This window comes from Pedobacter petrophilus, assembly GCF_009674725.1.
GTDB classification, from domain to species: Bacteria; Bacteroidota; Bacteroidia; order Sphingobacteriales; family Sphingobacteriaceae; genus Pedobacter; species Pedobacter petrophilus.
The window spans coordinates 57,672-115,342 of record NZ_WKKH01000013.1 but is presented as its reverse complement, the minus strand read 5'-3'; the positions used below and the strand labels follow the sequence as shown (position 1 = coordinate 115,342).

The following is a 57,671-nucleotide window of genomic DNA, read 5'->3' as shown; positions in this document are numbered from 1 at the left end:
TGATCCAGGTATTGTAAGTATTGCCATAAAAATCTACCACATAATTATAAAAAGTTTGGTAATTGTGATTTTGTTTTCTGTCGTTGTAGGCATAGTTTAAGCTGCCTGTTATTTGGCCTTTCAGGTTAATTTTGCACCAACTATTTATTTCGTTCCTACTTCCATCTTCGGTTTCCTCACTGCTTTTGTTGATCACCATAATTGTGCTATCATTTAGCTGTATCACAGGATTATGGTTAGCTCCATTTACTTCCAAAACTTCGTATATATCATCGCTGATGCTATCTAATGTGCTGTAGTTCTTGTACATTTCAGGTAGTTTATCTCCTTTTAACTTATATCGCTGATAATAAAGGTTTGCATCTGGCAAAATAATTACCGCAAGAATACCAACTATCCAAAGAATTATTTTATCACTTTTTTTCATCTATTTAGTAACTAGCTCTTTATTTGATATTTTCAACTACTTTAATTTAATTACATAAACTCCCTTTTTGTTGTTCTCATGGAAATTAGTGCCATAATCATAAGTAAGAAAACTTACACCGCTCTTTTCTGCAAATTTCTCTGGTAAACTAAAAAGAAATAGATTGGTTTCTGTGTTTTCGCCAAATGCATTAGACTTGATGGCATTATTTTTAAAATTCAAAATATCCCCGTCTACTTTCAAAATATAAAAGCAATTCCATAAAATGTGGATGGAATACCAGGGTTGATGTAACCTTCTTTCGTAAAAGTTTCTTTTAAAAAAGCAAGCGTTTTAATCTCCTATGGTCTATAAAATCAACATCATTCCTTTTATATAGGGTAAGTTGGAAAACCGTATTGCCAAGACTATCTATTTTTATTGGGTTGAACTGAAAACAATGACGGCAGTGGCGAATATAAGTAGCAACATTTTTTTCATTTATTTAAGATATTATTTTCAGGAAACAGGTTAAAAATACTTTATATCTATTTCTGATATTTATCGTATTCATCCTTGCTCGCTTTCTCTCCATTTAGGTAATAACTTGTAAAAACGACCGACCCATCCGGTTTATACATGTGGCCAATGCCATGTTTCTTACCATCTTCAAATACAAAATCCATGTTTTTTTTGCCCATAGCATACATGGTTGTCAAGCCATTTTGCTGGTCTGCTTTGTAATTAATCTCAGTAATCGGGTTGCCTTGTAAATCATAAGTTTTACTCAACTCATCTCTCAACCCATCCTAATATTCAGTCTCTGAAATTAGTTTTCCACTGCTGTAGCTTATTTGCTTGCCGTCTCTTTTGCCTTTTTTATACTCAGATTTAATGTTGAGCAGGCCGTTGCTGTACATTTCACTTAAACCATCCTGCTTTCCATTTTTGTATTCTTGGCGAAGCCAAACCTTTCCATCATTGTCGAAATTTTCTTTTAAACCATTACAAACGCCACGTTTATATTCCAACTTGCATTCTAAATGTCCGCCATTGGTGTACCAAAAAGCATCACCTGTTATCATTCCATTTTTAATGTTGTAAAGGGCATAAATTTTTTCATCTAACGGGATTTTATATTTCCCATTTAGGTATTTTCCGTTTAAGCTCAACATCAAATCGCTACTATCTGCTATGTAGGTTTTGCAGGTGTTCCCATTTTATTTCTTCCGGAATTTGGGCGCAAGTAAAGGTTGCTGTAAACATCAACAATAGTACTGCAGTTATTTTAGCTATTTCTTTCATAAATGATATGGTTTCATAATTTGGTTTGATGCTTCGGTACCGATGAAAAATCGGCACTAAACCCTTAACGCAAACTTAAATGTTTTCCTAAATCGCATATTGTTTATTAATTTTTTCTTCGGGTTTAACCACAAACAAATAAAGAACAACCAGAAATAAATATTCCAGGGGTTTCATCAATCGGTAAACCAAGTTAGAACTTTCTGGTGTAGTAATCTTTTTCGATAGTGGATAACCATATTTATCGTAAGCGTTCCTAATAATTTTATGCAATCCTGGTGCACTTTCCTGTATCAGCTCTTCAAAAGCGTTGGCGATTAGCAATTGTCTGTTTACTACAATTTCTTGACCATACCTTTTACCCAAACGCAGAGGCGTGACGACTTTAGCATCACCACAAACTGCAACCGTACACAAATAATGTCCGCGGTGTTCTAAAGCTGGCGGATGTGTTTTCTGTGAAAAATTCCACGTTGCAGTTTCTGTAAAAACCTTGGTTATCGAATTATAATCCTGACCAAAAACCATTAAAATGGCGACAATCAGTGCAAAAACAGGAATTAGTAACACCAACACATAAATAGGTTGCAAATTGCTTTCCGCCATTTTTGTATTGATGTAGTTTAAAAACTTGTTTTGGTAAGTTCTGGTTGCAGAAACTTCGGCTTGGTTACAGGTGATTTTAAGCAGTAATAATATAGAAATTAAGAGGTAGCAAACAGGTAGCGGAATCATGATAATTTCAACACCTTTACCACCAACACCGCCTGATAACTGCAAAATAACCACAAAGCTGATGACCATCCCAATGATTAAAAACACCAATGCCAGCACAAATAATAATGGTGGTAATTGGTTTATTTTTAACCAGATTGCAATAATTGCCCAAATAGAAAATCCAAAAAACACCAATAGCGTTAAGATATGTTTAGAAGCAAATGCTGTATAACCATCATCTACAATGTCAATAGCAGTATAATATTCGGCACCGCTCATCATCAAACCACACACAAATCCAAACAAGGAAAACACAAAAAAAGTAATCATGGAAAACTCTAAAATTCTTGTTTTCGGATTTAGATTAGTTCTGAATTTCTTAATTATAAAATAGCCAAAAAAAGGAACCAACAAAAGGAGAAGTATTAAAGGTGCCATAGTTTATGTTGATTTATTTTTTATGTATCGAATCCATTACCCCGCGTTCATTTTAATATGTTATTCTCTTTGAAAACCTTAATTCAATCTCGTCTAAATATGTGTTTCATACCATGATTGATTTCATTTTCCAAAAACCGAAAATCATCAGTTATAAATGCCATTATACATTTTATCACAAATGCCTGATCACAATCGGGAAGATGATTTGGGGTGGATAAAATTTTTGTTTTTTCTGCACCTAAACATAAAAAGCCCCTACTCTTTTTCTCTGTTGGTCTTTCATAGATTACATCAAACAGTGGTCCCGAGTTTTCCAGTTGTTCTCCGTAAGTGTACTGACCGGCTATGGTTAAATTAGATTTGAAACCTTGATCATTCGTAGTTTCTACATCGAAAAAATAAAAATTATTTAAAACCTCTTCTTCTTTATTAAAACATTCGAGATTTAACTTTGCCCAATCAATTGCTAAAAAGCTTTTTACAGTTTCTTCTTGGTTGATGTAATTAATTTGGGTAATATATTGATCAAACGGATTTTGAAAACTGATTTTAAATTGTTTCATTTTATTGATTTCAGATTTTTAAGGCTTTATTTCTATTTTAGTTCCAATTTTTACTGATGCGTAAAGTTCATCAACTTCGCTATTCGTTAAGGCAATACAGCCGTTTGTCCAGTTTATTAGTCTTTGAAATTTATTAATGATACCCAAGCCGTTTCTAATACCGTGGATTTTAATATCTCCACCCGGAGGCTTGCCAATTGATTTAGCATGGGCAATATCTTTTTCATTTGGATAAGAAACACCTAAATTTTTGTGATAACCACTTTTATCATTTTTTGCATTGATGGTATAAACTCCTTCCGGCGTTTTTTCATCCCCCTCAAATTCTTTGTGGCCCATTGGCGAATCGCCTAAGGAAATCTGATAAGTTTTTAAGAGTTGTCCATCGGCATAAGCCATCAATTTATTTTCAGATTTTTTTACCACCAATAAATCTACCTTACTATTTTCGGGCAGTTTTTGCTCCGGATAATTGTTGTAAATTAAGGCAACCACTAATATAATTACAGTTATTAAAATTACTTTTTTAATCATTTTACCTTTTTAGGTGAAAGTTGGAGTTCTATCCTGTTTTTCTAACAGGAAGCGGTTTTTGCTTTTTTTCCGTTGCAATTTGTTTGGGTTCCATATTCATTAGTATAGCTGTTATTAGTTTTAAAAATCACTCCTAACATAACTAATTATTTTTTTGCGATTAGCTTAATTTATTAATCGTTTAAATTTGAGGGATATTTGTTTGAAAAACACAACTATTCGTTTTTATACGTTTTGAATAAACAAGGTTAGACTATCATCAAGCGGGGTTATTTCTCAATAAAAACATATTCCTGCTAATTAATTATTAATTTCAGCAAAACTATTTATCAAAAATAACTGATGTTTTTTCGGTACTAATTCTTGTGAAATAATGAAGAATTATCAAATGTTTACCAAATAAATATTTATAAATTTAATTTTATTCTTTAAGCCAGATAAAAATCTCTTTTTAAAGCCTATATATACTAATAAATATTATGGAAACATTGCCAAGAACAGGCTATGCAATTTTAATCGCATTTGCATTATTCGGCTGCCACACTCCGCAAAAAGAAAAAGCAACTAGTGATACTGTAACTGTTGCGACTCCAATACTTAAAGAAACTAAGAATCAGATTCCTAAAACCAATAGTTTAGACTATGATAGAATCAAAGTTATACGGCAAGTTTTTGTCATCATGAAGCAGGGAATTCCTTTGAGGGAGGCGACTAGCGAGCAGGCTAATATTTTAGGACATGCTGAATATGGCGAAATGCTAGATGTTGTAGAAGATTTAGGCGATTGGATAGCTGTTAGAGGAAGAATAGGCAGGAATTATGTTAAGGATGACGGAACAAGAGTGGAAAGTTCTGGCTGGGAAAAGGTTTACGTGGCTAGAAATGAAACCGGAACTTTAGATGAAATACAACTTACTCAAAGTGATCTAAATATGATCACTTCCACAAACATCAATCAAAAATCAGATTTTTTTGAAAAAGGTAAACCTTTAACAACCCATCTAAGACTCGAACTGATTAATCAATCGGTTTTTGAAACTCAAAAAAGTAACATCGTTGATTTTTTATTGGCTGATACCAATGTCATCATCAAAAAAAATGGGATCACTACTTTGCCCACAGCAAATAAACCAGTTAAAATAAAAGATAAGCCAGGTGAAGAAGATAGAGAAGAATATAAATATTTCGGTCAAATAGAACATCTGAATCAATATTTAGTGGAGGGTTCTTATTATGAAAGTCATGATTTCAAATTTTTTGATAAAACCAGCGGAAAAGAAACACAGGTTTTTGCAGACTACCCACATATCTCGTCAAACAGAAAAAACATCATTAGTATTTATGGCAACCCTTACGACTCAACATAAGATTTAGAACTTTATAACATCAATAATAATCAGATAAAACTGGTAATGACGGCAAGCTTTAGTAAATGGTTTCCTAGTATAAAGAATCCTGATGATATTTTCTGGGGTAATGACGGAAATTTATATGTAGCGGTTGTACATATTAAAGCAATGTGGGGAGAAAGCCAACAGGAAAAACCAAAAAAGCAATATATTAGGATTAAATTGATTTAAATGTAATTATGATGTTTAAAAAATTAGGTGCTACCCTCCTATTTCTAACTTTTCCAGCATTGCTGATTGCGCAGGTAAAAATACGTAAAGGTTATGCTGAATTAACAGAAAGCCCTGCTAGTGGAAAAAAAATGGAAAAAATTTCCTTGTTTTTTGATGATGATTTAAGGAAAGATGAAGCGGTAATTGTTAAGCACCAATCTAGTCTTTCAAATTATAAATTGCTCATTTACCTCAGCAGTTTAAATAAACAATTTGAGATAGACTTACCATCAACAAACGATTTCCAAATTTACCCAATTCCGTTGACGCTTAAAAACAAGGCATTACAATTTGGCTATTTTGAAGACGGAACTTCCGCTTTTGGTCGTTTTATAAAATTGAGGTATGATACGCCATCAAAAAAAATTAAAGTGATTGGTTACGATTCGGGATATAGAGCTTTACCTACAGAACACATCGATAAATCTTATAATCTGCTAACTGGAATTTATGTTGTAAAACGAACTTACTATAAAGCAGATGGCCAAACAAAAACGCAAAGTTTTACCGGTAAAAATGACCATTTTAAAAATATGGTTTTTATAGATAATTTAGATTTAGAAATGTTCAATAATTTAGATGATGTTGGTAGTAAGTATGAATAAACTAGCGGTAAAAAATATTTATTTGCTTTTCACGCTTATTATTATGATCGTATGTTCATGCAATCAAGCAAACAATAATGATAAGAAAACTTTGATAAAACAGAAGAACAGTGTTGAAAAACCTGCTACGACAAATCAGAATTTAAACACCAAACGCTCAACCGAGGAAATAGATGATGGAGAGCAATGGCTGAAAAATCTTTTTAAATGTAAAAATGGCAATAAATATTGTTTTTATTTAGCAACCGAAGACGAAGTTTGTACAAAACGATTTTATCAATTTATGATAGATTCTGAAGAGCTATTTGGAGCTTCAAATTTAACTGAAGAGGAATACCCAAATGCAGTTAAAAAGTATAAAGAAAAATGGGAGAAAATTTATCCGTTAAGAACTGAGACGGAACCTTGGCTTTTTGGCAGAGGTCAAGATGATATGGAGAACATTATTGATGTGAAAGTCTCTAAAATATCAGATTTAAATTATTTTGTCATTGTGGATTTTGGAGAAGATATGAAAACAAAAAGCAAAGTTACCTTGGTGAAAAATCAGGATGATTTTAAAATCGATTATAGTGAAACTGTTTTTCTAAATCAATAGTATGTCTCAAATCAAAAAAAATAAAGTTGCGTTTTTTTTGTTCTGCATCTTTCTAATTGTTCATTCATCTTGCAATAATCAGAAAACTTCAGATGGAAAAGATACTGTAAGAGTAGCTGACTCTTTGAATCGGAGCAAAGAAAACCTTACAGAGGCTGAAAAATCGGAAAGCCAAATTACTTTGGATGAGTAAGCAAATCAAAAAAATAGTCCAATCTTATCTAAAATAAATTCAAAAATAGATACCGCTTTGTTATTTGGTATTTGGACGATTGACCCAAATGGGCCGCATGCAGATTTTGTGCTATCAAAAAAATCTTATTACATAGTGGATTACGATGGAGATGCGGATTTTCCTTATATGTTGAAAGACAATATCTTAAAAATTCACTTTAAAGAGAATACCATGGAAGGCGAGGTGGTATCTGTTGGGAAAGATAGTTTAAAAATAATTTGGAGCCACAATACAGACACCAACAAATATGTGCGTTGGAAAAAATAAATATAGGCTAATAACAATTAAAAGCTGAGTAATCTCTCAGAAACCAACTTGCTTTTTTTTATATTTAAACATCAACTAATCTAAAACTTACAATGATTAAAGCATGTTCAACAATTATAATAGCCGGTATTTTATTAATATTTAGCTGTAAGACCACTCAAATTAACAAAATCAATCATGCTGATTTAGTTATAAAAGCCGGATTTATTTGTGGTTGGGGCTCAGGTCAAGACTCACTTGAAATTTCTTCTAGGGCAATAAAATACACCTATGCTACACCAAGAACATCCTCAGCCAAAATTAAAAAAACGCGTAGCGTTTCAAATTCAGAGTGGGATGAAATAGTTAATGCTGTTAATGTAGACGATTTTCAAAAATTAAACTATCAAACCTGTAACGTTTGTTTTGATGGTTGTGATGAATGGATTTCTATAGAGAAAAATAATTTTTCTCATAAAATTACTTTTACAAAAGGTACAAAGATTGACTCCATAAGCAAATTGCAAGTTAAGCTTGAACAATTAAGAGAAGAATTTAAAAAATAAATGTAAACAGGTTTTAGCTTATGAAATTTATTTATTTGTTGTTCGCCATGCTCGCTTTAATTAGTTGTAAAAAGTCGATAAAGAAAACGGAGCAAACATCGGAAAAACAGGTCGGCATTGGATTACTAAATGTAAATACAACTTCAATAATTTACTTGTATAAAAATGAAAAAGATGCAAAACCTATCGACTCCATTAGTTTCAAAATCAAAAATAATGGAAGTACCAAGTTTATAACCGATATAGATTTAGAACCTTATAAAATTTTTGAAGGAAATACTGCTGATGAGGGAAAAACCAACATTAATATGGGCTTAGTTCACTTTGGCCCGTCACTGAAATTTAGGGTAATTGATTCCACAAAAAATGCCTTCAAAATCATGACGAATGAGAAAACGTATGCATTTTATTATTTGAGAATAGAAGATAAAAATGCCTATTATACTACCGAACAACAGTTACAGGATAATAATTGTATAGGTTGCCCCAATTCAAAATACAACCCAAATTGGTTTGTATTTGAAACTTGGGAACGATATTTGAAAAGGGTGGCATTTGCCCGAAAGAAAACGCTGCAAGTTTATGATCAGCCTAATGGTAAAATAATCTTCACAGATACAGCAAACAACTATATTCCGTTTAGTATTTCTCAGCTAAAAGGCGATTGGGTTAAAATAGAAAAACCTTATGGAACCGCCGACGAAACCTTCAAATTTAACGGTTGGACTCGATGGAAGAAAAAAAGCGAAATAATTATTGAAATTACCGAGCAATTGTACGATTAGAATCTATCCTACTTCTGTTTTAAACAAAATCACTACACCTAGCGGAATAAGCTTTTTAAATGTTGTTTTTATCATCATTTTAACAACGTAGAAACGCCGTAAATCATTTTAGTTTTTATCTTTTGGTTTTATCAATGATCTCATTTAACGTTAACCATTGCATATTTTTAACATTTTTAGGATGAAAATTTTGTGTGTGATGACCATCAAAGAATATAACAGGCACCTGTGATTGATGTTTGGCATCTATTTCCCACCCCTCTTCTCTCGTGATTTCGTGGTTTAAAGAACAATATAATTGAACCGCATGCCTGTTTTTTCTTGCTTTAACAGTTGAAATATCCCAAGGATAGCCCCAGTATTTTATGTTATCTTCAATAATTACAGGATTTATATACAGCAATACGGTATCGTTTCCGCTAAGTAAATTTTGATCTTGTATGGTGTATTCGGCGCCTTCTTCATCACCCAATGCGTCGTAAATCTCAGGTTCGGGATCATCATCCAAATTAATAAACCACCTATAATGGAAACCATCTGAAAAGCCTTTATTTTTTTTAAGGATCTTATAACGAGAAGAAATCCAATATTCAAAACCCAGTCCATTAGCATCCAGTTCTGTTCTAATAATGTAATCTAACTCTTGGTCGCCATTAAAGTCAACAGTTTCTACGCTATCAATTGTTTCTTTAATTACGTCTTTAAGCTTAAGACTAATAGGGATTCCTTTCGCTTTATCAAATACAACGTTTTTAAAAATAGGAATTTTTTGAGTTGAATCAGTGGTTTCGCTCCCCATGTGTCTACTAATGGTATCCGCCATTGCTATCTCCTCTTGTTTTTTATCTGTTTGGGTACATGATAAAATACAACTGGAAAACAACAGGATCATTATTGATGACTTTACTGAAATTTTCATTCCCTAAATAATAGTTAACCCTAACTGTTTAAGATAAATCTTAGGTAAATAAATAACACCTGTTTCAGGATTAAAGCTAAACCTGCTGCTTTCTTTGTCTTTAGGTGTTATCGTTAAAGTGTGTTCTGTTTTATTTAAATATAATCTAAGTCCAGATTTTGCTTCTAAAATATGCTTACTAATTTCTTCTGTTTCTTGTAGTGCAAAAAGCATGTTGCCATTTGCTAACTCTTCTGTATAAAAAAATGGTTTAAATGGTTTTTTATCCTCTTTTTTCGGCTCTTGTGCATTAGTTCTGGGCATACTTGGTGCAGCCACTATCATTGTCGGCGCTGGAGAATTATCACTATAAAAAGCCAGATTTTGATCAACAATTTTCTTGCTGCCGTTTAAAAGTTGTTCTTGTGTTGCTTTTGCGAGAACGAAAGTTTTTGTTAAACCCAATTTACCATCATATAAATTATGCGTGTTGCCCTTGCTTAATAAAATAAAATCAAAAGGTACTGGTTTATTGTAGTCTTTTATTTGAATCAATTGAACTTTCACTAATCTATCTTCCTTTTCTGTTTCGGGTTGCTTATACATCAAAATATAGCTATCGAAATTACTTTTTATTAAACGTTTTAAGGTTTCATCGTTAGCTAAAATAGTGGAGGTTTTTGCTGGCATTTTCTCTATTTTTGGCGGTAAAGGAATTCCCTTTTTATCATAAGAGGTGCTTTTTGAAGGTACTCTTTTTGGGTAATACGTTGCAATGATATAATTATCTACATTTTTAAAATCCCAATATTCTTCTGTAAGATTTATCGTTTTATCAGATTCTTCACTCAGTAAAAATCTTTTTCCCTTGTTAAGAATCATGGAGTAAGGAACATCCTTAATTTTAACTTGTTCCCTAAAAATATACTCGAAAAATTGTTTATTGCCGGTTTTTGCATCAATAATAACATGCTGTTGATCTTCCAAACCCTTCAAATAAATTTGACTTTTCGCCTCAATTATTTCTGAGTTTCTATATATAGGCTTTACAACCTCATTACCCGAAACATCGGTTATACCATGCTTTCCATTGATGTTAAATGGAAAATATTTTTGTTGGGCACCTACCAAGTTGTAACAAGTAAGTAATGTGATGCAAATAATTAGTTTTTTCATTTTCTTTTATTTTAATAGTGTTGCGTGTTTATATATCGCAATAAGACTGGTGAATCAACAGCAATTATATAAGTTAGAGACTTTAAAATCAATCCTTATAAACACCTAAAATGATGAGTTACCACTAACCCGTAAAAATATTTTTTCATTATGTTTTTGTATCGTGACAGCCTTATACTATAAAATTAACGCTAAAATAAGTATTACTCCCACAAAAATCATCTTCAATTATTATTAGTGGATATCTGCCCGAAATCCGTTAAAGTTCCTCCATTATTTGTTTAAACGATTTTTCAATTTTGATAGAAAACTCATTTTAAGAATGATTTTTTGCTGTTATTGTACGTAACTAAAAACTGTTAAAACAGAACTGAAAATTAGCTCTTTTGGCTATAGTGCGTTAAATTTCAACAACACGAAACTACAGATAATTAAAAGTTTCTAACGCATTGTGTGTAAACCTAACGAATAATTTTTACTCTTTTGATTTGCGAATTTTATTCATCAGATTTAGTTAATTTTAATTATGTAAATAACAACCTATGATTATTTTTGGCACACGTGGCAAGTACTTAAAGCAACAATCTGATGCTTTTGATTGTACAAATTGTGGTTCTTTAAATACTGTAAGAATGAGTTTTATTCAAAGGTATTTCCACATTTTTTGGATACCTATTTTCCCAACCTCTAAAACTGGCATAAGCCAATGTAGTAACTGCAAGCAGGCGCTATACCTTAACGAGATGCCACAAGCCTTGAAAATGACCTACAATGAAAGCAAAAAAACGGCAAAAACGCCGTTAAAATATTTCATTGGGCTTTTGCTGATCGCCTTATTCTTTGCTTTTGCTATATTAGGTATTGTGGCCGTTACTATAGCGGAAGGGAGATATGCGAAAAACTCAATGGTTGGAGATGTGTATGCAGTGGAATTGCCCAATAAGCTTTATACCTATTACAAAATTGAAGAAATACGAGGAGATACTGTCAGTTTTTCCGTACATGAATATACAGCAAGAACATTAGCTGCAATGCAGAAAGTAAGAAGACAGTATGAAGATACTTATGGAACAGAACGAATTAAATTTGCCAAGAAAGATATAAATGGTCGTATAGGTACCGCAAGAATCTCAAGTATAGATCGCGATTGATAAGAATTGCAGAAAAACAATTAAGTTTTAATTTCGCCACCCGTAAACATTTCTACCTAATGAATTTACGATACTTTTTTATAATAAGAGATGGAAATTGGATAGATTCCGTAAGTTTTTAACGACACATGAATTAATTATTTATGCATTTAAATGCGGATAATACGCTATATTCTACTGATGACAAAATAATGAGGTTAGCGCTAAAATTAATCTTCTATACCATGATCGCATTTGTTTTACTAGTTGTAATCAGTGCATTGATCGACAGCACCAGCTTGGGCTTTCCATTTTGGTTTTACAAAGATGCTTGTAGTATCAGTGTGAATCCTGAAACTGGTGAAACTTTTGGGGTAACAAGCGCAACTGATTGGCTAAATTTAGGTTTAGACATTGTAGTAGCGTTCATCATTGCTTATGCATTCCTATTTTTGCTGAATCGGAAAAAATTTAAAATAATAGCGCAGAAAATCTAAATTCACAGGTTAATACTGAATTACGTTCAAGTCAATCAGCAATTGTCATCACATTGTGCTTCTAATTCGAAGCCAAAATTTTTCGAACTTAACATACAAATAATTCAGCTGATCTAACAGAAACAAGCAAAAACTTAACGAATAATAAAGAAGAGAAATTTTATTGGAATAGCACCGTACATTAGACGATCAAAACCTGCTAAAATGGAAAATAAAAAATTTAAAATTTTAGCTTTTGTGCTTGTTATAAGTACGATAAGTGCTTTCGCCCAAAATAAGAAATTAGTAAAAACATTTAAATTAGGCACTGTCGGATATAATCTGTATTCCCAGACCGGCAAATCCAATTCAGGATCAGTCGACACGTCATTTTATTTGCTATACCGAGTTGGAAACACGAGAACAATTGTCAAAGAAATCAAGGAAATTACAGAAAAAGGTAATGGTAAAGTTCAACTGAAGACAACTTATGAGGTTTTTCCAAATTCAATAATTTTTAAAAGACAAGGCTTTACCGATGATGCGAACAGAAAGTATACTCAAAATAGTAAGGGTTTGTTATCATTTGAAAAGTATAGTATGCCAACCCCTACCTCTTCTAGCCCTGCAATAGCTGCAGTTGATAATTCTGATCATCTGGAGACAGTTGATGTTATACCAGAATATCCTGGGGGTATAAACAATGCTCGTAAGTACGTTGGCGAATATGTACATTACCCTGCTTCGGCAGTTGAAAATGAGGTTGAGGGTACTATAATTTTAGCCTTTGTCATTGAAAAAGATGGAAGCGTTACTGATATTAAAATTGAAAAAGGTTTAGGTTTTGGTTTAGATGAAGAAGTGATAAGGGTAATGATGAAAATGCCTAAATGGAGCCCGGCTAAACTCAATGGAAAAAATGTACGGTATAAAATGCGTATGCCTGTTAGTTTTAGGTTAAGCTAAAGAGTAATAAAAAGGTCTTATCATAACTAAGTAAAATAATATGTTCACTAAATGTAAATACAAAATATGGCTAACGTTAATTATTATACCATTTGATAGTGAAGAGACCGAAAGAGAAATGAAAAATTAAAAGAATAATAATTAGATGAAAATTAAACTAATAATTTGCATTGCTTTATTAATGCCCATATTAACTTTCGCTCAAATGAAGTTTAAATCTGTGGGCACCCCAAAACCCATTGAATTTACCTTTGGTTTTCAAGATAAAAAGGGTGCTTTTGTTTGGTACAAAGAAAAAAAAGAACCCATACCCATAAAATTTAAAGCACTGGATATTGATAGCGCTGATCGGGAAAGCGGTCAGCCGGATTTTTATCATTATAGATACACCGAAATGTATAATGGTAAAGCTTCCGGAGAATATGGCATTACCGAATGGCCAAGAAATGTAGATGATATTTATTACATGAGGTATAAAGATGGTAAAAAATTTAAATTCGAGCTGGTAGAAGATGAAGGGATGTATGATGGCAAAAGTATGGCGCTCTTACATGGTACGCAAATTCATTACTATTCATTTTATGGAGATAATTTAAGGTTTGTATATCCTGATAGATATCAAGAAAAACTGATTTTAAGCAAATTGTCAAAAGATAAAGCGAGGCATTTGGAAATTAATGATTACAACTTCGATGGGCTGGATGATATTGCTTTCGGTAAGGATAGTTTTAATGGACAAAAGGTTGTATTTGACATTCACGATATATTTATCTTTAACTCAAAAAATAAAAGGTTTGACAAATTACAAATCCCCAAATCTGGGACGCTTACTTATTTTAGCGATTTAAAAATAAATACCAACAGAAAAGAATTAACCACCAAAAGGAAAATTGGGGATCGTTGGAATTCTTATACCTACGGATTTGATAAAATGGGCATACTGGTACTGATTAAAAATGATAAATAGCTTAATTTTAATGAAATTAATTTTGATCAACTTTTTTCTACAGACATGTGTATTGTGCAAAACCATTCTACATCACAAAAAACTGCTGATCAAATTAAGAGAAACATTAGCTTTGCTAGGAATTATAATTACGCAGAAAACCCTGGCTATAATATGGACAGCCTCTACCTTAAATTTAACGGACAGCAAATTCGTAAAGGAGCATTAATTAATGGAGAAGAAACCCTTGTACATCCAAATTTTAATTCGGCTGGCATTTTTAATATTGCCAATAGTTGCTTTATATTTTTTGGTTGTTTTTAACTACAACCCCCACGAACACGATGTAAATGGCGAGCATCGACATACCATGGGACCTATGTTTGGTTTTGTGATTTTCAGTAGCATTATCGCTGGCATTTGGCTAATAGCCATTATTATAGAATTAATTTATAAGCATTTCAATACAGATAAAAGAGTGGCGTATTGGCTTATCTTTTTAGTGCTTATGGCAAGCTTAGGCATCTTGTTTTTTATATAAAACCTACTAATTCTTCATGTGATAGATTGAAGTAACATTATGAATGTACTAAAATAATGTACCCTATGAGAATTCGAATAAACAATTCGTTGAATTGAAACCCTCAAAAATTAAGGTATGGTTTGCATCACCGTCATTGAAAAAAGTTTATTGTTTTTTAAACACCAAATAGCGTGATAACTTTCTGATCCATCGGAATTGGTGGTGGCAATATAAATCTCTTTATTTTTACCAATATATACTTTTGTGAGCTCAAGATTTATTTCATACAACCGAGAAAGTGCACTTTTTGGAAGTTGATAAACGCCCGCTGTTGTTTTCAAACGCACCGATTTAAACTCGTTTTTTGGCATTCTATTGTCACTTCCCCAACCCGAAAAACCTTTTTTAATGGCTAAATCTCCTTTTGTTCCGGTATTGTTTTGATAAGCTTTTGTTTCCAAGGAAATTTCAAATTCTTCATTTTTAAAAACAATTTTATCCGCCGTTGTCAATTGTGCTTCAACCTCCTTTAAATCAGGCAACCTGGTAATCCTATTGCTGTAAATAAAACCACCTTCATTAGTATCTTCTGATTTTATAAAATCTTTGATATTGGCCTTCGGTTTTATCGGAAACCATACTGCAATCCAATTCCTAATTTCAAAATCATCATTAAAATTCCTGTAAAAAGGAAAATTGCTATTTTTATATAAAGTTTCAAGATTTTGATTTCTTTTAGGGTACAACCTTGGTTAAATAATCAGTAAAAATTTCCTCAGTTAAAGTAGCTAAAGAAAATAGTTTACCTGGTTTTATAGGTTTCCAAACAGTTTTAGGCTTATTCTCCTCATCATTAAATTCATTACCACCTGTAGTCTCGTTCATTTTTTTGGTAGAGAAATTAATACTGGTACTAGACTGCTCTCCGCTTGAGCGATGAAGACTATAATCATCATAACCAATCAATTCGAATTTTTGATTTTGAAATCTAAAAGTATAATCTCTATTGGTCACATACCAAGACCCACAGCTCGACCAATATTGATAAGAAATTTTAAGCAGTCCGTTTTGGATGCTGATTCCGCCTTCCTGCATCAGTGGATCTGCCAAGCAGGTCGACTCTTCATCATTTTCCGATGGAATAAACGCAGAGTTTTTAACAGCTAGATTGTATGTATTAGCTTTTGTTTTAAAAAGCACCAGCAGCACTCGTGGGTTAAGGTTTAATTTGCTTTGTCCTAATCCATCATTAGCAATTATATTTTTCGGATTTGTGTTTTCAATGACCATCACTTTATCCGCCAGACCATCTTTGTTTAAATCGCCCGTACTTTTTAAAATCATTTTCCATCCTTTCGGGACAAATGATTCGATGGATGATCCGCTTTGTGGAATGACTACATTTTCGCCCTGAGCAAATAAATGCGTTTTGATGACCACCAAAATGAAGAACAGAAGGATCGATTTCATAATCTATAATATTTCATATAAGCCAAAGCTATTCACGTAAATATGCATTTTTCCGCCAATCACAATTGTTTTTGGATAAGTCATATTGTCACATTTGAATTTCATATTGTTGATTTGATAATAAGCCAGATAAACAGGATTAGGCAATTTCCCATTATGCCAGGCAATTAAAACATCATCATCAAATTTAGTAATATCAGTTTTAGGTTTTAAGAAATCGATCTTAAAATGCTCGTCTTGTCTAACAATCAACGCATTATTTCTAACTTCAAAAACATCACATCTTTCGGTATTAACAATGATATATTCACATGGAGTTAAGTCAAATGGTTTCAATAATTCAACCTCATAATCCTTTAATGCCTTAAGGCCGACCGAATCATTTAAATTTTGAACTTCTTCTGATTTTTGATTAAGGCTATCTTGAACAACTATTGTCTTAAAATCTTCGTGTTTTTTATAGTCGGGATAGTGGTATTTTTGACGGTTAAAAAATAAATCCCCTTGCTTATCGATATAAAAAGGTACGTTCCAGTCATATATTTCTTCTAAAATCAATTCATTTTTAAGACTGGATATTTTAAATGGTAAGTTACTATTATCAGGTTTCAGCAAGATTCGGTCATCTTTTAAAAAAATGATCTCACTGAGATTCCCCATACCAACAACCTTTTTAAACTTTGATTTATCTTTAATTAAATCTTCTAATAATGGTAGTTCAGGATGAGAGTCATCTTTTGGGAAAGGGTTACATGCTGACAGGGCTACAGTACAAAACGCCGATAGAATAAATAAGGTGCTTTTTTTCATTCGTTTTTATTGTGATCAGAAATGGTTTACTTCTTCTTTTTCCTAATGGCATAAACCCTATATTTACTAGCAGAATACAGCGCAAATTTAAGTTTAGGGTCTGTAAAAATATTGATGTGAAATGGAGAAACAGATCTATCTTTACCGTTGCTTAAAAAGTAACGTACTTCAGGGATTGCCGGCTTAGCCTCTTCTACAATGAGGTTAGCTTGCTTTATTTTCAGGGTGTCATTTAGCAAAGGAATATCAAAATAGCCAGTACCTACCCACCCTTTAACCGAGAAACCCGAAGAACCGCCACCAATTGAATGGCCATATTTTAACTTTTGTTCTTTATGGTAATATTTTAAGCTATATTTCTGATTGGTATTATCGTACTGTTCATCATCAGAACTGCTGTAAAAATCATGCCTAAAACGTGAGTAACTCGGCTTTCTGTTAACGCGGATTTGCTTTGGAAATGGTCTATACAATATCTGCCATTTACCATCTGTGCAATAAAAAAGTTTTTGTAAACTCCATTCTTGGCCATTTGTATTGGTTTTGTTGTCAATGTCATAAAAATAATAATCTGCTTTGTCAACAAGTTCTTCCTCTTTTTGAGCCGTTTTTTCATCAGGCCAACTTAAATCCTCATTTAAAATAGTCATTTTTTTTGGTGTCGTATCACCATTTAATGGCCATGTGTGATATTCACAATCTCCATTATAGCGAGTATGAATAGTATATTCGTTGATAAAAAAAGTGTATTCTCCTCCTGCTCTTGGTACATAGATACTATCCAGAACATTTCCATTTTCATCTAACTTACTATAATGAACACCTCCATTTCCTTCAGGATCTAAGTCTCTATCTTCCTCTAAAATAACCTGATTGTTAACACTGTGAAATAAGCGTATTGGATTTGGACTCATGTAATTGAACGCCTCTGCCAACTTCGTTACTTCAAATTTATCAGATTTAAGATTGTCATCTAAAAATGAGTAATCATTGTATTCTGCTGGTAATGTTTCACTTTCTGGAGCCTTACAACTTTGTAATCCTAACATAGACAAAAGGAAAGATATGCTTATTTTCATCATTTTAAATTTTGCCATAATATTCATTATTTTGATGGATGATAGACTTGCACATGATGAAAAAGGTATTTCATAATTTCCATTATTTAAGCTTTTAGTTGCTTCATGCTATTTTAAAGGTCGGATTGATTGATTTTATTTGCAAGCAGCTATAAGCGATGTTTCTACTTCAACCCCCATTTTTTGTGCTTTGATTAAATCTATGCAGTAATCAGGGCTAGCTAAAAAGGATTTAATTTGCCCCCTAACGTAATAGGCAAAACCAATATTTTCATCAAGTGCGATTCCCTTATTGCAGTCTGCCAAGCCAGAAATAATATTTGGATCTACCGCTTTTAATGATTTTTGAGGCTTTACGGCCCAATTGATACGAAAAGGCTGGTTAGGTAATTTGGCACTAACAATGGCATTAGATTGTTTGACATTTTCTACCGCACTAATTTTTGCAATTGCCCTGCTAACATACGCTGGCGCATAATTTTGATTAATTTTTATGCTTTGGTTAAAATCAGATTGTGCTAATTCATACTTGTTCATTTCCAAATAGATATTTCCTCTCCTATCGTAATACGTCTCCTTCTTGAAATCGGCGATGTTTGGCGCAATTTCAATAGCATGATTCATTACTATTAATGCTTCCACCAGTTTTTCATTGTAGATATGACATGCTGCAATATGATAATAAATAGAAGCGATAGAAGCATTATAAAAAGACTGTCGCTCTTGTTGGCTTGCATTTGAATAACGAATATTGTTTGCCAATTCGGTCGTCAAGCTGGATTTATTAGCCAATGCGGATTCGTAAGCTACGATAGCATTTTTATAATCCTTAACGGCAAGGTAAGCACTGCCTTTAAAAGATAAAATCATTGCGTTTTTAGGGAACTTTTGTAACCCAGCTATGTAAATGGCTAATGCTTTAGCGTATTGTTTTAGATTATAAAAAGCGACCCCACGTTGGTAATAAAAACTCGCTTTGCTTGCATCACAAAAATCAAGCATAGCGTCTTCTATTTTCTTAAACAATGTTGGATCGTTGATTTTTTCTTTTTGCGCCATTGCCTTTGCTTGTGCATAATCTTCACAAGAAGCATCCATGTTTTCTAGTTGGTAATAAACTTCTGCCCTATTTAGATAACCTAAAAAACCGTTTGGATTCAGTTTGATGACTTTTGAATAATCTTCCAAAGCCTTTACCGACTGTTTTAAAGCACTGTAAATAGTTCCCCGAAAATTGTACAATCCATACTGCTGATTATCCAATTTAATCGCTTTGTTAATATCAGTTAAAGCACCATCAAAATCGTTGCCTTTGAATTTAATTTTACTCCTATAAAAATAAGGATAGGAATGATCTGGAGCTAGTTCAATTGCTTTATTAAAATCGGCTAAAGCTAAAGCAATGTAGTTTTGGTTTAAATTATAAATGCCTCTTTCTGCATAACTATCTGCATTTTTTGGCGATAATGCAATGGCTTTATCATGGTCTGCCAATGCACCAAACTTGTCGCCACTCATTTCTTTTATTTTTGCCCGATTTGAAAGCAACAAATTGTCTTTTGGATCAGTAACCACAGCCTTATCAAGATAACTTATCGCTTGCTTAAAATCATTTTTCCGGGCATAAATACGTCCGATATTTAGATAACAACGGGCACAAGCAGGATTAACGGCCAAAGCCTCTCGGTAATATTTTTCTCCCATTTCAGCGTTGTTGATCTGCAGGTATCGGTAGCCCGTTAACCTCAACAAATTTTCATTCTTAGGTTACTTTTTTAATTCCGTTTGTAGATATGGAATTATTTTTTCCTGCTGACCTGTTTGAATAAAAGAATCTACCGCTTTTTCATAAATGCTTTTGTTTTGCGCAAATGCTTCGGCAGACACAAAAATCAGCAATAAATAAAAGATGAACTTAAATTTCATTGGATAAAGTTTCTAATCGAATATAACAACAATAATTAGGGTGTTTTTCTTTTTTTATTAAACGTTTGTTAAAGCTAATTAGCTATTGATTTTTGGAGGTTATTCGGTTTTATTAAAAATCTGCTGCTAAAAGTATAAAAGCTTAAAGTTTTGGTAGCCTCATTTTGTTATTCGACATTGGCTTTGTAATAAGTAAATGTTTTTACACGCTGATCTCCCACCTTATTTGTTTGATAAGTTTTTACCATGAAACATTGATCATTTACCCATTTAATTTCTTCAACTGCGAAATTATCCGTCTCAAAGCTCATTTTTTCTTTCAAACGTTGTTCTGGTTTGCCCTCAATGTTTACTTTTAACAAACCTATAAAGCAACTATTTGCCTTATAAGCCAAGTTGTAATAATAAACCAAATACTTACTGTTTACAGATGGAATTGGGTTTTCAACAGCACCATCACCAATAGAGATGATGCTATAATAATGGGCAGTTAAGCTATCTAATAAGCCAAAAGAAGAAAAAGTTAAATTTTCGGCACTAGAATTTTCGGTAAAAGCATACATTTTTAGCCTCTGATAATATCCTAAGTACTCATAACCATCAAAATCATTTTGTTCCTGATTGGTTTTTTTAAGCTTTATTTTTTTGAATTTTGTTGGAAGCGTAAAGTGAGTTTTATTTTCTTCAACTTTAGCCTTAACCAAATTACTAACCTTTTTATATCGATTGTATTCCGTTTCATTACTTTGTTCAAACTTAATTTTCGGCAGATTTGCGTAATTGTCTACATAGCCAATACTTGTACTTTTAGCCTGTTGAGCACTTGCATTTATTAGAAATACCATAAAAAAGAATATCAATAGGCAGTATTTTTGACTTATTTTTTTCATTTCATCAAATTAGCTCAATATTTTTTTACAAATCTTTAAAAAGTGCAGCAACACTATTTTCCCTGTCTTTTCTTCTTCATTTTAAATGATGTTTTGTTCTTTAAAATCCTTTCGATTTTTTGATTCAGTTGCATTGGATTTTCGTCAAAATCGTCTTCAAAACTTTCTCCTATTTGAACTGCTTTGCTACTTGCCGAAATTTTATAAATGCTGTAATTATTAATCCCAGAATAACCATAAGCTATAATTACTCGATATTTTTCGTCGTAGCTTGGATTAACAATAGTCTCAAAGTCTTGAACTTTAGTTAGCGTATTCTTCTTCTCATCAACCAAATACAAATAATAAAACTCATTACTACCACGGGCGCCTGTTGTAGAAAAAACAAGTAAATCTTTTATCCCATCATCATTAAAATCCTCGTAGGCCACACTGCTTGTTGGTTGATTAATGATTATCGGTTCTTTCCAGATGAGCTTGGTTGAATTGGCCGTCTTCTCTACAAAATAAATTTCACTGTTTGCATCATCTTTTGTTTGTTTTATCGAAACGATATAATTTTTATTGGCAAAAGGATAATAGTTTTTCCATGCATACTTTTCTTTTTTTAAAGCATTTGCGTTAATTAATTTAGTTTTTTCCTGATTAAAGATGTCGGCACATTTTGCCGAATAATCATAGGGAATTGTATCATCAAAGTTATTCAGATACGTTTTCGGAAAAATCATTTTCCTTTTGATGGTAGGTATTTTAACCAGTTCCTCATTCACTAAGTCGTAGTAATTCCAATCTCCTACATAGTCATTGGTAAGCAAATCTATACTTGATTCTCCACTTCCGTCATTATTAGCGGGCCCAAATTCATACCGGTCCATTGCCACCAACTGAACTTTTTTATCAATTTTATTGTAAGCGAAATCCGCATGATATCCAGCTCGCATCCATGGAACGCTATAGGTAAATCCACCCGCAGACTCACGAATATGTGATTGGGGTTCTTCGAAGGCGAGCTCTTGACTTTGTACGCTCGTAAAATTCTGAGTGGATAGTTTACATATAATGATGGCTTTAACCAGATCAAAAATTACAGTATCCGTTTTGTGATCAAAATCTAGGTCAAATTTCAAAGTATCATTAGCGTTAAATTCTTTTTTGGATAGGATTGTTAAAATCTCAGCATCATTGGCAAACTCCAGGGTAAATTCGCTGGCCTTCTCTTTAGCTTTCCAACTTACGTCGATAGCACTTGCCATCACGTTTTCTTTTCTTTCAGTAAGCTTTAAAACGGCATAATTTTGTCCGTATGCTAAAAAAGTCATCAACGATAGGATCATTGTGCTTAATATTTTCATTTTATAATTTTTGAGTTATCATTAATCATTTCATTTTTTGAACTTTTTGTATAATATAAAAGAAAGGGCAATTAATCCTAAAAAGCTGATCACTATAACCGCATAATTCGTTTGGTTATCACGCTTTGTTTTTACCGAACCTTTTACATCTTTAATTTTATAAAGTGTTTGCAAAGCCTCATAATCATCTGCTTTGTAATGATTTACAATAGCAGTCTGTATCTTCTGCCATTTCTTCACCTTATCATTAATGTAATAAACCGCATTTTCATCTTTAAAAAAATGATGATAAACCACCTCCACTGGTGCACTGTTTGGCATATCTCCCGAGCAGGAGTTGAGTACTTCAACAAAAGAGCCTAGATAACTTAATGTTTCCTCATCTGCATTAATTGAATAAGATTTAGTTCCGTCAAAAAGTGAATGATTTAACAAATAGTAGCAACCCAATTGTTTGACCACCTTACTTGTTAAAGCTATTTTATCTGCAAATTTAACATCAGACCGTTCTCCGACGACGTAAAAAAAGTCATCGCTTGTCAAAGCTTTTGGCAATTGCCGATTATAACTATCTACTGTTGGGTAAAATTTTGCATCAGCTGGGATGGTTGTGCTTGCCAATCGATAATTATCGGTGTTGCCCATATAATAGAAATCTTTTCCTTTAAATAGTTTTCCTTCTACAGCAGTCAATTCGTTAGCACTTACTATTATTTTGGCAGGAAGACTAAAGTTATCATCCCATATCGGGTAGATATTGTTTCTAAAAAACAAGTAATTATTTTTACCAGCCAAAGGTTTTAACAACTTTGCTGATGAATAGGCATAATCCACCTCAATGTCTTCTCCATTTTGTGGATTTTTACGCGTAGAGGATGCGCCGTCTCTTTTCTTTAACATCAAATTACCTGTTTGCCAGAGCGGAATACTTCCATCTATTAACTTCATCGCATTATAGTCCTTATTAAAACCTAACGCTAAAAATTGGGGAGTGATATCTTCAAAATAGCCATCTGTACTGATTTTGATCATGGTGTTTTTATCTGCCAAATAATCTTCGTTTAATTGTGCGAAACAGCTGTAATGTACTGTTTCTGCGGGCAATAGACCCGGCAAGATGGTAAGCTCGTATTTCTTAGCATCGTTTAAATCTAGCTTTATGGCATATACATTTTTATGATCCTTTAAATAAAAACCACTTGCCCACGATTTAATATTGACTGTGCTTACAGGCAAATCTGGCATTAAAATTTTTGTAATCTTATTTTGCCAATTGTATATATAGTTCCATTTCCCATTAATTAAAAACAACCTGCCATTTATATTTTTTGTGGCTTCGTTGGCGTTTAATATTTTATAAAACTTGGCCAAATCTCCCTCATATTGCTCATCTTTTGCCAAGGTATAGACCCCTGCTTTATCTGCGAACACAAAAATACCTTCATCTTCGCCATAAAGTGTGTAGCTCGCTATATCGATACCTTTTATTAACCTGTTATTTTGCTTAACATAGGTAAAACCATTAGGGTCTTTCTCTGTAAATTGGAAATATAGGTGCCCGCTTTTAGTCACCAATTTTGTGCTTCTGGTGGTATGGTAATCGTAACATTCACTAGCTTTTAACACCTGGTTGGAAACAATAAATAAGAACATCAAAAAAAGTTTTTTCATAGGTATAAAATTATTTTCAATGGTTATGAAGCAATCATGATTTTTTCACAAGTTTCTATAATGCTTTAGTGTTCAAGAACTCGCAAGCTCGGTTTATTCATTCGTGTTTGTGATTGGCAAAATCATGATGGTTTCATAGTTGTTTATCAACACTAGTTCCTAAAAGTTAAACTTTACTGATAGTTAATTTTCTTACAGTTTTTTGCGTTTAAGTTTATTAAATTTAACAATAGATTTTTTAAGTTATATGTTCTAAATACATTAATAATATAAATACTGCACCTAAAATAACAGCAGCACCAATACTGCAAAAGCCGTAACTGTTTCTGCTTTTTATGAAATGGTTAAGTCCTTCAATGATTAGGAAAGCTCCCCAAATAAAAATTAGTGCAACGGGAATAAATTTGCCAATATCTGGCGACATTCCACTGTTTCCACTTTCACCTGTGGCGAATAATGCTATTGCGAAAAACACCATTGGCACTGCACCAATGAGTAGTCTGATAAAAAACCGTTTGGCTAATTCTTCTCTCATTTTTTTATCAAAATTACTGTATCACTAAGTTACACGTTATGCAAGGTTTTTTTTAATAAATCACTATTCGATTGATATACTTAATTATCCGAAAGGATTTAATACTTATTCGTTAAAAAAATGCTTCAATGCTGATCGCATATAGCGATAAAAAGCGATTTGGTGTTGATTGAAAAAGGAATGATTTTTTTCTCTGCCAATTTTAAAAGGTCAAACTGATAAACAATATTCATTTTATTGTAAGCGTCTTGTTCATCTGGCTTGTTTTCTTCTCCTTCAACATAATTCTGGAAATTGATAAATGCATTTTTGCTTTCGTTAAACTTCCAGTTGTCCTTGTCACTCGCATCTACAGTAGTTTGGTTGTAAAAAGGGTTGCAAAAAACTTTTTCGGTAGTTTGTGGAGCCTCTAAAAACTTTTTGATAAACTCGAAATCTTCTCCTTCAGTAGGTAAAGTATGTTTTTCCGACCCTTTTTCACTATGTCCGAAGAAGAGCTTTCCATCTGTTACCCGAGCAGAGAATGGTCCTTTGTCAATATCCCCTTTTCGGTAATAGGCAATGAAATCGTTGTACTTTTCTACATTTTCAAAAGTGTACACATTTCTCTTAATTTGCAGGTTACTATCATCATTATGATAAGGTTGGTCAGAAAATAACAACTGATCGGATACTTTCTTAAACTTCGCTACAGAAGGATAATCTACACAATTGGGACTTGGGTTAAAAACACTTTGCAATAACGGTTTTTCAATTTCCTTTTGGTCAAAACCCAAAAAAGTTGGTGCTTCATCAAAATGTTTAAAATGAATCCGACTACTGTCTGCTAAATCTTTATTGTGTCTGCTATAGACATAGAATTGATGCTCGATAGCGAATGGCTTAAAATCTACTTTATCATTTTCGATGATCCAAGTTCCGGCTATCACACCACCAAAAAATGCGACCACAAATTTATGGTCATCAAAAATAAAGAAAGTATTGCCTCCCTCGGGGTTTCCGGTACTTTGGCGATAAACACCTGCAATTGTTTTTTGCGCCATAGCAAAATTGAAGTTTAAACAGGTTAGAAGTGCCGTAAATGCAAATAATTTATTAAATCTGATCGTTTTCTTTTGTGATAAATTTCTCCAGGACAAACAAGGCTTATAAATTTATTGGAAAATAAGCTTTTTAGAATAACCATACAACACATTTATCAGATGATTGATGTAAGTTATCTGGATAAAACGTGGAGTTAGACACCTTGTAATCAGCAAAATTAAAAGCCTTCTACACTAAGTGCTTTCCATCTGTGCCAGCTTTCCTTGTACCAATAATGCATGCAAAACTTCTGTTGAAAATCCGTGTAGCAAAAGCCTGAAAGCAGCGCCCGCAGTAGGTAGCGGAATCATGGGGTGTTTATTATTTAGCGCCGTAAGTTTCTCGGGACAATCCATAATAGTTGCCGCATAAATCCCTATTACTTCATCAAGCTGTAAAGAATTGGTTGCTCTCCAAAAATCATTATCTGTAAGATAAAACTGATATACTGGAGTGAAAATTTCTATTGCAGTACCTAAATCGATGAAATTTGTCCACCCGTCTCTAAACTCTCTAAATGGAATTTCGCCTGCAGTAATCGCACTAAAATCTGGGCTTTCTTTTTTCGTTATTTTTAAACCCTTCTCTTCCATCGCCTTGTTGAGGTTGATGATGAAATTGTAAAGGTTAAGGTCATGCTCCAAAAAAAGATTGTCTTTTACATCAGTAACCCCTAAAGGCTTCAGGGGATTCATTGGAATATCTTCCGCCCCATCCACATTGTCTTTGATAAAGCGAAGCACTTCTGAACCGAGGTAAAAATGCCGAAGAATAATAAAGTTTGCTTCTGGCGTGATAAAATACTTCATGCCCCAAAACAAACTTTTATGCAGCATTTTTGGCGCATTGATTAAGTTTGGAATGAAAATCTTAAAAAATTGCATCAGCACAATAGAAAGTCTTGCAAACATTTTTGCCACTGGATAAAGAAACTGCCTACTTTTGGTAGAAGAATCGTACAAAAAGGCAGCTTTAGCATCTGCATTGAAGGGAACGCTTTTATCAAGAAACATCGCATGCCAATGGCTGGGGTTTCTCGGCTCGTTCACCATGTTTTCGAAATATTCTTTTTTATGCAACATGCAATATCGTCTTTAAAAATTGTCTAGTTCTTGTAATTGAAGCGTGTAAAGCTTAGCTACTACCTTCGCTGTTTTCACTATCTTTTCCGCCATTTCTTTGGTCAGCAATTCTGATTGGATGGCCTGCTCAAACCGTTCAAAATGATTATCGTTGCTGTCACTAGATTCGTGGTAGATAAAAAATGAAACCTGATCTTTATCTAAATTAAGTTGTTGCTGAATTGCCCTGCCCCACTTTCCAGAAACCCTGTTGCCCAATCCTTCAATAATAAACATGCCACCCAATAAATCAAATGGGTTTGGCTGACTTGCCCGATGAAACATATAGGCGCTGAGCGCTTCGCTCCCAATATTTTTATTACCGGTCAGAATTTCGTCCGCTAATCCACCGCAATTGATGTAGTTTTTCTCTAAAATCTGGTAATCTTTGTGTTCATCAGACGAATGCTTTATAAAAGCTGAACGAACCGGAAAATACTCCATACTCACATTAGAAGCTGCTCTTGCTATCCATTGCGAACCATCAATTACTTGCTGACGAAGGTTGACCAACAAGCGTTTGTATTCTTCCAATGTCAAACTCCCGTTAAAGATTTTCTTCACAATTGGCACTTGTTGCAGACCGCGTTCGAAATCGAACCAAACAACAGAAAGCTGGCGCACCAACCATTCCTGAATCGGCTTATCCTGTACCCGAATTTCAGGTGGTTTAATTTCTGCTATATCTTCTGTAAATGAACCTTCAGGTTTTTCGCCGGTTACCGTTAGTAACATATAACCTGTGATAAACCTGCCACTTTCTGGCACCATACACAGTATTTTTTGACCAGCCTTTAGGCTACCACTTTTAATTAAATCATCCAGCATCACAAAAATAGAGGCAGAACCAATATTACCTGTAGTGTAAAGATTGGTAAACCATTTTTCTGCTGGTATTTCTACACCACCTTTTTTAAGCAATTCTACAATCTGTGGCCTAAAATGATGGGAAGAGTAATGACAAACCAACCAATCAATATCATCTGGATTGAATTGATTTTCATCCACCAATTCGAAAAAGCGCTGAATACCCAATTTAATGATATTGTCTACTTGGCTCATATCCTGTTTGAGGTTTAGCGCCCCTGCAATATTTGCTTTGCTGATGTTGTCATAATCCAACCATGTTTTTCCAATCTCGCCAGCTTCTTTTTGCGTTCCGGTATACATACATAATTCATGTGCATGCGCAAAGGATTTTAAATCTATCCATTCTATCGCAAGCGATTTTTTTTGCCTACTCGGTACATTTTGCAATAACATCGCTCCTGCTCCATCACTCAGCATCCATCGTAGAAAATCCGTTTCTAAAGGCAAGGTTGTTTCGCCATTTGCAAAAGCTTGCTGACCTTCAAAACGCTTCGCTTTAAACATTCTGCTGGGCAACTCGGCTGCACAGCAAACTGCATTTTGAACAGTGTTAGATTTCACCTGTAAATAGGCGTTTTGTATCGCCATTAAACTTGCGGCACAAACACTTTGGTGCGAAGCCAACCCACAGCGTCCAATCCCACTTTCTGCATGCACCATACTCGCAAAACCTGGCACTGGCAAATCGCTTTGCGTAGTTGCCGTACTGAGCATCTCTATTTCATTAATGTCTAGCGAACTATTATTGATGCAAGTTTTAACAGCAAGCGCTGCCATTTCGTAAGCTTTATGCGTGGTATTTTGTTGACGGTCTAAAGCATAAAACCTCGTTTTTATTCCGTTTTTTCTTAAAAAAATCGCTCTTGTACGGGAAGGAGTTTCGTTAATTAACCCTAAAAAACCTTCCATTTCGTCATTTGTAACGGGTTCATTAGGCAGGTAACTACCTGTTGCCGTGATATAAACTTTAGTCATTTGTTTCTACTTTGCGGTGGTTTTAAAAAGTTGATCTAGCCACGGTAATAAAAATCCTAAGTTTCCTCTTCCACGCTTGTGGTGCATGCTGTGGCGGTAGGAAAACTTAAGCATATGTTCTGGTTGATGACTAGGAAACAGATCATAATTGGAATGACCCATCAGATTAATAAGTAAACTCATAATCGGTAAAGAAAGTATCGCCCAAAGCTGAAAAGGAAAAATCAACAATGGAAAAAATATGACCGTACCCAGCAAAAATGCTTCTACCCAGTGGAAACTAAACGTAGAAAACACGGTGGGTTCCTTTGAATGGTGATGTACATGATGAATATTCCTCATCATAAATTTAGTATGTAATAACCAATGGCTCAAATAAAAATGGACCTCGTTCCATATAAAAAGAATGATGATTTGAGGTAAGAGCCACCAACTTAAAGTCGTTGAGATATGCAACCAACCATTTACGATTCCCTGTTGTATTACAATACCTTGTAAGCTAAAAATAAATATTGATCTCATAGATTGCAGAATTTCCTTTTTTTGTTGACCTGGATATAGAAAGTGATTATCTACCTGAATCAATTGTTTTTTGCGCTCGAAATAGCGAAAAACAAGCTTAGCAGTAAGCGAGAATCCCCAATAAATAATATTGAAGAAAAGGAACATCGCTATAAAAGCATGATACCAGTTAGTAAAAACGATTTTTGAAATAGCCTCCATTATTTTACAAGATATAAAAAAATAAGGTCTGCCATTAAACGGCCAAATGCTATTGCTGGCTATTTCCTTTACAGACGCACTTTTTAGCTCATCGCTTTTTGATCAAAAATCACGGATAACTTGGCTTGCTCAGCAAATAGTTCCATAAACTTTACGAATAATAAGATTGCGAAATTAATTTCTTTCCAACAGGTATTTTAGATGGATAAGAAGGGTTTTTAACATTGCATGCTTTTTTTAAAAATTATCGTTTAAATTGGATCTGTATATTCAACTACAAATATGATGGGAAGTTATTTATAGACAGAAAAAACTACCGAAAAGCATAGCGAGATATTACTTACAAAAAACGCCAAAACGGCTGTAGTGTCTTTTTTACGTTGGGCTTTTAGGACAAACAGAAACTAAGTTGGAAATAGAAATTAAATCCGGCGTTTGTAAAGAGCCTGAAACGTTATTAAAGAGGAAGTTTTGGGAATAGAATTTGAGTTTAAACGATTGACTTTTAAACATCAATAAATCGCTTAGAAAACACGAATAATAAATCAACGCGGAAAGTTGAAGGATTATTGAACACTTTTAAGAAGAATTAACACCTTTTATCATAGCTCTAAAGCGTTTGAAGAAATAAGCAAACTAATAAAAGAAAATATCAAACAAAAAAAATGGTCTTCATCAACTGGGCAAATACTAACATCAAATTAACTTTAAGAAAATGAGAAAACTATCTACAAGAATTTTGTTTTTAATTATAATTCTGCCAACAATGCACTCCTGTTCAGCACAAATGGAAAAAGTAGTAAACCTAGCGACGATAACGACAGATTTTAATGTAGCTAAATTTTATAAGCCAAAATTAGAATCTACAAATGAAACCCTCGCTAAAGACCCAAAAAAAATAGATAAAGAGGAAGCTTCCAAACTTTTAGACAATCAGTTTATCGCAAAAGATACTTTGTGCTATTTTAAAGATGAAATGGAGCGTTTACCCGGCGATATGTACATCGCCAGTAAAAGCGATTGGATGAGTAGAAAGTTAAAGCCTGTAAAAACCTTTGGCTATGCATACAAAACCGTTGCATGGAGTGAAGAAAATGATACCATCGCTGTATTAAATCATGTGTACTTCCCTAAGGTTGATATGATTGAAAGTGAAAATGGAGATTTGGTTTTAATAACAGCATCAAAATCAGACCTTAAGCAACCGGTAATTGATCAATTAGAAAAATTTTTAAAGTCAAAATACAAAGCTGGAAAATCAAGTGAATCTGATTTTAGTAGGGAAAAGATTTCAGACTGGGAAGACGATAAATTTATTTACAGGCTTATCAAAATGGAGAAAACCTATTCGGTAAGTTCTGGCGGTGAATCGCGGTCTGAAAAAAAACTTGAAATTGATTATGTAATTTTTAACAAAAAATTTCTACCCATTATAAAGGAAACAGGAAACCGAATTGGTGGCCAAAGTTTCGAAGCATACAACTAATCACAAGAATTAATTTATAGGATTGATTATTCGACAGGAGGAAATAAAATGAATAAACTGACTTATTTAGTATTGATTATATTCTTTGTCTCCTGCCAGCAAAACAGCAATAAATCGGGAGTAAAGCAATCTGAATCTGTTAAAGCTTCAGTCATGGATAGTGTTGTTAAATCCACTAAAAATATTTTGTTTAAAAAAGCCAATACCAGAGGGGTTTTATTGGGCGAAAACATTAAACTGTTGGACGAACATCTAAATGAAATTAAAGATATTTCATTTTTGAAAGAACAAATTGTTCAGGTTTTAGGACTGAGTGAAGATTATTTTAAAGCAAAACCCACAGACGAATATTGCCAGGAATTTAAATATGTTAAAATAAAATTTAAGGATGTGGAAGGTTATGTAGACGGAAGAAAAGTTTACGAACTAACACATGATGAACAAACTAAAGTTTTCGATATAGATGATAATGAACTTTCGTTTACGCCTACCAAATTTTACGGTATCGGTGTTGCAGATGATAATGGTTTAACGGGATGCCAACCCCAAAGTCCGGTTGTTTTTGCTGAAAAAAACGCACAATACAAAGGACTTGTGAAAATGGTAAAAAACAAATATGTGTATGATGATTATCCATATTTTGAACTTAAGGCTGATGACGGAAATTACGACGAAATTGTAAGTGTAAAAAAGCAAGATGATAAATATGTTCTTGAAATCAAGAGAGATTTTCAAGAAGGAATAGCAACTAGATTAGTGGCAATTTACAAAAACAGCAATGGCGTTTTTGTTGCTGAAATTATTACATCCAGCGCAAGAAGAACAAGTAATTAAAAGAAATCAATGGAAAACAAGATAACCGTTTATAAGAAAATGCATTTAAACAAACAATTATGAGAAATAAACTCAACATTAAATACTTACTTTTCTCTATTTTACTATTTATGAGCGCTTCATCTTTTGCACAAATCCAACATGAAATAACCGTTAAGATTGAAAGTGGAGAGACAATTAAAAAGTATAAGGGCGAAAAACTGGAAAGTTTATTGGTACAAATGTATGCGGTAAACTATGGAAATGCGTTGACGTTTAGTAAAGAGAATAATCAAATCGTGATTTCCAATGCGCAGGAACCAAATGCCATTATCAAAATCGAGATTAAAAATAAGTTGTTAGTTAGGAAGCTATTCTATGATGAAAAATTAATTTCTTCTATCGAAGTGATTAATTTTAACTTCAATAACTTGCCAAAAAACAGTCAGATTTCGAGCACAATGGTTGATGGCAAAACTTCGAGTTACGTTGGTAAATCGCTGTCTGAAAATACCGAAGGTTTTAGGATGGATAAAACTTATAAGCTTTTTGCCCGACTTACCATTCCTGCAGATTTGAATGAAATAGATTCTGTTTTTAATTCCATAGCAGATTTTTTTTCTCAGGAAGATGCGCTGTTAAAAATTTATTCAGGTAGCTATGCGGAACAAACTCAACCTTTAATGAAAGCATACTTAAAAACAAATGGAGCTGGAAAGATTGAAAACGGAATTATTTGGACTTCGAAAGAACGTGAAAATGGGCATTACGAAATTTATAGTAAAGGGAAAATGATAAAAACGGAAATACAAAATCTTAAAGATTTCCAAGAATCCATAATGGATTACTTTGAGAAAAACATACCCGATTAGTAATATTATCAGACTAAAATCCATGAAAAAACTAAATTTAAAGGTGTTGATATTTTTAATAATTATTGCCTCCTCTCTATCATCTTGTGAACAGAAAGTTAAAGAAAAGCGCAAAGTGGAAAGGGAAACATTGGATGTTGCACATCCAGTCATCGCTCAAACAGATCAGGGAAAATATTCAGAACCAACATGGCAAATTGTTGATGAATTTTATGACGCCATTTCCGCCAATAACACTAAAATGGTAAGCGATATGTTAGCAACAAAATTTCCGGTAAACTTTCAACCTAAAAATAAGATTAGACCACTAGATGCGGTAATTCGGACAGCAGATAATTTACAATTAGCGAAGCTGTTTATAGATGGAGGTGCAAATATGGAGGATAAAAAAGACGAATTTATTTTAGGTGCTTCGGAACATAAAAGGTTAGCAATATTAAAATATTTAGTTGAAAAAGGCGCCAAGTTTAAAAATAATGGTGCATTTAACAAAGCCGGTTTTTACCATTTTTATGATGGTGCAAAATATTTGTTGATGAGTGGTGCAAACCCAAATATCGGAGACGTTAGCGGGAAATTATGGGTATTTCATGAAGCTGTAAGAAAATCGGATTATACAGTATTAAATGCATTGAGGTTGACAAAAGATGATTTAGAATTTAACGATTGTGATGGAAAAACGGCATTAATAATCGCCATAAAAACCAATAATATTGAAATGGTTAAATACCTACTAAAAAAAGGTGTGGATAGAAACAAACCCGAAACTTTTGATTGTGGTGATGACATTTATTATGGCAAATTGCCGATTGAATTTGCAAAGGAGAACAATTTTAAAGAAATGGTTGAATTACTAAAATAAATTGGAAATCAGTTTACAAGATTTGTACATCTAAAATAAAAAAAGGTTTAAAGTCATAATCTATACATTTTCGCTACAAGCAAACTAAATTAACATGATGAACCAAGTTTTAGGAAAAATATTTATTTCGGGACCTTTAGCGGAAACCGACATTCACAATGGAGGAAGTATTTTCGGTATTATCTATTATCAGTTTCTAGAATTTATTTCTCACAATGAAGTGAAAATAACGAACAGAGTTACCTTTAACAGAGGGATGGCAAACTGGCAAGAGTCAAAAGAAAATGAGATTTGGAATGGTCATTACACCGTTGAAAACGGCAAAAAGCACATTAAATGTGAGTTGACTTGCATGAGCACAAAAACTAAATTATATATTGATTTTATAGACGAAAATACGCTATTGTGTGAGGAGTACTTTATGGACAATACCGGAAAAGGGCGTGTGTTTGTTAAGCAATAATTATACAATATTATGGACTTGAAAGACCTTTACAATTATTTAAAGTAATAACAATATCAGATATGAATATAAAGACAAGGAACTGCAACGAATTAAATAACAACACTACGAGAATCTTGTACTGAATTTTAATTTCCGCTTTTAAATACAATTAGAACCAGACTGAGTGGTTTACCGCGTTGAAGGTTGCGTTAGGTATAGAAACGACATCTCTCCCCATCTTTCTTCGGAAATAAAGTGGAAAGCCCGTTTGCCAGCTGGCGGAAACGCCCAAATATTAATTAATTAAATAAAAATGAAATACTATTTGATCTTCTCTTTCTTCCTTATCGCAAATCTAGCATCTGCACAATCCACCCGTAAAATTGTAAAAGATTTCGACGGAGATGGAAAAAAAGACAGTGTATTTATAGATAGCGATAAAGACATTTTGATGCTTTGGCTATCTACACAAAAATATAAACGCGTTGAAAGCAAAGAAATCACACACCTCAATTTCGGTAATACGTTGGTGGCAACTACAAAAGGTTTTGAGTTTTGGAACGATTATGATCGCTCGGGTTTTATAAGTGTTTTTGAATACAATAAAACCGCTAAGAAAATGCAATTGGTAAAAATGCGCAGAAGCGACGATATTTTGGGAAGAGATGATCCTAACCAAAGACTTTACGAATCGAGCGTGAACTTATTGACCAATAAATATGTAGGTGTAATTGAGACCGAAGTTAAGGGCAAAGTTGTGAAGAAATTCATTAATGCTGAAATGGTGTTTCCAAAAACATACTTGGACACTTTTAGCGATCTGATAAACTTTGATTATCAAGACAAGTGCATTGCGCTTTATAATAAAAATAGAGGAAGAAATTAAAATTTGTTAAAGATGAAATCAAACCTAAAAACCTTTACGCTAATTTTTTCATTTATAGGCTTGACGTTTCTGCCCATTACCATGCTGATTCAACATAACCGATTGGTAACAATTCAAGGTATTTTAAGCGAAGTAAATAAATCTTCCAACCGGATTCCCTATTATAGATTAAATTTAAACGGATACAAAAGCACCTTTCAGAACAAAGGAAATGGCCTGTTGAGCTTGTTAAAACCAGCTATTGTTTATGATAGAAAACCAGTTTTCTTTAAAATTTTAAAAGATGATTTGCTGTTTGTTAACACCTATGAAAAAACAACCTATATAGGTTTTAATGGTAAGCATACACTAATAGATTTATACTATTGCATCACTAAACCAAGCCTATTCATCCAGATTTTTCTTGTAATCTGCGGTTTTACATTAGTGGTTTTAAATTTGATTTGTCATTATCGATATAAACAGAAAATATTTGCCAGATTGATGTTCGCCGCTCTCCTATTTTCATTTTTATTGATGCTTTTATGAAGAAATTAATTTGATCAGTTCCTTTATTTTATTTTAACATCAAATATTGACAAAGTTAAAGTTCACTCGTCATCGTATAAAAAAATGAGATACTTATTGCTACTATTTTGTTTCACAGACGTGATGGCACAGCCCCATCAAAAAGTTTTTTTTGCCAAACCAATGCTGGGCAATTACACAAGATATTTCTGAGGGAGCAGTAAAGTTTGGTACCATTTATAACTTTCACAACAATGGAAAATTTGAAGCCACTAATTATTATTCGGCAGGCATGTATTCCACCGAGACCGTTGGCGGAAATTACACTTATAATCTAGTTTTAAATGAGATTAATTTAACTTATACTGGCGTTAAACCCAAAAGAACAACACCCATCAAAAATTCGACAATTAAGCTTAATAAGGTACAAAACCAATATGCACTTTCTATCAAAAACGAATACGTAAGAGATAAAGTTGGGTATAGTTATAGCTGCATAGAAGGCTTCTCCTGTCTCAGATGAGACAATCTTAATATCCGTTTTCATAATGCGTTTGGATTTTTCAAGATTTACCATAAGAAGTTGAGCAACGTTTTTTGGTTCAGCTATATCGCTAAGGCTGCTGAATGGAAGAATTTTCACATTGCAGAGAAGAGTTTGTTGGTTCTCCAGCTTAATCATAATGACCACAATCCCGATAGATTTTATTTTAGGTTCAATCACAAATGACAGGTAATTGTTGCAGCTTTTTCCTTTATTGTTACAGATCACCTGCCGTATCACGGGCTGGATGTTTAGATCTGATTTAGCTAAGGAGAAGGTAAAACGGCCACTGTTATTTTACGGTCTTTTTTTGCTAAAAAATTCAGCGTCGGTGTTTCTGGTAAGATAAAGGCTTTTGTTTAGTTCCTTTAATGAAGGAATGTTTAAAATTTTTACTGGTCTTACCTCATTTGAATAACTCATATTTTATTTCTCTTAAATTTTTGGGATCGCGATTGTAAAAAAAAAATCAAACGTAATCACGATAGGTATACCTAAATACTCTAAAAAAAAATCTTGATTCTTGAAGCAAATATGTACCACTTAATAATTGAGTAATGGAAAAAGTGAGCTTTGAAAATATGCCGGCGGTTGTAACAGAGATTTTAAATAAGGTTGAACGTTTGGAGGTGATGATAAAGAATCTTCAACAGATTGGAACTGTTGAGTCGGAACTGCTTAATGTTCAGGAGGCAGCGGCATTTCTCAAAATGTCCGTACCCGCAATATACACTAAAGTCAGCCGCAGAGAGATTCCCGTCAGTAAGCCTGGCCGAAGATTGTATTTCTCAAAATTAAAACTAATGGAATGGATAAGTGCTTCCAAACTCAAAACCCAGAATGAACTGTTAAATGACGCCCAAACAAAAATGAAAGAATATAGAAAACGTTTTGGCAGTTAAACAAGCTAATTAAAACACAGCCTTGGAATTTAGGTGGATTTCGGTTTTGGTGTTACTACAATTCGAGATTAATCATCCTGGTGGCTTCAATTTTTTTCTTATCCACCACCTTTGCATAAATTTCCGTTGTTTTGATACTTCTATGTCCCAACATTTTCGACACCGTATATAGATCAGTACCCATCTCTATTTGTAAAGTGGCATAGGTATGTCGAAAACTATGAAAGGTAATGTTTTTGTTGATCCCGGCATCATTAAGCCATTTCCTTAAAAAATCCTTTAGCTGATGATACACCAAACCGTAAAACACCAAACCCCCATCTTTTTTCTTCACGCCCATAAGCTCCACAGCCTGATCCGGTATTGGCAGTGTCTCCGCACCATCTGTTTTCTCTTGGAAATACTGAAGACTGTATTTTCCTTTATAGCCTCTCACCTCATTCCATGTTAGTGTTTGAACATCGGAGAACCTCAAGCCAGTTAATGCTGAAAACAAACATGCTCGTTTCATCAAGTCCGATTTCGCAGGTGTTTTTACCAATAATTGCAGTTCCTCAATTTCAAGACGCTCCCGATGTGTTTCTTTTGGATCAATAGGATCTATTTTGGAATATAGATTTTCTGTGATCAGGTTCCTTCTGTAAACTTCTTTCAATGCAGTTCTAAACTTTGCAAAATAGCTCACAGCAGTGTTTCGACTTATCGGACGCCCCCTCCTGCTTATTCCTGGACCGCTTAGCAGAAAGTATTTATAATCCTCACAAAAAAACTCGTCCAAATCACTGAATTTAATCGTTTCTCCTGCAAAAGCCTGAAAGTATTTTACGGACATTGCCGCCTGATCAGACAAAGAAGTTTGTTTCTTTCTATTGAATTCTGTGAAGAACTCAATGAAATCCGCATCCCTAGCATCATCCGAGAGAAACCCAAATCTTCTATTTTGAACATCTAGTTGACGATTACACCTAACATGTTCTGCCAAGAGTAAAGTCTCTTTGTTATGCTTTTTATGGTAATCATTTTTCGGCTTATCATAAAGATAGAGCTTAAGATTTTCTCTTCTTATCAGTTTCCCGGTTTTGGGATGCCTCAAAGGCGGATAGTAATCCAGATATATGGAATGCCTATTATCCTTCAGTGGCCTCTTGCGAATTTTTACTTTAGACATGGCTAAAAAAATTAAATTACAAATATTAATTCATTTTACTTATCAATCACTTACTCTCCATTGAGCTAAATTTTGCCTTCTTTCTTAAACGTTTTATAAAGTCTATCTATTGCATTCTTTGATAAGAGCACATTATGCCCGTCCCTAATCTTAGGCACTAAGCGTCTGTTAAAGATTCCATACAGTAAAGACCTATCCTTTCCGAACATTTTCACACATTCATCAATTGAATAACACTGAGAGGCCTTTAAACCTTGCTGGGAAAGTTTTTGATTATTTAACCGTTCTTTCTCAAGGTCAGACTGCTTCGGTTCTCGATATTTTCTTAATAGTTTATCTGATGCCTTTTTTTCAAAGTAAACTTCTTTTCCAATCTTAATTTTAGAAACATGGGCTCGTGCAAAAGCTGTGTATATTGCAGTTCTGCTTTTGTTGAACAGAAGCATAAGTTCCTCAATCCCATAAAAATCCGCACGATCAGTTACCTTCTGAGTATCCTGTAATGGCCCTTCTTTGATTTTTGTTATTACGTTTTCGGGAACTGGGGAAGGTGCATCAAACTTGTCCAATATATCCTGCCGTCGAATTCTAATCAGATTTCCAAGAAAGTTAACCGATTTCAATCTCTCAAACTTGATCATCTTATATATTGCTGCTTTTGAGCAGCCTAGCATAACTGCAGTTTCAGCTACACTCAGAAAATCTTTTTCCACTTCCATTAACCGTATAGTTTGCTTAAACCCTATAGTCTCAAGCTCGCTTTGATTAATTTTCTCAGCTTTGTAAACGGCTTTGTAGTATCGTCTGTTACAATCATGACTGCAAAATTTCGTCACCGTTGTTCTTGCAACAAAGTCTTGATGGCATTGAGCACAAACTCTTTTTATCCTGATTTTACTAGACATAAATTCCCCAAAAGTGTATTGTTCTATATCATTTTATATTCTTTTATATCATTTTGTTGACTATTTTCTCACATTAAGCATACAAGGCAGACATAAAATAGAAATTCTTAAAACGTAACCAAATATGTACCAAAATTATACAAAACAGTGCTAAATAGCAAAAAATCGAAAATAAAAAAAAATCGCTAATCAATTAATAATTAGCGATTTAGTTGCCATAACTTGTCGTTATTTTGCCTGAATTGTCCTAGCTATTTACCAATACAAAACTTCGTAAAAATATTCTCCAGCAAATCATCCGTAGTCACGGTACCGGTAATCTCACCCAGATAATGGAGCGCCTGCTTAATATCCATCGCCAGGAAATCGGAAGTTACCGGGTTGTCTACATTATCCAGCACGCGTTGCAGCGCATTTTCTGTTTGTTTTAGCGCTTCTACATGGCGGATATTCGTCACCAGGGTTTCGCTGGTATTGATGTGATGCAGGTTGACCTGTTCTAACAAGGTATTTTTCAGTTCATCAATGCCAACCTTTTCCCTCGCTGATAAGAAAACGACATCTAAAGCTTCGAAAGCTTTTCTTTGTTCAGAAGCAATCAGATCTGCCTTGTTCAGCAAAATTAAATAAGGAATTTCGAGCTGTTTCAATCCCCTCACCTGTTCTTCAATTTCGGCAGTGGTTTGTGCAGCATCAGCCATGTAAATGATCAGTTTGGCCTGTTTCATTTTCTCCAGGGTACGTTCTACGCCCAGGGCCTCAATAATATCTGCCGTATCGCGGATTCCGGCGGTATCAATAAAACGGAACACGATCCCGCCGATGGTCAGTTCATCTTCAATGGTATCGCGGGTCGTGCCGGCGATATCAGAAACAATTGCCCGTTCTTCATTTAACAGGGCATTCAAAAGTGTGGATTTACCGACATTTGGTTTCCCTGCAATGACAATGGGAACCCCGTTTTTAATCACGTTCCCCATCTCAAAAGAAGAAATTAATCTTCGCAGTACGTGGTTAATTTTATTTACCAGTGTGGTAAGTTGCTCACGGTTGGCGAATTCTACATCCTCTTCGGCGAAATCCAGTTCCAGTTCTATCATCGAAGCAAAATGAATCAGCTGCTCTCTTAAAGCCTTCAGTTCTGTAGCAAAACCACCACGCATTTGCTGCATCGCCACATCATGAGAGGCTTTTGAATTGGAAGCGATTAAATCGGCTACGGCTTCGGCCTGACTTAAATCAAACGCACCGTTGAGGAATGCACGCAAGGTAAATTCTCCCGGCTTAGCTGCCCGGGCGCCTTTGCTGATTAAAAGGTTAATAATTTGCTGAATAATATAGTTTGAACCGTGGCAGGAAATCTCGACCACATGTTCTTTCGTGTACGATTTCGGTGCAACAAATAATCCGGCTACTACCTCGTCAACAATCTGATCGCCATCCTTAATCAAGCCAAAATGAAGCGTGTGCGAGGCTTGCTGCGTTAAATCTTTTCCTGCAAAAACCGAGTTGGCAAGTGAAATGGCATCTGGTCCGGATAAGCGAATAACGCCTATTGCGCCAGATCCCGAAGGGGTAGATAAGGCAATGATGGTATCTTGATCGTTCATGTTCAAATTCGAAAAGCATAAAATTAAGGCTTATAAACGGTTTTATCGTGGATGAGAAGTAATTTTTCAACGCTGGTTTAAAATGTTGACCCGGATGCAATAGCGGTAAGCGGAAATCTCCCCTGAATGGCTAGTCCATACGATTGATACCAAGCGCCTTAAAAAAGAAAAAGCCTTGCCATAGTATGCCTGATGAACATTTATCTTAATCTCAAAAACATTTCCTTTCAGCGCGTGTTTAGAAATCAATCCAATAAACTATATATGACAAATAATTTTCCGCTAACGGTAAGGCGATCAATAGAACTGCTGGGCCTGATGGCGCTGGTAACGGTTATGGTGGTTGCAAAAGACATTATTATGCCGATGCTGATGGCCTTTTTCATTAGTATTATGCTCCTGCCGGTATATCGCTTCCTTAAAAGAAAAAAGGTTCCGGAAACCCTGTCGATCATTTTACCCATCTTACTGGTTGCACTATTTGTTGCGCTGGTGGTTTGGTTTTTCTCCAATCAAATTGGCATGCTGGTGCAGGATTTTCCGCAGATTAAAGCCAATGTTACCCAACACATCAACTCGCTCAGTGAATGGGTGAGCAGAATTACCCATTATGATGATAAGCAGCAAAAAGCCTTTATACAGGGTAAGAGCGACGATTTAATGAACATGGGTACATCTTTAGCGGGTGGTGCTGCCGTTACTTTAAGTGGTATATTCGTATTTATTGGTCTATTGCCGATTTACATTTACCTGATGTTATTTTACAAGGATATTCTGCTCAGATTTATCTTTATGTGGTTTCGCACAGATGACCACGCGAAAGTGAAAGATGCCATCTATGAAACGGAATCTATTATTAAAAGTTACCTGATTGGCTTACTGATTCAAATTACTTACATGACCATTTTACTTGGTGGTATCCTGATGCTGATTGGAATTAAACATGCCTTGTTAATTGGGGTAATTTTCGCCATTTTAAATTTAATCCCTTATGTTGGCGCCTTGATTGGTAATTTAATTGGTGTACTTTTAACCCTAACTTCTTCTCAGGAATTATGGCCGGTCATCACCGTTTTGGGTGTTATCGCGTTCGTTCAGTTTTTGGATAATAATATTTTAATGCCGAGAATTGTAGGTTCTAAAGTTAAAATTAATGCCTTATTCGCGATTCTCGGGGTGTTTATTGGCGGAAGCATTGCTGGTGTATCCGGTATGTTCCTCGCCCTCCCAATTGTGGCGGTATTGAAAATTATTTTCGACCGTACAGAGTCATTTAAACAATGGGGAGTTTTATTAGGAGATGAACGCCCGTCGAGAAGTCCAATGACCTTCCCGGCATTTAGAAAAAAGAAACCCGTAGAAACCAAAACAGGAACAGATAAAAGTTAATTGATAAATAATGAAAAAAATAATGATTGTGGCTGGCCTCGGGCTGGCTTTATTTACCGCTTGCAGTTCTTCAAAAAAGAAAGCAGCAGCGGGCGGCAACACCGATACAACACTGGTATCGCAGGCAGCCGCAGAAAAAAAAGCAGATCCGATTCTTGGAAAACTCACTGTAATTGGTGTGCCTAAACTCGGCGGACCGATCAACATGAGGTTTACCGTATACAACAATACCGATACCGTTACTAAGTTTTGTATCTGGCACACGCCATTTGAGCGGCTGATGAGCAAGTATCTGGATGTGGCGATGGATGATTACACCCCCATAGATTACAAAGGCGCGATGGCGAAACGCGTAATGCCACCTCCGGCCGATAGTTACAAAAAATTAAATGCCGGCGACAGTACTAGTGCTGATTTTAACCTTGTAGATGCCTACGCCATTACTAAAGCTGGAAATTATACGATCAAATATAATTCATCGACGATTAGTGGTATTGTAGTACCGGATAGCTTACAGATTAAGGTGACTAATTAAATTGGAGATCGTTGTTTTAACGATATTCAGGGTTCGCTGAAAAGCCTGGTTCTTTTTAATAAATACAAACTGAAATGCCCGTACGGTTTAGACAAGATTTCTTTTCTTGCCCTTGCCGGACGGGCTTTTTTGTTAAACCAGCTTTCCTTTCTTCCAGGTAATAATGCCAGAGCATCATCACGGCTACGGTTCGATACGGTTTCCATTGTGTTGTAACCGCTAATAGATCAATCTTGTCCATTTTCTTCGGAAGCTTTTTCAAACTTTTCATCGCGTTTACTGCGGCAAGATCTCCTAACGGAAAAACATCCACATGGTGAAGAATAAATAGGAGATAAATATCAACCGTCCAGTCGCCGATCCCTTTTACACTTTTTAGTTTGGTACGGATCTGATCATCATCAAGCAATGCCAACTGCGGCAATGACAAATCCCCGCTCACTATTTTCTGCGCCAGATCACGGGCATACGCCATTTTCTGCCGACTAAAATAACAGGCCTTAAATTCTTCATCATTAAGTTGAAGTAACAACTCCGGCCTGATCTCCCCTATCTTTTCCTTCAGTTTATTTACAGCTGCTAATGCAGAAGCCAGGGAAACCTGTTGTTCCAGAATAATGTGAATTAACGATTCAAATGTGTTCGGCCTTGACCACAGTGGTGGATAGCTATATTGATTTAAAACCGTGGCTAAGTCTGAATCTTTCTTTCCTAATAGATCGCAAAGCTGATGAAAGTTTTCTGTATCAAAGGTTGCGAACATGTATACCTATTTTAATAAAATATCATAAGCGAACCTCAATATGGTGCCGAAAACAACAACCAGGAAAAAGATCCTCACAAACTTATTTCCTTTAAGTAAAGCCAGCCGCGTGCCGAAATGAGCGCCACACAGATTAAAGACTGCCATTGGTATGGCGTATTGAAAAAGAATGTGGCCAGAATAACTGAAATAAATAATTGCAGCCAAATTGGTGGCAATATTTACAATTTTGGCATGTGCACTGGCACCAATAAAATCGAAGCCCAATACGGCAATAAATACCAAAATCAGGAAGGATCCGGTTCCTGGCCCGATCAAGCCATCATAAAAACCGATTACCAAACCAAATACTGCCGCCATCAGCACCTGTTTTTTTACGGAATGGTTTTTCTCCTGATGGATTCCGAATTGTTTATTAAAATAAGTATAAAGTGCCACTAGAATCAGCACCACTAAAATAATCGGTTTAATTACGGCGTTATCAATCCGGCTGACCAGAAATGCACCCATAAGGGCTGCAAAAAAGGCCGTTGAAGCACAAGCCGCCAGAACCTTCAAATTGAATTTAACCTGCCTGGAATATTTGAATGCTGCTAAAGTGGTACCGGCAATGGAGGGTATTTTCGTAGTTCCCAGGAGCGTAGCTACCGGATAATGTGGCAAGATCAGGAGTGTAGCAGGCGTTTGCAATAAACCTCCGCCACCCACAATCGCATCTATAAAACCCGCCGCGAAAGCCACAAGGCAAAGTAAAATCAGTTCATTAATCATTGATTAGATTAAGCATTTGAAGTCTTAAAATCCATTCCCTTTTAACACTTCTATTTATTTTAATTATTTCAATCCTATCATTCCGGCTGGTTTCAACCACCGGATTTAATACCAAAAAACCCTACTTAGTGCTTCCTTAATTCATACCTCCTGGTTTCAACCAGGAGCAACCTAAAAATCCAATCCCATCATCCCGGATGGTTTCAACCAGGAGCAACTCAAAAATCCCATACTTCTATTGCTTCTGGTTTCAACCATAAGCACCCCCCTAACCTACATCCGCTCTGGAGAGGTAATCCCCAAAATCAACATACCCGAGTTAATAATATCAGCTGTTTTTTTCGAAAGATTCAGGCGGAATTGTTTGGTTTCACCTGCTTCAGTTTTCACAATTGGCGGAACATCATGATAGAACTTATTAAAAAGTTTTGCCAATTCATATAAGTAATTCGCCAGACTCGCCGGACTATAAGCTTTCGCTGCAATGGCAATTTCTGATGGATATTTAGCCAGTTGTAAAATCATTTCCAACTCTACAGGCAATAAATCTCCCGACTCCGGCTTTCCAATTTCCGACTGGTACCCTGCTTTTGAGAGCAGTGATTTTATCCTTGCATGGGTATACTGAATAAAGGGCCCTGTGTTTCCCTGGAAATCAATACTTTCTGCGGGGTTAAATAACAGTCTTTTTTTAGGTTCGACTTTTAAAAGGAAATATTTTAAGGCACCTAAACCTATATTTTTATATAATTCTTCTTTATCAGCTTCAGGAAAATCATTTGTTTTGCCTAATTCTTCAGTTTTTTCCCGTGCGGTAGTAATCATGCTTTCAATTAATTCATCTGCATCTACCACCGTTCCTTCACGACTTTTCATTTTACCATTTGGTAAATCAACCATGCCGTAAGATAAATGGTATAAACCTTTCGCCCAGCTTTTCCCCAGCTTCTCTAGAATCAGGAACAATACTTTAAAGTGATAATCCTGCTCGTTGCCCACCACATATATCGACTCATCCATATTGAAATCATCGTGTTTCATCTCAGCTGTTCCTAAATCCTGAGTGATGTAAACTGAAGTACCATCGGCACGTAAAACCAGTTTTTGGTCTAATCCATCAGCAGTTAAATCAATCCAAACCGAACCATCTTCTTTTTTAAAGAAAACGCCTTTCGCCAGGCCTTCATCAACGGTACCTTTCCCTAATAAATAGGTATTGCTTTCGTAATAAAACTTATCAAAATCAACACCCAGGTTTTTATAAGTCACGTGGAAACCCGCATAAACCCATTCATTCATGGTTTTCCAGAGCGAAACAACCGCTTCATCGCCATGCTCCCAGGCCAGCAGCATTTGCTGTGCGGCTTTAATCAGGGGTGCATTTTTTTTGGCCTCATCTTCTGTCTGCCCTTCAAGCTTTAAAGCCTCTATTTCTTTCTTATATTCCTTATCAAAAATTACATAGTATTTTCCCACTAAATGATCGCCTTTTAAACCGGAGCTTTCAGGTGTTTCACCATTGCCCCATTTCTGCCAGGCCAACATAGATTTGCAGATATGAATCCCACGATCATTCACCAGGTTAACTTTCACCACATCATAACCATAAGCCTTCAGCAATTCAGAAACCGAATAACCTAACAAGTTATTACGCACGTGGCCCAGGTGAAGTGGTTTATTGGTGTTTGGAGAAGAATATTCTACCATTACTTTTTTTCCGTTCGAAGGAAACACACCAAAATCTGCCGCTAAAATTTCTTCGTTAAACTGATTTAAAAAATAACTTTCTGCGATGCTGAGGTTTAGAAAGCCTTTAACCACGTTGAATTTGGTTACATTTTCAACATGTTCAACAAGGTATTCGCCAATCTCATTAGCGGTTTGCTCAGGCGATTTTTTAGAAATTTTAGTGATTGGGAAAACAACGATGGTTGCCTGCCCCTCAAATTCTTTACGGGTTTCTTGTATATTGATCACACTTTCAGCAACTTCTTCCTGATAAAGTTCAAGGATGGCCTTCTGTGTTTCGGAAATAATAAAGTTCATGGCGTAAAAATAGTTATTAAAGCGGAAAGACCAAAGGTTTAAGCGGAAAGGCTAAAGCTGAGAGGTAAAAGCGGAAAGCTAAAAGACTAAAGCCGAAAGCGGAAAGCACAAAGCGGAAAGACTAAAGCTAAAAGCACAAAGCGAAAAGGCTAAAGCGTAGCACACGCAAAAACATGAAACCTCTGTTTCAAATGGTGCACTTGCTTTTAGTTTTAGCCCCGCCAGTCCAAACCGCTATTTCCAAACTCGCTATTCCCAACTTCCCAACTCCCCAACTCAAAACTCCCAACTCCAAACCTCCACATCCCCCTTGATTCTCCGCGAAATTCTGATAGATTTGCAATAACTAACTTTTTTATGAGCGAGCAGCAATCAAATTTTAAAGTGAGCGTAAACACCGAGATCGGTCGGTTGCGCAAATTATTAATTCATAGTCCGGATAGTGGCCTGGGGAAAGTAGTTCCCTCGAAAGCGCAAGACTGGCTTTTCGAAGATATTGTTCACCTGGATACCATTCGAAAAGGCGAATACGATTATTATCTTAAGCTGTTGATGTACTTTCTGGATCCTGAAAAGATCAAAGGAAAACTGGCTCAAATTGATTCACCTGAAGCGAACAGAAACTTTTTCAAACCAAATCACCCCGATTTCCATCATTCAACTTCGGTCATCGAAATTCAGAATCTGTTAAGCGAAATGCTCGAAAATGAATCGATCAGGAAAAAACTGGTTGCTGCAGTTTGCGCCATAGAAGGCTGTACGTATAAAGTTCAGACTGAACTCACCAACACCGATCCGAAAGAACTGGCAGAGATTTTTATCTCCGGAACTTTAGCAAACGATACCATGATTTTTGCACCCATTCCAAATTTAATCTTCACCAGGGATGTCGGCATTACTATTAATAACCATATTCTGTTAAATAAACCGGCAAAAAAAGCACGCGTTCGCGAAACGCTTTTAATGCGTTATATTTTCTTCAATCACCCCCTGTTCGCTGACTATAGAAATAACGTTTTGGAAATTCCCGATGTAACCATGCATTTTTTACGCCCGGGAGATGAGCCCGCATTTAGCACCACTTTAGAAGGTGGTGATGTGATGATGGTAAGTCCAAGCCACGTCTTAATTGGCTGCAGCGAAAGGACGTCTGAGCACGGTGCAAATGAAGCCATCAAATTGTTATTTGATCATGATGTAGTAGAGAAAGTAACCGTAGTAAAAATCCCTAGCAAAAGGGATTATATGCACCTCGATACCGTTTTTACCCAGGTGAAACGCAATACCTGGGTGATCTTAAATTCTATTGCGCATTCGCCAAAGTACAATCCTTATGAACCGATCAACTTTTTAAAAGAGCCGGAAAAGTTAGAGTCAACCACTGCCATTCAGTTTACAAAAGCCAATCCACAGGAGCCGAAACATTTCGAACATGTGGAAGCATTATTGAACGACATTAGCCAGAACGACTTAAAAAGTACGGAGCCAACAAAAATTATTTACAGCGGAAATAACCAGTTCCCTTATGATTCAAGAGAGCAATGGACTGATTCCTGTAACCTCCTTGCCATTAAAGAAGGGGTAGTTTTAGGTTATGACCGGAATGATAAAACAGTAGAGGCCTTTAAAGCAGCAGGTTTTAATGTTGTGGATGTGAAAGACTTAATTCAGGATTTGGAAAGTGGCAAGGCAGATGTGGAAACCATTACCGACACCTTAATTTTAATGCCATCGGCAGAACTATCCAGGGCCCGGGGCGGTTTCCATTGTATGAGCTTGCCGATATTTAGAGACAGTTTATAAATTTGCGCGTCGTCATGACGCATAAGAAGAAGAAAATGCAGACCACCAACCACCTTTTAATGATTCGCCCCGTTGATTTCAAATTTAACGAGCAAACGGCCGCAAATAATAAGTTTCAGGTTGCTTCTACCGAAAGTAACATTCAAACACAGGCGCTAAATGAATTTGATGGCTTTGTGGAACTGTTAAGGAAAAATAAGGTAGATGTTACTGTTGTAGATGATACCCTGCAGCCGGAAACGCCAGACTCCATTTTCCCGAACAACTGGGTATCTTTTCATGATGACGGTTCAATTTACCTCTATCCAATGTTTTCTGAAAACCGCAGATTAGAACGGAGAAAGGATATTCTGGAAGGGCTGAAAGATAAGTTTGAGGTAAACCATATCAGCGATTTAAGTTTTTACGAAATGCAGTACGCTTTTTTGGAAGGAACCGGAAGCATGGTATTAGATCGTGTAAATAAAATCGCCTATGCTTGCTTAAGTGTGCGCACCGATCAGGAAGTGCTGGATAACTTTTGCATGCTTACAGGTTATGAACCTGTTTCATTTCAAGCGGTAGACAGTACGAATTTTCCGATCTACCACACCAATGTGATGATGTGTATCGGAGATCGCTTTGCGGTTATTTGCCTGGATTCCATTCGCAATGAAGAAGAAAAATTAGCGGTGATGTTGAGGCTCACCAACAGCGGAAAAACAATTATCGAAATCACGCCGGATCAGATGAGCCATTTTGCCGGAAACATGTTGCAGGTGGTTAATGGTGATAATGAAAGTTTGTTGGTGATGTCGGATCAAGCCTATTTATCCTTAACCGAAGATCAGAAAACTACGCTTGAACAATTTTGCCGGATAATACACGCCCCCCTTTATACTATTGAGCAGAATGGCGGTGGCAGCGCCAGGTGTATGCTGGCGGAAATTCATTTACCAGAAAAATAATATTCAGATCTGCAAATGAATTACATTAATTTCATGCCGATAAGTTTTACTACTTTCGCGGAAAATAGAACGTCAATATGTCTTTAGTACAACAACTCCAAACACGGTCAGGTAATAAATGCGAATTATGCACAGCAGATTCAGGTTTAAGCGTATATGAAGTTCCTCCAACCAGTAATGCCAATGCCGATAATAGCATTTTAGTTTGCAAGACTTGTTTAGATCAGATTGAAAAAACGGAACAGCTGGATGCCAGTCACTGGAAAACGCTGACAGACACCATGTGGTCTGAATTTCCTGCAGTGCAGGTGATGGCCTGGAGAATGTTAAGCAGGTTGAGAAATGAAGGCTGGGCATCAGATAGTTTAGACATCTTATACCTTGATGACGACACATTGGATTGGGCGAAAAAAACCGGCGATCATGAATCTGATGGAACGGTAGAATTTCACCAGGATAGCAATGGAACACGTTTGTATGAAGGTGATATCGTTGTTTTAGTGAAAACATTAGATGTTAAAGGATCTACAATAAGTGCCAAACTAGGTACAGTAGTTAAAAACATTCGACTGGTTCATGATAATACCGAACAAATTGAAGGTAAGGTAGAAGGCCAAACGATTGTAATCCTGACCAGGTACCTTAGAAAAGGATAGTTATCTACGTTTTAGCTACGAACGTTTCATCGTCATTTCGACCGAAGCGGAGAAATTTTTGAACGATACCAATACATTTTCCAAAGATTTCTCCGTTACGCTGCGCTACAGTCGAAATGACGGATTCAGCGATAGACGGCCAAACGATTAACGCTGATTAAGGATCTTAGAAAAGGATAGTTTATATTACGTCTTAGTTACGAACGTTTCATCTAAAGGACAAGCGTTTAAACACCTACCACAAATGAGCAGATAAACACGGGTCAGGATTTGATAGTATCTCCTGCCAACCGGAAGGATTACAGTGGCACACATTACGGCAGTGTTAAGGAGTAGAAAAGTATGATCTTTAGCGTCTCATTTTATTTTAAACCAAAGATTTCCCTCCAAACCAGAAGCTTGCCGATTACATTACCTTTAATGTCTTATACGGTATAACTTAACAACTTGCACATAAAAAAACACAGATCAACATTAGCAAGGGCCAATGTTAATCTGTGTTGAAACCTAAAATGGTTTTAAAATAGCTATGAAAGCTCAAACTTATAACCAACGCCTTTAACCGTTGATACGTAAGTTTCGCCTAATTTTTCTCTCAGCTTACGAATATGAACATCAATTGTTCTATTGGTTACCACCACAGAATCTTCCCATATATTTTTAAGAATCGACTCCCGTGTATAAACCTTACCTGGTTTAGACGCCAGCAAGTACAATAATTCAAATTCCTTCTTGGCCAATACAACCTTGTTACCGCCCTGAAAAACTAAATAAGCTTCTCTGTCGATCACCAAATCGCCTATTTCCAACTTATTTTCTGAAACTTCTTCAGTACCAGAATTACGCCTTAAAATTGCATTGATGCGGCTTACCAAAGCACGGGGCTTAATTGGCTTGGCGATATAATCATCAGCACCAACATTGAAACCCGCAATCTCTGAATACTCTTCGCTCCTCGCGGTTAAAAACACCATAAAAGTATTTTTAAACTCTGGAATCGCCCTCATCAACCTGCAAGCCTCAATCCCATCCATCTTTGGCATCATGATATCCAGAATAATCAAATCAGGATGAACCTTCTTAGCGACTGTAATTCCTTCCTGACCATTTGAAGCGGTGAAAACCTGATAGCCTTCTTTTTTCAGGTTGTACTCAATCAGTTCCAGAATATCTGGTTCGTCGTCAACAATTAATATTTTCTGACCTGCGTTATTCATAGTTAAATATTTGTTACGAAAGTAGTGTCTCTGATGCAACTCTTAGTTAACACTAAGTTAAGAAATTGTTAACGACTTAAATTAGTTTAACATTGAGTTTCTTTTATCGTAACGTTTTTGCTAAAAACGCCTCAAGTTCTTCCCCACGAAGGTTTTTGGCCGCAATTTTTCCGGAAGGATCAATAAGGTAAGAAGTTGGAATGGCCTGGACCTGATATTTTTTTATTGTTTCGCCGTTAAAATCTTTTAATTCTGAAACATGAGTCCATGCTAAACCATCTGCTTTTACCGCACCTAACCAGGCAGCTTTATCGGTATCCAAGGAAATTCCAAGAATATCAAAGTTTTTGGTTTTATATTTATTGTAGACTTTTACCACGTTTGGATTTTCCTGACGGCAAGGCTGACACCATGAGGCCCAAAAATCTACCAATACATATTTACCTTTATAACTGGATAAACTTACAGGCTTTCCATCCGCAGTATTAATAGTAAATTCTGGAGCAACCTGACCAACCTGAACAGTTTTTAGTGATGCCATTTGTTTTATAAAGGTATCTACAGTGGTATTTCCTTTAATTTCATCCTTAATTTCGTCGGCAAAGGCAACCAGTTCGGCTTCAAATTCTTGCGGACTTAGCGTATTCATTGCATAGAAACTTGCTAGCGTACCTTTGTTTTCTTTCGCAAATTTTAAGATTGATGTATTTAGCTGATTGATGTAAGATTCATACTGAGGTTTCATTTCTTCCAGGATAGTTGCTCTGTTCTGCGGCTGGGTAGCCACTTTAGCTTCAAAGTCTGCCTGTAGTTTTTCTACCTGCTTAGCAAAATTATTTCTCAGTGTATTCAACTCTGATAATTTCTCCACTTCATTTGCACCAGAAATTTTGTAAGCCATTGTCTTATCAGCTAAATCTGCTTCAAGTTTGATGTCATCTCCATTTTTTGCAATCAGCATAAATTCGTGGTTACCAATTGAAACCCTGAAGAAATCCACGGACGGAGTTTTTCTGATAAATTTAAACTCCCCTTTTTCTGATAAATTGGTTGAATCGATGGCAACCATCTGGCTGTTTTGCATTCCAAAAAGAAATACCTTTTTTTCTGTGCCAGGATTTTTGAAAGTTCCGTCAATATTAAAACTATCTTTCGGTTTACATGCGGTGAAAGCGATCGCGATCAACACGATCAGGCTTAGATTTTTTAATCTCATTATTTAAGTTTTTCTAATATCAATTCATTCAATTTCTTCGCATCCGCTTTGCCTTTGGCTAGTTTCATTACCTCACCAACAAACAAACCTAAAACGCCCTTTTTACCTTTTTTAAAGGCTTCCACTTGTTGTGGATATTTATTTAACACCTCATTTATAAAACCGCCCAATTCATCGATATTTTCAGTAATGAGCAGGTTTAATGATTGAGCAAGGTCTTCAACATTCGCGTTTTCATTCCCCTCTATTGCAGGCAACAATTGCTGAATAGCAATTTGCTGGGTGAGTTTCTTTTCATCTACCAGGTTAATAGCTGCCGCTAACTGCTCTGGTTTAACCTTGTAATCAGCAATTGCTATTCCTTTGTCGCTCAACAATGCCCTAACCGGACCAATTAACCAGTTAATTAATGTCTTCTTTGTATTAACGATTGGTAAAGCATGGTTAAAGTACAGGAGTAAATCTAAATCTTCGGCAAATAAGGTAGCGTCAGCTTTGCTGATTTCAAATTCAGCAACCATTTGCTTCGAAATTTCATTTGGTAAGGCGGGCATGGCAGCTGTGATTTCTGATAACCATTCATCAGCTATATATACAGGCTGCAAATCAGGATCAGAAAAGTAACGGTAATCGTTGGCTTCTTCCTTGGTCCGCATTGGTGAGGTAGTACCTTTATCAGCATCAAAATTCAAGGTGCTTTGAATGATTTTTCCTCCATTGCTAACCACCTCAATCTGCCGGGTAAATTCAAATTCCATTGCCCTGCGAACATTCCGCATAGAATTTAAGTTTTTCACTTCGCAACGGGTTCCAAATGCTGTAGTTCCATTTTCACGAATAGAAATATTGGCATCGCAACGCAAACTCCCTTCTTCCATATTCCCGTCGCTCACATTTAAATGGCGAACAAGTTTTCTAATTTCACTCAATAAAGCAGATGCTTCTTCCGCACTGCGGATATCCGGCTCGGTAACAATTTCAATTAATGGCACTCCGGCACGATTTAAATCAACAAGCGAGTAATGCTCATCCTGATCGTGAATACTTTTTCCGGCATCTTCTTCCAGGTGAATGCGATTGATTCCTATTTTTTTTGTCGAACCATCATTCAATTCCACCTCTAAAAAACCGTTGATGCAAATCGGCTGATTGTCTTGCGTAATCTGATATCCCTTTGGTAAATCTGCGTAAAAATAGTTCTTCCTATCAAAGTGATTGATTTGATTTATTGTACAGTTAAGCGCTAAACCAATGCGAATAGCCTTAGCAACTACCTCCTTATTCAGTTTTGGTAATGCGCCAGGCAAAGCAAGCGAAACGGTAGAGATATTTTGATTTGGTAAAGCCCCGAAAGACGCGCTATCAGCAGAAAAAATTTTGGTATTGGTGTTTAACTGAACATGTATTTCCAGTCCTGAAACAAGCTCGTAATTGGTTTCGGGTTTTACTAAACTCATATAAAAATGATGCCTTTAAATATATATGCTGGCAAATATAGTTAAAGAATGTCAAAACGAATTGCCGCATCTTAACTAGTATGTAATGGCCGGGTAGATTTCGATCGCGATTACAGGCAAACCTAATTATCCACCTAAAAGTATGGTCGATTTTGACACTTTGATTTCTGGTGATGTGAATCACATCACCAGGAACGGAGATAATATATTGCTTATTCCCTATCGACTGTGATTACATTGGTTCTCCAAAGAATGTAACCTAAACGACCACAGCATTCTGCAACGAAATATTCAATATCTGCAGGCACATCATTTACAATGCGATAACGTATTTTAAATTTTGGATTGTAGCTCAGGTAAACCACCAGGTCATCTTTCGAAAAACCTCTTCCCGTTAATGCTTTCAAATGCACATCAGCAAGTTCTTTCGCCGCACGATTCAGGCGATCGTTCATTATTTTTGCTAAATGTTTTGCAGGAACAAAATCGGTCTCCAGGATAGCCAGCACAGTCACAGTCATTTTGCAAATTTATACGCATTATTTACTTCTGCAAGTGCACGGCGCTAATTCGTTGACACACAGAGAAATTAATTTTTTAAGTTAAAATAAGTCAATTTGGGCCATTTAGGCCGTTTTATAACTTCAGTAATACTTTTATATCAGATCTGGTTAGGTTCCCGGATCACGTAGTGTTACGCTGATGTACCCGTCTATGGTTTCAATCGTTATCGGTAAATACCCGAAAGAAAGAAAAAATATAGTTTAAAGATATTAGGTTAATTTACTGATTATAAATTCCATATATTAGCTAAACTGTGAAAAAAATCCTAATCATAGAAGACAATTTATCTAATGCTGAAATGATTTCCGCTGTATTTAACGAGGAAGGCTTTTCTACAAGATCTCTCACTGGCTCAAAAGGACTGGAGGAAATGCTTCGTGATTTTCAGCCTGATTTAATTTTGATGGATATTTTGCTTGAAAGTACCGACGGAAGAGCGCTTTGTAACCTGATTAAGGCAAACGAAAAAACTGGACAGATAAAAATAATTTTAATGACTGCAGCATTGCTTCATCAAATTCCTGATGTTCCCTGCCAGCACGACGGCATTGTAACTAAACCTTTTGATATTTTTGAACTTTTAAAAAAGGTAAATAATATGTTGCAAGTTGATGATATTTCCGCTTCGCTGAAACCTTTATGAATTTAATCCTGTTATCATACCATGCAACCTTTCAACCTTACTGTAAAACTCGACGGCGAGAATACTGAACTGACGATTAGTGAGATTGACGGATACTACGAAATTATCCATCAAGGCCATATTATTGCAGCTTTAAGGCCTCCAGGCGAGGACTGGCAATTGCTTCCTTTAGATGAATTAATTGAAAAGGTTCCATTATTTGAAAGTGATCTAGATCCCGAAAGTCATCGAATTGCCCTGCATTCGCCGGTCATTAATCAGATTATTGCGGAAATTGAAAGCCGTTGATTTAGAAATATACTATAAATCACGCTCTTCTCTTAAGAAAAAACATATTATTTACGTTCACATTCATAATGAGCTAGATTAGAACTGTTTATACAGCAACTGCTGATGCCATTACAATTGTAAAACATTGTTAGCATAACGGTGTTGTGTATTAAACATGTAATCAAACACTATGATTGTACCTTTATTTGATAAAAATAAAATTCTCTTTACTACTCCAATAAATCCTTTATTACGCTTATCAATTGTTATTCCTGTAAAAAATGAAGCCGATTGTATTCAGGATACGCTTGATGCAATAAGAAATCAATGTAACCCATCCGGGAATAAAATTGATCATAACATTTTTGAAGTTTTAGTATTGGCGAACAACTGTACAGATCAAACTTTCGAAATTTGCGAAGCTTACCAAATCGCTTATCCTGAATTTTCTTTACATGTTGTGCCGATTACTTTGGAGGGTGAAACTGCACATATTGGTACGGCAAGAAGGTTATTAATGGATAACGCCTATCAACGCCTGATGCAGGTAGCCGGAGATCGGGGAATAATCGTTTCCACAGATGGAGATAGCCAGGCAGATCCAACCTGGATTTATCATATTTTGGCAGAGATGGATAATGGTGTAGATGTAGTTGGTGGTAGAATTTTACCTCGCGATACACCTTTACAGTCTAAGCTTCATCATTTAAGGGATGTTACTTATCGTTTGTTTACCAGTCGCCTGGAATCTTTGTTAGATCCGTGTGCGGCCAATCCCTGGCCGCGGCATTTTCAATGTTACGGCCCAAGTTTGGCAGTAACTTGCGAAATCTATGATCGTTCCGGCCGATTACCGGCCATTCCTTATCTTGAAGATGAGGAGTTTAGAAAACGCCTGAAACGCATTGATGCAAAAATCAGACATTCGCCAAATGTGAAAATCTATACCTCTTCCAGGTTGAATGGTAGAGTGGAATTTGGTTTTTCAGTTCAGCTAAAGCAGTGGCAGGATATGAGTACCAAAGGTGAACAGCAGCTGGTAGAATCTTTAGATACTTTAATTTTTAAGTTGAATGTGAAAAATTCACTTCGAAAGCTCTGGGCGAGCAGCACATCATGCCCTGTGTTACAAGCAGAATTAAAATCAATGGCAAAGGCACTTGCTATCGACTTTCAAACCTTAACAACAGCATTACACGATAATCAGTATTTCGAAAGTTTCTGGGAGCAGATTGAGGATCATCTTTTATCTACCAGCCATGCGAAAATTATCATGGAGCCTGTTTCTAAAGTGATCAGCTCTGTGCGACAATATTTCTCTAAATCTTTTGCAAAGCCAGTTCCATCAACAATAACGGCAAATAAGCCTGCAGGAATGCAAAGTATCGCTATTTAAACTGATAATAAATATGATCTCAGTTTTAACGATTGTTGCCGGACGGAAAACTGCCTTAAGTAATTTGATTAAAGGCCTTGCAGAAAGCACCGTTTTACCAGATGAGCTGGTCATTGTTTTTATGAACGAACCGACCAGCGAAATGCCGTTACTCCCTTTTCCTGTTCATTGCTACAGTTTAATGCAGCCTGCACATTTACCGCTTGCTGCTGCCAGAAATTTAGCAGCCAGGAACGCAAATGGAGATTTCTTAATCTTTTTGGATGTTGACTGCATTCCATCAGCTACGCTAATTGCTGACTATAAAAACCAAATTTCTGCTCATGCCTTGCTAAGCGGACAGGTCAGCTACCTGAAAAGTGGTGCGACAAACGCGGACGATTTTTTATCAAGAATGGAAGGTTTGAGTACACCCGACCCTATCCGGGCAGGTTTGGAAACCATTTCTTATTCGCTTTTTTGGTCGCTAAATTTTGCTTGTTCAAAAACAACTTACCAAAAAATCGGAGGTTTTGATGAGGGATATAAAGGTTATGGAGCAGAGGATACAGACTTTTCTTTTTCGGCTGAGCAGCAACAGGTTCCGCTCCAATGCGTGCCGGCAAAAGCTTATCACCAATACCATGACAGTTTTTCGCCACCGCTTAATCACCTGGAGGATATCATCGGCAATGCAAATCGATTTTTCCAGAAGTGGAATAGCTGGCCGATGGAAGGCTGGTTGAAGGCTTTTCAACAAATGGGTTTAATCAAATGGGATGGACAGGATCTTAGGTTAATTAGGATGCCTACAGAAGAGGAAATAATGGCTACTTTAAAGAAGTAATTATTGAAATATTCTTTTGCCCACTGCAACAATTGCGGCTGCAGCATCATTTAGCGCATTTTCTGAAATAATCCCTTCCCAGTTTGGCACCTTTGTTTCCAAATCATTCAATAAGGTATTCCAATCCGTATCAAAAAGCGATTGCGGTAAAACGATTTTCACACCGGGAACAGAAGATATAGCGTTCGCCTTATCCAATTGTTCGTCAAAAGGGCGGGATTCAGGGATGCCGACGAAACGTTTATCCAGACTCGCCATTTCCATCACGGTATTGTGACCGGTATTGCCAACGACCATTGTACATAAATCCAATACCGTTTTTGGATCATCAATATGACCGTAAAATTCTACATTTGTAAGTAAACTGCGCTCGCCATCTATTTGTCCGATTACATAAAATTGAAAACCTCGACAAGATTCCGATAAATGCTTGAGAAAGACTGCGTTAATTGATGTTCCTCCACTTCCTACAATGACCGCTACATGAGCGCGCTTTTCTTTACTGTTGTTCTCCTGGGTGAACCTTGAAAAACCACCTGTGTAATGGGTTTTATCAATAATCCACTGGGCAGACATTGGTGAAATGGATTTTGAAAACGGCGCTAATAACATCTCTGCGCTTTGATAGGCCATTAAATGCGGTAGATCTTCCCTATGCCCGTGCTGCCTCATTACAATTGTTGGTACGCCTGCTAATCTGGCCAGTAAAGTAACTTCCACTGATACATCTACAACCATTAATAAGGGTTGATTTTTCTGGAAGAAATCTGTCATCATGGCAATGCGATCACTAATTCCAGATACGTTTAAAGGTGCATAGTGTAAGGCTTCGACATCATTACCATTATGGAAATATAAATCCTGATCACTTCTGGTGTCTATTGGAAGGTGGATTAAATGAACATCATCTGCAAGCAAATGCGCAAAAG

The 57,671-nt window shown here is 35.6% G+C and carries 63 protein-coding genes and 1 pseudogene (2 of these 64 cut by a window edge); 29 read left to right on the top strand and 35 right to left on the bottom strand.

The window, feature by feature from the left end:
* From GJU39_RS10750 to GJU39_RS10725, 7 genes are all read right to left on the bottom strand, one after another.
* A protein-coding gene (locus tag GJU39_RS10750; protein WP_154280809.1) for a hypothetical protein crosses the window boundary here: on the bottom strand, positions 1-427 show its beginning. 599 nt of this gene lie to the left of the window's left edge; the window shows 427 of its 1,026 coding nt (coding positions 1-427); its start codon is at positions 425-427; its stop codon lies off the left edge, out of view.
* Between the two features lie 36 nt (positions 428-463).
* Complete coding sequence (locus GJU39_RS10745) at positions 464-670, bottom strand: hypothetical protein (RefSeq protein WP_154280808.1); 207 nt, start codon at positions 668-670, stop codon at positions 464-466.
* 284 nt (positions 671-954) lie between these two features.
* Positions 955-1,209 carry a toxin-antitoxin system YwqK family antitoxin gene (locus GJU39_RS23860; protein ID WP_245227788.1) on the bottom strand — a complete coding sequence of 85 codons (255 nt, stop codon included), beginning with the start codon at positions 1,207-1,209 and terminating at the stop codon, positions 955-957.
* Positions 1,210-1,215: 6 nt separating this feature from the next.
* Entirely contained in the window at positions 1,216-1,581 is a 366-nt protein-coding gene (locus tag GJU39_RS23855; RefSeq protein WP_245227787.1) for a toxin-antitoxin system YwqK family antitoxin, read from the bottom strand.
* 217 nt (positions 1,582-1,798) lie between these two features.
* Positions 1,799-2,866, bottom strand: a complete 1,068-nt coding sequence (locus GJU39_RS10735) for a DUF6688 domain-containing protein (RefSeq protein ID WP_342448196.1) — start codon at positions 2,864-2,866, stop codon at positions 1,799-1,801.
* Positions 2,867-2,949: 83 nt separating this feature from the next.
* A complete protein-coding gene (locus GJU39_RS10730) occupies positions 2,950-3,432 on the bottom strand; it encodes a hypothetical protein (protein ID WP_154280806.1) in 483 nt (160 codons plus the stop codon).
* An 18-nt stretch (positions 3,433-3,450) separates the two neighbouring features.
* Entirely contained in the window at positions 3,451-3,966 is a 516-nt protein-coding gene (locus tag GJU39_RS10725) for a L,D-transpeptidase family protein (RefSeq protein ID WP_154280805.1), read from the bottom strand.
* A 479-nt stretch (positions 3,967-4,445) separates the two neighbouring features.
* Here GJU39_RS10725 and GJU39_RS10720 point away from each other — a divergent pair, with 479 nt between their 5' ends.
* The 6 genes from GJU39_RS10720 to GJU39_RS10685 all read left to right on the top strand — a co-directional run bounded on the left by GJU39_RS10720 (position 4,446) and on the right by GJU39_RS10685 (position 8,623).
* Positions 4,446-5,333 (top strand): SH3 domain-containing protein, encoded by an 888-nt coding sequence (locus GJU39_RS10720; protein WP_154280804.1) that lies wholly within the window; start codon positions 4,446-4,448, stop codon positions 5,331-5,333.
* Positions 5,334-5,554: 221 nt separating this feature from the next.
* Positions 5,555-6,193, top strand: a complete 639-nt coding sequence (locus GJU39_RS10710) for a hypothetical protein (RefSeq protein WP_154280802.1) — start codon at positions 5,555-5,557, stop codon at positions 6,191-6,193.
* Entirely contained in the window at positions 6,186-6,791 is a 606-nt protein-coding gene (locus tag GJU39_RS10705; protein ID WP_154280801.1) for a hypothetical protein, read from the top strand. The genes GJU39_RS10710 and GJU39_RS10705 overlap by 8 nt, the downstream gene beginning before the upstream one ends.
* A gap of 250 nt (positions 6,792-7,041) precedes the next feature.
* A complete protein-coding gene (locus tag GJU39_RS10695; RefSeq protein ID WP_154280799.1) occupies positions 7,042-7,293 on the top strand; it encodes a hypothetical protein in 252 nt (83 codons plus the stop codon).
* Between the two features lie 92 nt (positions 7,294-7,385).
* Positions 7,386-7,838, top strand: a complete 453-nt coding sequence (locus tag GJU39_RS10690; RefSeq protein WP_154280798.1) for a hypothetical protein — start codon at positions 7,386-7,388, stop codon at positions 7,836-7,838.
* Positions 7,839-7,858: 20 nt separating this feature from the next.
* The gene (locus GJU39_RS10685; protein ID WP_154280797.1) at positions 7,859-8,623 is read left to right on the top strand and encodes a hypothetical protein; all 765 of its coding nucleotides are present in this window, start codon (positions 7,859-7,861) and stop codon (positions 8,621-8,623) included.
* A 115-nt stretch (positions 8,624-8,738) separates the two neighbouring features.
* On the opposite strand, the gene GJU39_RS10680 is transcribed toward GJU39_RS10685, so the two are convergent.
* Positions 8,739-9,542, bottom strand: coding sequence for a hypothetical protein (locus tag GJU39_RS10680; RefSeq protein WP_154280796.1), 804 nt, complete (start codon positions 9,540-9,542; stop codon positions 8,739-8,741).
* A 3-nt stretch (positions 9,543-9,545) separates the two neighbouring features.
* On the bottom strand, positions 9,546-10,697 hold the full coding sequence (locus GJU39_RS10675) for a hypothetical protein (RefSeq protein ID WP_154280795.1): 1,152 nt from the start codon (positions 10,695-10,697) through the stop codon (positions 9,546-9,548).
* Positions 10,698-11,239: 542 nt separating this feature from the next.
* Between GJU39_RS10675 and GJU39_RS10670 the strand changes: the two genes are divergently transcribed.
* From GJU39_RS10670 to GJU39_RS10650, 5 genes are all read left to right on the top strand, one after another.
* Positions 11,240-11,848, top strand: a complete 609-nt coding sequence (locus GJU39_RS10670; RefSeq protein WP_154280794.1) for a zinc ribbon domain-containing protein — start codon at positions 11,240-11,242, stop codon at positions 11,846-11,848.
* Between the two features lie 191 nt (positions 11,849-12,039).
* Positions 12,040-12,324: a hypothetical protein gene (locus GJU39_RS10665; protein ID WP_154280793.1), complete on the top strand. Its 285-nt coding sequence runs from the start codon at positions 12,040-12,042 to the stop codon at positions 12,322-12,324.
* 204 nt (positions 12,325-12,528) lie between these two features.
* Entirely contained in the window at positions 12,529-13,269 is a 741-nt protein-coding gene (locus GJU39_RS10660; protein ID WP_154280792.1) for an energy transducer TonB, read from the top strand.
* Between the two features lie 145 nt (positions 13,270-13,414).
* Positions 13,415-14,236, top strand: coding sequence for an XAC2610-related protein (locus GJU39_RS10655; protein ID WP_209437628.1), 822 nt, complete (start codon positions 13,415-13,417; stop codon positions 14,234-14,236).
* Positions 14,237-14,447: 211 nt separating this feature from the next.
* Positions 14,448-14,756 (top strand): hypothetical protein, encoded by a 309-nt coding sequence (locus GJU39_RS10650; RefSeq protein ID WP_154280790.1) that lies wholly within the window; start codon positions 14,448-14,450, stop codon positions 14,754-14,756.
* 110 nt (positions 14,757-14,866) lie between these two features.
* Here the strand turns inward: GJU39_RS10650 and GJU39_RS10645 are convergent, their stop codons facing one another.
* From GJU39_RS10645 to GJU39_RS10580, 15 genes and pseudogenes are all read right to left on the bottom strand, one after another.
* Entirely contained in the window at positions 14,867-15,484 is a 618-nt protein-coding gene (locus GJU39_RS10645) for a hypothetical protein (RefSeq protein WP_154280789.1), read from the bottom strand.
* Positions 15,474-16,208 (bottom strand): hypothetical protein, encoded by a 735-nt coding sequence (locus tag GJU39_RS10640; RefSeq protein ID WP_154280788.1) that lies wholly within the window; start codon positions 16,206-16,208, stop codon positions 15,474-15,476. The genes GJU39_RS10645 and GJU39_RS10640 overlap by 11 nt, the downstream gene beginning before the upstream one ends.
* A gap of 3 nt (positions 16,209-16,211) precedes the next feature.
* A complete protein-coding gene (locus GJU39_RS10635) occupies positions 16,212-17,018 on the bottom strand; it encodes a hypothetical protein (protein WP_154280787.1) in 807 nt (268 codons plus the stop codon).
* A 26-nt stretch (positions 17,019-17,044) separates the two neighbouring features.
* Positions 17,045-18,115, bottom strand: a complete 1,071-nt coding sequence (locus GJU39_RS10630; protein WP_154280786.1) for a hypothetical protein — start codon at positions 18,113-18,115, stop codon at positions 17,045-17,047.
* Between the two features lie 117 nt (positions 18,116-18,232).
* Positions 18,233-19,591: a tetratricopeptide repeat protein gene (locus GJU39_RS10625; protein ID WP_245227785.1), complete on the bottom strand. Its 1,359-nt coding sequence runs from the start codon at positions 19,589-19,591 to the stop codon at positions 18,233-18,235.
* A gap of 69 nt (positions 19,592-19,660) precedes the next feature.
* Positions 19,661-19,846 (bottom strand): annotated as a pseudogene (locus GJU39_RS24280) (tetratricopeptide repeat protein); the annotation flags it as partial.
* Between the two features lie 18 nt (positions 19,847-19,864).
* Positions 19,865-20,023 carry a hypothetical protein gene (locus GJU39_RS10620; RefSeq protein ID WP_154280784.1) on the bottom strand — a complete coding sequence of 53 codons (159 nt, stop codon included), beginning with the start codon at positions 20,021-20,023 and terminating at the stop codon, positions 19,865-19,867.
* Between the two features lie 167 nt (positions 20,024-20,190).
* A complete protein-coding gene (locus GJU39_RS10615) occupies positions 20,191-20,913 on the bottom strand; it encodes a hypothetical protein (RefSeq protein WP_154280783.1) in 723 nt (240 codons plus the stop codon).
* 53 nt (positions 20,914-20,966) lie between these two features.
* Positions 20,967-22,265: an XAC2610-related protein gene (locus GJU39_RS10610; protein ID WP_154280782.1), complete on the bottom strand. Its 1,299-nt coding sequence runs from the start codon at positions 22,263-22,265 to the stop codon at positions 20,967-20,969.
* 30 nt (positions 22,266-22,295) lie between these two features.
* Entirely contained in the window at positions 22,296-23,936 is a 1,641-nt protein-coding gene (locus tag GJU39_RS10605) for a hypothetical protein (protein WP_154280781.1), read from the bottom strand.
* A gap of 238 nt (positions 23,937-24,174) precedes the next feature.
* The gene (locus GJU39_RS10600) at positions 24,175-24,471 is read right to left on the bottom strand and encodes a hypothetical protein (protein WP_154280780.1); all 297 of its coding nucleotides are present in this window, start codon (positions 24,469-24,471) and stop codon (positions 24,175-24,177) included.
* A gap of 125 nt (positions 24,472-24,596) precedes the next feature.
* A complete protein-coding gene (locus GJU39_RS10595; protein ID WP_154280779.1) occupies positions 24,597-25,514 on the bottom strand; it encodes a hypothetical protein in 918 nt (305 codons plus the stop codon).
* 234 nt (positions 25,515-25,748) lie between these two features.
* Positions 25,749-26,636: a DUF6999 family protein gene (locus GJU39_RS10590; RefSeq protein ID WP_154280778.1), complete on the bottom strand. Its 888-nt coding sequence runs from the start codon at positions 26,634-26,636 to the stop codon at positions 25,749-25,751.
* Positions 26,637-26,648: 12 nt separating this feature from the next.
* On the bottom strand, positions 26,649-28,520 hold the full coding sequence (locus GJU39_RS10585; RefSeq protein WP_154280777.1) for a beta-ketoacyl-ACP synthase III: 1,872 nt from the start codon (positions 28,518-28,520) through the stop codon (positions 26,649-26,651).
* 6 nt (positions 28,521-28,526) lie between these two features.
* Positions 28,527-29,243 (bottom strand): sterol desaturase family protein, encoded by a 717-nt coding sequence (locus tag GJU39_RS10580; protein WP_154280776.1) that lies wholly within the window; start codon positions 29,241-29,243, stop codon positions 28,527-28,529.
* Between the two features lie 787 nt (positions 29,244-30,030).
* On the opposite strand from GJU39_RS10580, the gene GJU39_RS10575 reads away from it, so the two are divergent.
* The 9 genes from GJU39_RS10575 to GJU39_RS10535 all read left to right on the top strand — a co-directional run bounded on the left by GJU39_RS10575 (position 30,031) and on the right by GJU39_RS10535 (position 36,560).
* Complete coding sequence (locus GJU39_RS10575) at positions 30,031-30,729, top strand: hypothetical protein (protein WP_209437627.1); 699 nt, start codon at positions 30,031-30,033, stop codon at positions 30,727-30,729.
* Between the two features lie 48 nt (positions 30,730-30,777).
* Positions 30,778-31,563: a hypothetical protein gene (locus GJU39_RS10570; protein WP_154280774.1), complete on the top strand. Its 786-nt coding sequence runs from the start codon at positions 30,778-30,780 to the stop codon at positions 31,561-31,563.
* 59 nt (positions 31,564-31,622) lie between these two features.
* Positions 31,623-32,414 (top strand): hypothetical protein, encoded by a 792-nt coding sequence (locus GJU39_RS10565; protein WP_154280773.1) that lies wholly within the window; start codon positions 31,623-31,625, stop codon positions 32,412-32,414.
* A 22-nt stretch (positions 32,415-32,436) separates the two neighbouring features.
* Positions 32,437-33,276, top strand: coding sequence for an ankyrin repeat domain-containing protein (locus tag GJU39_RS10560; RefSeq protein ID WP_154280772.1), 840 nt, complete (start codon positions 32,437-32,439; stop codon positions 33,274-33,276).
* Between the two features lie 94 nt (positions 33,277-33,370).
* Entirely contained in the window at positions 33,371-33,739 is a 369-nt protein-coding gene (locus GJU39_RS10555) for a hypothetical protein (protein ID WP_154280771.1), read from the top strand.
* Between the two features lie 295 nt (positions 33,740-34,034).
* Entirely contained in the window at positions 34,035-34,607 is a 573-nt protein-coding gene (locus GJU39_RS10550; RefSeq protein WP_154280770.1) for a hypothetical protein, read from the top strand.
* Positions 34,608-34,619: 12 nt separating this feature from the next.
* Complete coding sequence (locus tag GJU39_RS10545; RefSeq protein ID WP_154280769.1) at positions 34,620-35,135, top strand: hypothetical protein; 516 nt, start codon at positions 34,620-34,622, stop codon at positions 35,133-35,135.
* Positions 35,136-35,286: 151 nt separating this feature from the next.
* Positions 35,287-35,637, top strand: coding sequence for a hypothetical protein (locus GJU39_RS10540; protein ID WP_154280768.1), 351 nt, complete (start codon positions 35,287-35,289; stop codon positions 35,635-35,637).
* A 578-nt stretch (positions 35,638-36,215) separates the two neighbouring features.
* On the top strand, positions 36,216-36,560 hold the full coding sequence (locus GJU39_RS10535; RefSeq protein ID WP_154280767.1) for a helix-turn-helix domain-containing protein: 345 nt from the start codon (positions 36,216-36,218) through the stop codon (positions 36,558-36,560).
* Positions 36,561-36,615: 55 nt separating this feature from the next.
* Here GJU39_RS10535 and GJU39_RS10530 read toward each other — a convergent pair whose 3' ends face one another.
* The 3 genes from GJU39_RS10530 to mnmE form a co-directional block, all read right to left on the bottom strand.
* A complete protein-coding gene (locus GJU39_RS10530) occupies positions 36,616-37,728 on the bottom strand; it encodes a site-specific integrase (protein WP_154280766.1) in 1,113 nt (370 codons plus the stop codon).
* 65 nt (positions 37,729-37,793) lie between these two features.
* On the bottom strand, positions 37,794-38,447 hold the full coding sequence (locus tag GJU39_RS10525; RefSeq protein WP_167515673.1) for a helix-turn-helix domain-containing protein: 654 nt from the start codon (positions 38,445-38,447) through the stop codon (positions 37,794-37,796).
* Positions 38,448-38,884: 437 nt separating this feature from the next.
* The gene (gene mnmE / locus GJU39_RS10520) at positions 38,885-40,243 is read right to left on the bottom strand and encodes a tRNA uridine-5-carboxymethylaminomethyl(34) synthesis GTPase MnmE (RefSeq protein ID WP_154280764.1); all 1,359 of its coding nucleotides are present in this window, start codon (positions 40,241-40,243) and stop codon (positions 38,885-38,887) included.
* 264 nt (positions 40,244-40,507) lie between these two features.
* Here mnmE and GJU39_RS10515 point away from each other — a divergent pair, with 264 nt between their 5' ends.
* Together GJU39_RS10515 and GJU39_RS10510 are read left to right on the top strand one after the other, a co-directional pair.
* A complete protein-coding gene (locus GJU39_RS10515; protein ID WP_154280763.1) occupies positions 40,508-41,632 on the top strand; it encodes an AI-2E family transporter in 1,125 nt (374 codons plus the stop codon).
* A 10-nt stretch (positions 41,633-41,642) separates the two neighbouring features.
* Positions 41,643-42,167, top strand: coding sequence for a protease (locus GJU39_RS10510; RefSeq protein ID WP_154280762.1), 525 nt, complete (start codon positions 41,643-41,645; stop codon positions 42,165-42,167).
* Between the two features lie 55 nt (positions 42,168-42,222).
* Here GJU39_RS10510 and GJU39_RS10505 read toward each other — a convergent pair whose 3' ends face one another.
* The 3 genes from GJU39_RS10505 to argS all read right to left on the bottom strand — a co-directional run bounded on the left by GJU39_RS10505 (position 42,223) and on the right by argS (position 45,747).
* Positions 42,223-42,930 carry a DNA-3-methyladenine glycosylase family protein gene (locus tag GJU39_RS10505; RefSeq protein WP_154280761.1) on the bottom strand — a complete coding sequence of 236 codons (708 nt, stop codon included), beginning with the start codon at positions 42,928-42,930 and terminating at the stop codon, positions 42,223-42,225.
* Between the two features lie 6 nt (positions 42,931-42,936).
* On the bottom strand, positions 42,937-43,701 hold the full coding sequence (locus tag GJU39_RS10500) for a sulfite exporter TauE/SafE family protein (protein WP_154280760.1): 765 nt from the start codon (positions 43,699-43,701) through the stop codon (positions 42,937-42,939).
* A 273-nt stretch (positions 43,702-43,974) separates the two neighbouring features.
* On the bottom strand, positions 43,975-45,747 hold the full coding sequence (gene argS, locus GJU39_RS10495) for an arginine--tRNA ligase (RefSeq protein ID WP_154280759.1): 1,773 nt from the start codon (positions 45,745-45,747) through the stop codon (positions 43,975-43,977).
* Between the two features lie 357 nt (positions 45,748-46,104).
* Here argS and GJU39_RS10490 point away from each other — a divergent pair, with 357 nt between their 5' ends.
* The 3 genes from GJU39_RS10490 to GJU39_RS10480 all read left to right on the top strand — a co-directional run bounded on the left by GJU39_RS10490 (position 46,105) and on the right by GJU39_RS10480 (position 49,153).
* Positions 46,105-47,550 carry an arginine deiminase family protein gene (locus GJU39_RS10490; RefSeq protein ID WP_154280758.1) on the top strand — a complete coding sequence of 482 codons (1,446 nt, stop codon included), beginning with the start codon at positions 46,105-46,107 and terminating at the stop codon, positions 47,548-47,550.
* Positions 47,551-47,564: 14 nt separating this feature from the next.
* Positions 47,565-48,497, top strand: a complete 933-nt coding sequence (gene ctlX / locus GJU39_RS10485; protein ID WP_245227783.1) for a citrulline utilization hydrolase CtlX — start codon at positions 47,565-47,567, stop codon at positions 48,495-48,497.
* Between the two features lie 77 nt (positions 48,498-48,574).
* Positions 48,575-49,153 carry a PhnA domain-containing protein gene (locus GJU39_RS10480; protein WP_154280757.1) on the top strand — a complete coding sequence of 193 codons (579 nt, stop codon included), beginning with the start codon at positions 48,575-48,577 and terminating at the stop codon, positions 49,151-49,153.
* Between the two features lie 527 nt (positions 49,154-49,680).
* Here GJU39_RS10480 and GJU39_RS10475 read toward each other — a convergent pair.
* The 4 genes from GJU39_RS10475 to GJU39_RS10460 all read right to left on the bottom strand — a co-directional run bounded on the left by GJU39_RS10475 (position 49,681) and on the right by GJU39_RS10460 (position 53,564).
* Entirely contained in the window at positions 49,681-50,370 is a 690-nt protein-coding gene (locus tag GJU39_RS10475) for a response regulator transcription factor (RefSeq protein ID WP_056870373.1), read from the bottom strand.
* A 103-nt stretch (positions 50,371-50,473) separates the two neighbouring features.
* Positions 50,474-51,586, bottom strand: coding sequence for a TlpA disulfide reductase family protein (locus tag GJU39_RS10470; RefSeq protein WP_154280756.1), 1,113 nt, complete (start codon positions 51,584-51,586; stop codon positions 50,474-50,476).
* Complete coding sequence (gene gatB, locus GJU39_RS10465) at positions 51,586-53,043, bottom strand: Asp-tRNA(Asn)/Glu-tRNA(Gln) amidotransferase subunit GatB (protein ID WP_154280754.1); 1,458 nt, start codon at positions 53,041-53,043, stop codon at positions 51,586-51,588. Before gatB ends, GJU39_RS10470 begins: the two co-directional genes overlap by 1 nt.
* A 212-nt stretch (positions 53,044-53,255) precedes the next feature.
* Positions 53,256-53,564, bottom strand: a complete 309-nt coding sequence (locus GJU39_RS10460) for a hypothetical protein (protein ID WP_154280753.1) — start codon at positions 53,562-53,564, stop codon at positions 53,256-53,258.
* Positions 53,565-53,860: 296 nt separating this feature from the next.
* Here GJU39_RS10460 and GJU39_RS10455 point away from each other — a divergent pair, with 296 nt between their 5' ends.
* The 4 genes from GJU39_RS10455 (at position 53,861) to GJU39_RS10440 (ending at position 56,742) form a co-directional block, all read left to right on the top strand.
* On the top strand, positions 53,861-54,250 hold the full coding sequence (locus GJU39_RS10455) for a response regulator (RefSeq protein WP_154280751.1): 390 nt from the start codon (positions 53,861-53,863) through the stop codon (positions 54,248-54,250).
* A 21-nt stretch (positions 54,251-54,271) separates the two neighbouring features.
* Positions 54,272-54,538, top strand: a complete 267-nt coding sequence (locus tag GJU39_RS10450; RefSeq protein WP_154280750.1) for a hypothetical protein — start codon at positions 54,272-54,274, stop codon at positions 54,536-54,538.
* Between the two features lie 172 nt (positions 54,539-54,710).
* Positions 54,711-55,916 (top strand): glycosyltransferase, encoded by a 1,206-nt coding sequence (locus GJU39_RS10445; protein ID WP_154280748.1) that lies wholly within the window; start codon positions 54,711-54,713, stop codon positions 55,914-55,916.
* Between the two features lie 13 nt (positions 55,917-55,929).
* Entirely contained in the window at positions 55,930-56,742 is an 813-nt protein-coding gene (locus GJU39_RS10440) for a glycosyltransferase family 2 protein (RefSeq protein ID WP_154280746.1), read from the top strand.
* On the opposite strand, the gene GJU39_RS10435 is transcribed toward GJU39_RS10440, so the two are convergent.
* A protein-coding gene (locus GJU39_RS10435; protein WP_154280745.1) for a glycosyltransferase crosses the window boundary here: on the bottom strand, positions 56,743-57,671 show its 3' portion. It continues 121 nt past the right edge of the window; the window shows 929 of its 1,050 coding nt (coding positions 122-1,050); the start codon falls outside the window, past its right edge; the stop codon is at positions 56,743-56,745.

Excerpts from the sequence above, each read along its gene's own strand:
- GJU39_RS23855 (WP_245227787.1), bottom strand. The coding sequence starts at position 1,581 with ATGTTGAGCTTAAACGGAAAATACCTAAATGGGAAATATAAAATCCCG.
- GJU39_RS10735 (WP_342448196.1), bottom strand. The coding sequence starts at position 2,866 with ATGGCACCTTTAATACTTCTCCTTTTGTTGGTTCCTTTTTTTGGCTAT.
- GJU39_RS10730 (WP_154280806.1), bottom strand. The coding sequence starts at position 3,432 with ATGAAACAATTTAAAATCAGTTTTCAAAATCCGTTTGATCAATATATT.
- GJU39_RS10725 (WP_154280805.1), bottom strand. The coding sequence starts at position 3,966 with ATGATTAAAAAAGTAATTTTAATAACTGTAATTATATTAGTGGTTGCC.
- GJU39_RS10720 (WP_154280804.1), top strand. The coding sequence starts at position 4,446 with ATGGAAACATTGCCAAGAACAGGCTATGCAATTTTAATCGCATTTGCA.
- GJU39_RS10710 (WP_154280802.1), top strand. The coding sequence starts at position 5,555 with ATGATGTTTAAAAAATTAGGTGCTACCCTCCTATTTCTAACTTTTCCA.
- GJU39_RS10705 (WP_154280801.1), top strand. The coding sequence starts at position 6,186 with ATGAATAAACTAGCGGTAAAAAATATTTATTTGCTTTTCACGCTTATT.
- GJU39_RS10690 (WP_154280798.1), top strand. The coding sequence starts at position 7,386 with ATGATTAAAGCATGTTCAACAATTATAATAGCCGGTATTTTATTAATA.
- GJU39_RS10685 (WP_154280797.1), top strand. The coding sequence starts at position 7,859 with ATGAAATTTATTTATTTGTTGTTCGCCATGCTCGCTTTAATTAGTTGT.
- GJU39_RS10680 (WP_154280796.1), bottom strand. The coding sequence starts at position 9,542 with ATGAAAATTTCAGTAAAGTCATCAATAATGATCCTGTTGTTTTCCAGT.
- GJU39_RS10675 (WP_154280795.1), bottom strand. The coding sequence starts at position 10,697 with ATGAAAAAACTAATTATTTGCATCACATTACTTACTTGTTACAACTTG.
- GJU39_RS10670 (WP_154280794.1), top strand. The coding sequence starts at position 11,240 with ATGATTATTTTTGGCACACGTGGCAAGTACTTAAAGCAACAATCTGAT.
- GJU39_RS10665 (WP_154280793.1), top strand. The coding sequence starts at position 12,040 with ATGAGGTTAGCGCTAAAATTAATCTTCTATACCATGATCGCATTTGTT.
- GJU39_RS10660 (WP_154280792.1), top strand. The coding sequence starts at position 12,529 with ATGGAAAATAAAAAATTTAAAATTTTAGCTTTTGTGCTTGTTATAAGT.
- GJU39_RS10655 (WP_209437628.1), top strand. The coding sequence starts at position 13,415 with ATGAAAATTAAACTAATAATTTGCATTGCTTTATTAATGCCCATATTA.
- GJU39_RS10650 (WP_154280790.1), top strand. The coding sequence starts at position 14,448 with ATGGAGAAGAAACCCTTGTACATCCAAATTTTAATTCGGCTGGCATTT.
- GJU39_RS10640 (WP_154280788.1), bottom strand. The coding sequence starts at position 16,208 with ATGAAATCGATCCTTCTGTTCTTCATTTTGGTGGTCATCAAAACGCAT.
- GJU39_RS10635 (WP_154280787.1), bottom strand. The coding sequence starts at position 17,018 with ATGAAAAAAAGCACCTTATTTATTCTATCGGCGTTTTGTACTGTAGCC.
- GJU39_RS10630 (WP_154280786.1), bottom strand. The coding sequence starts at position 18,115 with ATGGCAAAATTTAAAATGATGAAAATAAGCATATCTTTCCTTTTGTCT.
- GJU39_RS10620 (WP_154280784.1), bottom strand. The coding sequence starts at position 20,023 with ATGAAATTTAAGTTCATCTTTTATTTATTGCTGATTTTTGTGTCTGCC.
- GJU39_RS10615 (WP_154280783.1), bottom strand. The coding sequence starts at position 20,913 with ATGAAAAAAATAAGTCAAAAATACTGCCTATTGATATTCTTTTTTATG.
- GJU39_RS10610 (WP_154280782.1), bottom strand. The coding sequence starts at position 22,265 with ATGAAAATATTAAGCACAATGATCCTATCGTTGATGACTTTTTTAGCA.
- GJU39_RS10605 (WP_154280781.1), bottom strand. The coding sequence starts at position 23,936 with ATGAAAAAACTTTTTTTGATGTTCTTATTTATTGTTTCCAACCAGGTG.
- GJU39_RS10600 (WP_154280780.1), bottom strand. The coding sequence starts at position 24,471 with ATGAGAGAAGAATTAGCCAAACGGTTTTTTATCAGACTACTCATTGGT.
- GJU39_RS10595 (WP_154280779.1), bottom strand. The coding sequence starts at position 25,514 with ATGGCGCAAAAAACAATTGCAGGTGTTTATCGCCAAAGTACCGGAAAC.
- GJU39_RS10590 (WP_154280778.1), bottom strand. The coding sequence starts at position 26,636 with ATGTTGCATAAAAAAGAATATTTCGAAAACATGGTGAACGAGCCGAGA.
- GJU39_RS10585 (WP_154280777.1), bottom strand. The coding sequence starts at position 28,520 with ATGACTAAAGTTTATATCACGGCAACAGGTAGTTACCTGCCTAATGAA.
- GJU39_RS10580 (WP_154280776.1), bottom strand. The coding sequence starts at position 29,243 with ATGGAGGCTATTTCAAAAATCGTTTTTACTAACTGGTATCATGCTTTT.
- GJU39_RS10575 (WP_209437627.1), top strand. The coding sequence starts at position 30,031 with ATGGAAAAAGTAGTAAACCTAGCGACGATAACGACAGATTTTAATGTA.
- GJU39_RS10570 (WP_154280774.1), top strand. The coding sequence starts at position 30,778 with ATGAATAAACTGACTTATTTAGTATTGATTATATTCTTTGTCTCCTGC.
- GJU39_RS10565 (WP_154280773.1), top strand. The coding sequence starts at position 31,623 with ATGAGAAATAAACTCAACATTAAATACTTACTTTTCTCTATTTTACTA.
- GJU39_RS10560 (WP_154280772.1), top strand. The coding sequence starts at position 32,437 with ATGAAAAAACTAAATTTAAAGGTGTTGATATTTTTAATAATTATTGCC.
- GJU39_RS10555 (WP_154280771.1), top strand. The coding sequence starts at position 33,371 with ATGATGAACCAAGTTTTAGGAAAAATATTTATTTCGGGACCTTTAGCG.
- GJU39_RS10550 (WP_154280770.1), top strand. The coding sequence starts at position 34,035 with ATGAAATACTATTTGATCTTCTCTTTCTTCCTTATCGCAAATCTAGCA.
- GJU39_RS10545 (WP_154280769.1), top strand. The coding sequence starts at position 34,620 with ATGAAATCAAACCTAAAAACCTTTACGCTAATTTTTTCATTTATAGGC.
- GJU39_RS10535 (WP_154280767.1), top strand. The coding sequence starts at position 36,216 with ATGGAAAAAGTGAGCTTTGAAAATATGCCGGCGGTTGTAACAGAGATT.
- GJU39_RS10530 (WP_154280766.1), bottom strand. The coding sequence starts at position 37,728 with ATGTCTAAAGTAAAAATTCGCAAGAGGCCACTGAAGGATAATAGGCAT.
- GJU39_RS10525 (WP_167515673.1), bottom strand. The coding sequence starts at position 38,447 with ATGGAAGTGGAAAAAGATTTTCTGAGTGTAGCTGAAACTGCAGTTATG.
- mnmE (WP_154280764.1), bottom strand. The coding sequence starts at position 40,243 with ATGAACGATCAAGATACCATCATTGCCTTATCTACCCCTTCGGGATCT.
- GJU39_RS10515 (WP_154280763.1), top strand. The coding sequence starts at position 40,508 with ATGACAAATAATTTTCCGCTAACGGTAAGGCGATCAATAGAACTGCTG.
- GJU39_RS10510 (WP_154280762.1), top strand. The coding sequence starts at position 41,643 with ATGAAAAAAATAATGATTGTGGCTGGCCTCGGGCTGGCTTTATTTACC.
- GJU39_RS10505 (WP_154280761.1), bottom strand. The coding sequence starts at position 42,930 with ATGTTCGCAACCTTTGATACAGAAAACTTTCATCAGCTTTGCGATCTA.
- GJU39_RS10500 (WP_154280760.1), bottom strand. The coding sequence starts at position 43,701 with ATGATTAATGAACTGATTTTACTTTGCCTTGTGGCTTTCGCGGCGGGT.
- argS (WP_154280759.1), bottom strand. The coding sequence starts at position 45,747 with ATGAACTTTATTATTTCCGAAACACAGAAGGCCATCCTTGAACTTTAT.
- GJU39_RS10490 (WP_154280758.1), top strand. The coding sequence starts at position 46,105 with ATGAGCGAGCAGCAATCAAATTTTAAAGTGAGCGTAAACACCGAGATC.
- ctlX (WP_245227783.1), top strand. The coding sequence starts at position 47,565 with ATGACGCATAAGAAGAAGAAAATGCAGACCACCAACCACCTTTTAATG.
- GJU39_RS10480 (WP_154280757.1), top strand. The coding sequence starts at position 48,575 with ATGTCTTTAGTACAACAACTCCAAACACGGTCAGGTAATAAATGCGAA.
- GJU39_RS10475 (WP_056870373.1), bottom strand. The coding sequence starts at position 50,370 with ATGAATAACGCAGGTCAGAAAATATTAATTGTTGACGACGAACCAGAT.
- GJU39_RS10470 (WP_154280756.1), bottom strand. The coding sequence starts at position 51,586 with ATGAGATTAAAAAATCTAAGCCTGATCGTGTTGATCGCGATCGCTTTC.
- gatB (WP_154280754.1), bottom strand. The coding sequence starts at position 53,043 with ATGAGTTTAGTAAAACCCGAAACCAATTACGAGCTTGTTTCAGGACTG.
- GJU39_RS10460 (WP_154280753.1), bottom strand. The coding sequence starts at position 53,564 with ATGACTGTGACTGTGCTGGCTATCCTGGAGACCGATTTTGTTCCTGCA.
- GJU39_RS10450 (WP_154280750.1), top strand. The coding sequence starts at position 54,272 with ATGCAACCTTTCAACCTTACTGTAAAACTCGACGGCGAGAATACTGAA.
- GJU39_RS10445 (WP_154280748.1), top strand. The coding sequence starts at position 54,711 with ATGATTGTACCTTTATTTGATAAAAATAAAATTCTCTTTACTACTCCA.
- GJU39_RS10440 (WP_154280746.1), top strand. The coding sequence starts at position 55,930 with ATGATCTCAGTTTTAACGATTGTTGCCGGACGGAAAACTGCCTTAAGT.